The 42,487-nt window shown below is 66.4% G+C and carries 37 protein-coding genes and 2 pseudogenes; 21 read left to right on the top strand and 18 right to left on the bottom strand.

Going from position 1 to position 42,487, the window contains the following annotated elements:
* Positions 1 to 675: 675 nt before the first annotated feature.
* The 5 genes from AB0O93_RS14450 to AB0O93_RS14430 form a co-directional block, all read right to left on the bottom strand.
* Positions 676 to 1,386 (bottom strand): AraC family transcriptional regulator, encoded by a 711-nt coding sequence (locus tag AB0O93_RS14450; protein ID WP_157553712.1) that lies wholly within the window; start codon positions 1,384 to 1,386, stop codon positions 676 to 678.
* A 524-nt stretch (positions 1,387 to 1,910) separates the two neighbouring features.
* The gene (locus AB0O93_RS14445; RefSeq protein WP_024476689.1) at positions 1,911 to 2,765 is read right to left on the bottom strand and encodes an AraC family transcriptional regulator; all 855 of its coding nucleotides are present in this window, start codon (positions 2,763 to 2,765) and stop codon (positions 1,911 to 1,913) included.
* Between the two features lie 49 nt (positions 2,766 to 2,814).
* Complete coding sequence (locus AB0O93_RS14440) at positions 2,815 to 3,504, bottom strand: NAD(P)H-binding protein (protein WP_024476688.1); 690 nt, start codon at positions 3,502 to 3,504, stop codon at positions 2,815 to 2,817.
* Positions 3,501 to 3,728 (bottom strand): hypothetical protein, encoded by a 228-nt coding sequence (locus AB0O93_RS14435; RefSeq protein ID WP_197425747.1) that lies wholly within the window; start codon positions 3,726 to 3,728, stop codon positions 3,501 to 3,503. The genes AB0O93_RS14440 and AB0O93_RS14435 overlap by 4 nt, the downstream gene beginning before the upstream one ends.
* Positions 3,729 to 3,758: 30 nt before the next feature.
* Positions 3,759 to 4,649, bottom strand: coding sequence for an MFS transporter (locus AB0O93_RS14430; protein WP_197425748.1), 891 nt, complete (start codon positions 4,647 to 4,649; stop codon positions 3,759 to 3,761).
* A 174-nt stretch (positions 4,650 to 4,823) separates the two neighbouring features.
* Here AB0O93_RS14430 and AB0O93_RS14425 point away from each other — a divergent pair, with 174 nt between their 5' ends.
* The 5 genes from AB0O93_RS14425 to AB0O93_RS14405 all read left to right on the top strand — a co-directional run bounded on the left by AB0O93_RS14425 (position 4,824) and on the right by AB0O93_RS14405 (position 10,215).
* Positions 4,824 to 5,408 carry a TetR family transcriptional regulator gene (locus tag AB0O93_RS14425; protein WP_024476687.1) on the top strand — a complete coding sequence of 195 codons (585 nt, stop codon included), beginning with the start codon at positions 4,824 to 4,826 and terminating at the stop codon, positions 5,406 to 5,408.
* 239 nt (positions 5,409 to 5,647) lie between these two features.
* Positions 5,648 to 9,091 carry a MobF family relaxase gene (gene mobF / locus AB0O93_RS14420; RefSeq protein WP_200951266.1) on the top strand — a complete coding sequence of 1,148 codons (3,444 nt, stop codon included), beginning with the start codon at positions 5,648 to 5,650 and terminating at the stop codon, positions 9,089 to 9,091.
* 103 nt (positions 9,092 to 9,194) lie between these two features.
* Entirely contained in the window at positions 9,195 to 9,431 is a 237-nt protein-coding gene (locus tag AB0O93_RS14415) for an addiction module protein (RefSeq protein WP_024476685.1), read from the top strand.
* Positions 9,428 to 9,745 (top strand): type II toxin-antitoxin system RelE/ParE family toxin, encoded by a 318-nt coding sequence (locus AB0O93_RS14410; protein WP_024476684.1) that lies wholly within the window; start codon positions 9,428 to 9,430, stop codon positions 9,743 to 9,745. The genes AB0O93_RS14415 and AB0O93_RS14410 overlap by 4 nt, the downstream gene beginning before the upstream one ends.
* Positions 9,637 to 10,215, top strand: a complete 579-nt coding sequence (locus AB0O93_RS14405; protein WP_174524654.1) for a relaxase domain-containing protein — start codon at positions 9,637 to 9,639, stop codon at positions 10,213 to 10,215. Before AB0O93_RS14410 ends, AB0O93_RS14405 begins: the two co-directional genes overlap by 109 nt.
* A 208-nt stretch (positions 10,216 to 10,423) precedes the next feature.
* Here AB0O93_RS14405 and AB0O93_RS14400 read toward each other — a convergent pair.
* Together AB0O93_RS14400 and AB0O93_RS14395 are read right to left on the bottom strand one after the other, a co-directional pair.
* Positions 10,424 to 10,555 (bottom strand): annotated as a pseudogene (locus AB0O93_RS14400) (hypothetical protein); the annotation flags it as partial.
* 46 nt (positions 10,556 to 10,601) lie between these two features.
* Positions 10,602 to 11,051 carry an aldo/keto reductase gene (locus tag AB0O93_RS14395; protein ID WP_024476682.1) on the bottom strand — a complete coding sequence of 150 codons (450 nt, stop codon included), beginning with the start codon at positions 11,049 to 11,051 and terminating at the stop codon, positions 10,602 to 10,604.
* On the opposite strand from AB0O93_RS14395, the gene AB0O93_RS14390 reads away from it, so the two are divergent.
* The 3 genes from AB0O93_RS14390 to AB0O93_RS14380 all read left to right on the top strand — a co-directional run bounded on the left by AB0O93_RS14390 (position 10,933) and on the right by AB0O93_RS14380 (position 13,197).
* The gene (locus tag AB0O93_RS14390) at positions 10,933 to 11,382 is read left to right on the top strand and encodes an IclR family transcriptional regulator C-terminal domain-containing protein (RefSeq protein WP_084423838.1); all 450 of its coding nucleotides are present in this window, start codon (positions 10,933 to 10,935) and stop codon (positions 11,380 to 11,382) included. The genes AB0O93_RS14395 and AB0O93_RS14390 overlap by 119 nt on opposite strands.
* A gap of 161 nt (positions 11,383 to 11,543) precedes the next feature.
* Complete coding sequence (locus tag AB0O93_RS14385) at positions 11,544 to 12,266, top strand: alpha/beta hydrolase (RefSeq protein ID WP_024476681.1); 723 nt, start codon at positions 11,544 to 11,546, stop codon at positions 12,264 to 12,266.
* 16 nt (positions 12,267 to 12,282) lie between these two features.
* Positions 12,283 to 13,197, top strand: coding sequence for an alpha/beta fold hydrolase (locus tag AB0O93_RS14380; protein WP_024476680.1), 915 nt, complete (start codon positions 12,283 to 12,285; stop codon positions 13,195 to 13,197).
* Positions 13,198 to 14,234: 1,037 nt separating this feature from the next.
* Here AB0O93_RS14380 and AB0O93_RS14375 read toward each other — a convergent pair.
* Positions 14,235 to 14,585 (bottom strand): helix-turn-helix domain-containing protein, encoded by a 351-nt coding sequence (locus AB0O93_RS14375; RefSeq protein ID WP_024476679.1) that lies wholly within the window; start codon positions 14,583 to 14,585, stop codon positions 14,235 to 14,237.
* A gap of 71 nt (positions 14,586 to 14,656) precedes the next feature.
* On the opposite strand from AB0O93_RS14375, the gene AB0O93_RS14370 reads away from it, so the two are divergent.
* The gene (locus tag AB0O93_RS14370) at positions 14,657 to 15,664 is read left to right on the top strand and encodes a zinc-binding alcohol dehydrogenase family protein (protein ID WP_024476678.1); all 1,008 of its coding nucleotides are present in this window, start codon (positions 14,657 to 14,659) and stop codon (positions 15,662 to 15,664) included.
* Between the two features lie 55 nt (positions 15,665 to 15,719).
* On the opposite strand, the gene AB0O93_RS14365 is transcribed toward AB0O93_RS14370, so the two are convergent.
* Positions 15,720 to 16,040, bottom strand: coding sequence for a hypothetical protein (locus AB0O93_RS14365; protein ID WP_363344468.1), 321 nt, complete (start codon positions 16,038 to 16,040; stop codon positions 15,720 to 15,722).
* 638 nt (positions 16,041 to 16,678) lie between these two features.
* Here AB0O93_RS14365 and AB0O93_RS14360 point away from each other — a divergent pair.
* The 7 genes from AB0O93_RS14360 to AB0O93_RS14330 all read left to right on the top strand — a co-directional run bounded on the left by AB0O93_RS14360 (position 16,679) and on the right by AB0O93_RS14330 (position 27,505).
* Positions 16,679 to 19,246 (top strand): AAA family ATPase, encoded by a 2,568-nt coding sequence (locus tag AB0O93_RS14360; protein ID WP_138174587.1) that lies wholly within the window; start codon positions 16,679 to 16,681, stop codon positions 19,244 to 19,246.
* A gap of 242 nt (positions 19,247 to 19,488) precedes the next feature.
* A complete protein-coding gene (locus AB0O93_RS14355) occupies positions 19,489 to 20,925 on the top strand; it encodes a DUF3375 family protein (RefSeq protein WP_171024258.1) in 1,437 nt (478 codons plus the stop codon).
* Entirely contained in the window at positions 20,922 to 21,587 is a 666-nt protein-coding gene (locus AB0O93_RS14350) for a DUF4194 domain-containing protein (protein ID WP_138174591.1), read from the top strand. The genes AB0O93_RS14355 and AB0O93_RS14350 overlap by 4 nt, the downstream gene beginning before the upstream one ends.
* The gene (locus tag AB0O93_RS14345; protein WP_363344465.1) at positions 21,587 to 24,997 is read left to right on the top strand and encodes an SbcC/MukB-like Walker B domain-containing protein; all 3,411 of its coding nucleotides are present in this window, start codon (positions 21,587 to 21,589) and stop codon (positions 24,995 to 24,997) included. Before AB0O93_RS14350 ends, AB0O93_RS14345 begins: the two co-directional genes overlap by 1 nt.
* A complete protein-coding gene (locus AB0O93_RS14340) occupies positions 24,994 to 26,199 on the top strand; it encodes a Wadjet anti-phage system protein JetD domain-containing protein (protein WP_138174595.1) in 1,206 nt (401 codons plus the stop codon). Before AB0O93_RS14345 ends, AB0O93_RS14340 begins: the two co-directional genes overlap by 4 nt.
* Before the next feature lie 128 nt (positions 26,200 to 26,327).
* Positions 26,328 to 26,789, top strand: a complete 462-nt coding sequence (locus AB0O93_RS14335; protein ID WP_138174597.1) for a zinc ABC transporter ATPase — start codon at positions 26,328 to 26,330, stop codon at positions 26,787 to 26,789.
* Positions 26,790 to 26,869: 80 nt separating this feature from the next.
* Positions 26,870 to 27,505 (top strand): metallophosphoesterase, encoded by a 636-nt coding sequence (locus tag AB0O93_RS14330; RefSeq protein WP_171024259.1) that lies wholly within the window; start codon positions 26,870 to 26,872, stop codon positions 27,503 to 27,505.
* 153 nt (positions 27,506 to 27,658) lie between these two features.
* On the opposite strand, the gene AB0O93_RS14325 is transcribed toward AB0O93_RS14330, so the two are convergent.
* The 6 genes from AB0O93_RS14325 to AB0O93_RS14300 form a co-directional block, all read right to left on the bottom strand.
* Positions 27,659 to 28,048 carry a hypothetical protein gene (locus tag AB0O93_RS14325; protein ID WP_175987719.1) on the bottom strand — a complete coding sequence of 130 codons (390 nt, stop codon included), beginning with the start codon at positions 28,046 to 28,048 and terminating at the stop codon, positions 27,659 to 27,661.
* Positions 28,049 to 28,300: 252 nt separating this feature from the next.
* Positions 28,301 to 30,391, bottom strand: coding sequence for a TniQ family protein (locus AB0O93_RS14320; protein WP_138174602.1), 2,091 nt, complete (start codon positions 30,389 to 30,391; stop codon positions 28,301 to 28,303).
* The gene (locus AB0O93_RS14315; protein WP_138174604.1) at positions 30,388 to 31,545 is read right to left on the bottom strand and encodes a TniB family NTP-binding protein; all 1,158 of its coding nucleotides are present in this window, start codon (positions 31,543 to 31,545) and stop codon (positions 30,388 to 30,390) included. The genes AB0O93_RS14320 and AB0O93_RS14315 overlap by 4 nt, the downstream gene beginning before the upstream one ends.
* Entirely contained in the window at positions 31,542 to 33,677 is a 2,136-nt protein-coding gene (locus AB0O93_RS14310) for an integrase (RefSeq protein ID WP_363344460.1), read from the bottom strand. The genes AB0O93_RS14315 and AB0O93_RS14310 overlap by 4 nt, the downstream gene beginning before the upstream one ends.
* A 60-nt stretch (positions 33,678 to 33,737) precedes the next feature.
* On the bottom strand, positions 33,738 to 34,049 hold the full coding sequence (locus tag AB0O93_RS14305; protein WP_138174608.1) for a hypothetical protein: 312 nt from the start codon (positions 34,047 to 34,049) through the stop codon (positions 33,738 to 33,740).
* Positions 34,046 to 34,768, bottom strand: coding sequence for a TnsA-like heteromeric transposase endonuclease subunit (locus AB0O93_RS14300; protein WP_363344458.1), 723 nt, complete (start codon positions 34,766 to 34,768; stop codon positions 34,046 to 34,048). Before AB0O93_RS14300 ends, AB0O93_RS14305 begins: the two co-directional genes overlap by 4 nt.
* Positions 34,769 to 35,049: 281 nt before the next feature.
* Between AB0O93_RS14300 and AB0O93_RS14295 the strand changes: the two genes are divergently transcribed.
* From AB0O93_RS14295 to AB0O93_RS14285, 3 genes are all read left to right on the top strand, one after another.
* Positions 35,050 to 35,373: a hypothetical protein gene (locus AB0O93_RS14295; protein ID WP_138174610.1), complete on the top strand. Its 324-nt coding sequence runs from the start codon at positions 35,050 to 35,052 to the stop codon at positions 35,371 to 35,373.
* Positions 35,374 to 35,550: 177 nt separating this feature from the next.
* Positions 35,551 to 35,877, top strand: coding sequence for a helix-turn-helix domain-containing protein (locus tag AB0O93_RS14290; RefSeq protein WP_138174612.1), 327 nt, complete (start codon positions 35,551 to 35,553; stop codon positions 35,875 to 35,877).
* A complete protein-coding gene (locus tag AB0O93_RS14285; RefSeq protein ID WP_171024261.1) occupies positions 35,867 to 36,505 on the top strand; it encodes a hypothetical protein in 639 nt (212 codons plus the stop codon). The genes AB0O93_RS14290 and AB0O93_RS14285 overlap by 11 nt, the downstream gene beginning before the upstream one ends.
* Here AB0O93_RS14285 and AB0O93_RS14280 read toward each other — a convergent pair.
* The 3 genes from AB0O93_RS14280 to dnaB all read right to left on the bottom strand — a co-directional run bounded on the left by AB0O93_RS14280 (position 36,456) and on the right by dnaB (position 40,244).
* On the bottom strand, positions 36,456 to 37,601 hold the full coding sequence (locus tag AB0O93_RS14280; RefSeq protein WP_138174616.1) for a hypothetical protein: 1,146 nt from the start codon (positions 37,599 to 37,601) through the stop codon (positions 36,456 to 36,458). The genes AB0O93_RS14285 and AB0O93_RS14280 overlap by 50 nt on opposite strands.
* The gene (locus AB0O93_RS14275) at positions 37,598 to 38,641 is read right to left on the bottom strand and encodes an ImmA/IrrE family metallo-endopeptidase (RefSeq protein WP_171024262.1); all 1,044 of its coding nucleotides are present in this window, start codon (positions 38,639 to 38,641) and stop codon (positions 37,598 to 37,600) included. The genes AB0O93_RS14280 and AB0O93_RS14275 overlap by 4 nt, the downstream gene beginning before the upstream one ends.
* A 229-nt stretch (positions 38,642 to 38,870) precedes the next feature.
* A complete protein-coding gene (gene dnaB / locus AB0O93_RS14270; RefSeq protein WP_053546751.1) occupies positions 38,871 to 40,244 on the bottom strand; it encodes a replicative DNA helicase in 1,374 nt (457 codons plus the stop codon).
* A 556-nt stretch (positions 40,245 to 40,800) separates the two neighbouring features.
* Between dnaB and AB0O93_RS14265 the strand changes: the two genes are divergently transcribed.
* A complete protein-coding gene (locus tag AB0O93_RS14265) occupies positions 40,801 to 41,802 on the top strand; it encodes a hypothetical protein (protein ID WP_363344455.1) in 1,002 nt (333 codons plus the stop codon).
* 83 nt (positions 41,803 to 41,885) lie between these two features.
* Positions 41,886 to 42,487: pseudogene (locus AB0O93_RS14260) on the top strand (hypothetical protein); the annotation flags it as partial.

Genomic DNA, 42,487 nt, shown 5'->3' with positions numbered 1-42,487 from the left:
TCCGAGTTCGTGAAGACGTCAGACATCTCCACTAAGCCCGGAGGTTCTCCCCTTTCACAAGACCGGAAACGCCACCAACCTCATGGCCGGGTACATCTAGTACCTGGCATCGAGTTGAGGTACTATATGCAGACTTATCCACAGGGAGCTACCTGCGACCGACCCCAAACGGGGTATGTCACGGGGGTGCCGATTCGGTACCCTCGTGAACCGGCTCAACGGTGCCGCAAATTTTGCGGCACCGTTCGCGCCCGTGACGGCCAGCCGAGCGGAGCGAAAGCGCAGGTCCGACGGTGGTGGCGATTCGACACCACCGTGAACGGTCGCGGTGAGGTCGCAGCGGATGCGGCTTGGTTCGCGGGGGCAACGGCGAAACTCCTGGTCGGACGGTGGTGCCAATTTGCCACCACCGTCACGAGAACCACAACGAGCAGCACAGCGGGCCGAGGTCGCAGGCTGGACGGTGTGGGAAATTTTCCCCGACCGTCGCCCCGCGAGTGTGGTGCCGCCGATTCGACGGAACCACCCCGGCCGGGAGTAAAAGCCCTGGTCGCACGGTTCCGGCAATTTGCCGGAACCGTCACCCCCACCCCGACATGCAGGCGCGCCGGAGCGTATCGCGGTCGCGTGGTGGCGGTGCTCATCGTCGGGTTCCTCCGGTCGTGTGGGCAGGTGTCAGTAGGTAGGTGCGCACCCGTTCCCACGGGAGTCGTCGGCGCGTGCGGTGGCGATGCCGACGCCCGGCCCCGCCCGGCTCGCGGACGGTGGGCCGTAGCGCCGGTACTCGATGGGGGTCACGCCCATGTAGCGGCGGAAGATGCGCGAGGCTTGCCCGCAGTGGTGGCACCAGCCGACCCGTTCGGTGATCGTGCCGATGAGCAGATCGGTTTCGCGGATCAGGCGCGCCATCTCCTGTACGCGCAGGATCGACAGGTACACCGGCGGCGTCACCCCGAACGAGTCCTTGAACACCCGATTGAGCTGACTCGGCGACAGGCAGGCGTGCGCGTCCAGTTCGGTGAGCGGCCACTGCCTGGCGATGTTGCTCTGCATGAGCGCCGCCGTGCGCATAATCTCGCGGCGCACCGGCTTGAACTCCCGCCACCGGGGAGGCGCGACCCGCACGGCCCGCTGCCGAGAGGTCAGCGGCGGCACCTCCACCGGCGCGTGACGAACCAGCGGCGCGATGGCGGCGAGCACCGTGAACAGCAGCGCATACGCACGGAAGTAGCCGCGCGGCGATTGGTCTTCGCCGGTGAGTGTGGCGAGTTCATCGAGGATCGGCCCGAGCCGTTCGGCCTGCGATTCTCCGACGCGCAGCACCTGCACCGGATCGGGATACAGGTGAGTTGCGAGGTCGCGTGCGGCTTCGCCGTCCGCGAGCACGTCGAGGTGCTGCCAGAACAACTGCTCGACCAGTAATCGGTATCCACTGCCACTGTCCTCACCGTGACGGTGCCCTCGGGTTCGTACCCGAACTCGACGTTCGGGGCGACCAGCACCACATCACCCACCGACGCCGACCCGCCCGCATCGGCATCGGCATCGGCATCGGTGAGGATGATCGAGCCGTCGCGCACGACCACGAAGCGCACACAGTCATAGGCGGTCGCCGCCAATATGCGACGGTGACGGATGCTGGTGACATAGACGCAACTCCACGGCTCGACCGGCTGCACTATCGCGGGGTGCGGCGACTGCGGCGTCCTTGTAGGCTCATGACCGGTCGGCGTGGTCGCCGGGCGTTCGAGTAGCAGCGACATGACGACCTCCCTTCTCTGACCACCCCCGAGCAACCAGGGGGAAGAACCGGCCTACCAAGCACCGGCGGTCGCGGCGAAGCAGGAGACGAGCAGGCCGGGCGTTTCCCGGTCACTCCGGCACTTTGCCGGGCAGCGCGACCGGCTCGGTCATGGGAGGTCGGTCATGAGCGGGCGCATGTCTCGGTAGCGGCTCGGTGTCACTCCGGTGTGCGCTGTGGATGCTTCTACCGCGCGCGACCGGCTCCGCCACCCCACCCGCTGCCCGGTGGCGGTGACGGTGATGTTCGTCTCGCGTAGGAGCCGCGCCATCTCTTGCACGCGGAGCATCACCAGGTAGGCGGTCGGGGTCTTCCCGAACGTGTCCGTGAACACGCGCACCAGGTGCTTCGGAGAGAGCCGCACCAGGGCTGCCAGTTCCGCGAGCGTCCACGGGTGCGTGATCCGGCTGTGCAGCGCGTCGCGCACCAGCATCGCCTCACGACGCAACGGTTCAGGCACCCGACTTCGAGCGGAGAACGGGCGAGCGCGGGCACGTTGCAGCCGGGTCAGCCGCACCGTCGAGACGCGGATGCACGGCGCGATCACATCGGTGATGAGGAACCAGAGCGCCTGCATCCGATGGAACCGTTCCAGGTACTTGCCCTCGACGGTGAGGGCGACCAGCTCGTCCAGCCACGGCAACAACCGCCCGGCTCGATCCCGGCCCAGGTGCAGTACCTGGGCAGGTTCGGTGTACACCTTTCCCGCGAAGTCGTGGGCGTCGAGGCGGTCGTGCAAGATCGCGGAGTGTTGCCAGAAGAACTGATCCAGCGCCATGTCGGTGTCGATGTAGACCGTCGTATAGGTGACCCGCCCCTCGGGTTCGACGCCGAACAGCACGCTCGGCCCCAGCAGCACCGCGTCGCCAAAGCTGACGGGTTGCTGTCCGAACTCGCTGAACACGATGGCCGTGCCGTCACGGATCACAACGAGCCGGACAACGTTGTACGCCGCCAGGCCCACAGGTCGATGCGTCGTCCGTGTCCGAGCCGACAACGGCGGGGAGATGCGCCTATCCACTCATCGGGTGCTTTTCTGTCAGTTCACTGGGCCATGCGATGAGTTGCGTGCGAGTGTCGTCCTTGGTGGAAGTCTCCGCGACTGCCGCTCCGAAGTCGGCATAACTGATCGCTTGTCGGGTGAACGCAGTCTCGTCTGTGGAAGGGGAGACTCGTTCCCAGCGTGCTGTCGTCGGCCCCTCCGGTTCGTAGACGGGCGGCGGGATCAGATACGCCCATTCTGATCCTGCGTTGCCCGCTTCGAGGTGGTCGCGCAGCATGGCGTGTGCTCTCCCGCGCGGCAGTGTGGGTTCTGGGAACCGGGGGTCTTGCCAGAACCGTCTGTCTCCAGGGAGTCGGAGTGCTCCTGCTCCGCCGACCGTGACGATCCGGGCCGGAGCGCCGTTGGCCTTGGTGCTTGCCTCGATGAGTCGATCATGTACGGCCACGAGTTCGGTCGGGGCGATGTCCTCACGCAGTCGGATCGCGTTCATGACGACGTCGATGCCGTGCATTGCTTGCGTGAGACTGGCGTTCTCAGCGATGTTCACGACCGTGGAGGTCAGCGATGCAGCAGTCTTGGCGAGCCGCGTGGTGTCTGCCGGATCGCGCAGCGCAGCGGTCGCCTCGATGCCTGCGGGGAGATGAGCGAGGATGGCGGCTCCGGTGCGCCCGGTCGCGCCGAGAATCAGGATGCGAGTCATACAGGTACCTCCGAAGCGGGCGTGCGGGTGAGTCGGGCGAACCCGGTGAGGCTGGCGACGGCGAGCACCATGAGCGCGGCGAGACTGACGAGCAGGATCGGGAAGTCCAAGCCCAGGTAGGCAGTGAGTGGGCCGACGCTGGCACCGAGGAACAGCACGAATCCGTTGAGCGCCATCCCACCGGCCCGGTTCGGGGCGGCGGTCTCGCCGAACAGGGTGATCATCGCGGGCACCGCGAGCGCGACCCCAGTGACTCACACGAGACTCGCCAGCGCCGTGCCCGCGAGGGATGCCGAGAGTGCGGCTTCGATCAGCAGCCCAATCGCGGCGAGGGCGAACCCGGCACGTGCAACCCCCGCGCCGCCGAGACGCTTCGCAATAGCGCCCGCGAAGAGGGAGGCGAACATGCCCGGCAGCCCGACGAGGCGGAGCCAGATCACCTGCGATGAGTCCAGGCAGAGGTCGGTCAGGTGCGGGCCGAGGCCGGTGTACATGCCGACGAACGACAACAGCAGCGTTAGGTGCGCGAGGCTCAGTAGCAGCACCGAGGGGCGTGTGGCGACCCTCCCGACTACGGCGAAGCGACGCACCAGGCTCGCATCGTCTCTGCGACTGTGCGGCTCGGTGACGAGCACGGCGACGCCGATCATGCCGAGGCCGAGCATGATGCCGGAGAGGATGAACACCCACTGCCAGCCCAACGTCAGGCTGAGCGCGGAGGCGAGTACTTGGCCTGCGATCCCGGCAACGAGGAATGCCGTCGACATGGCCCCGATCGCCGTTGCCCGACGCTTCAGCGGGGTCGCTTCGGCCAGATACGCGAGCGCAACCGGCGCGAAACTCGACGCCATCACCCCCTGCACCCCGCGCAGCGCAGCAAGCATCGGCACCGTGGAGGCGAAGCCGCAGGCGATGGTCGCGACGGTGAGATACACCAGGCCGATGAGCATGATCCGCTTCCGCCCGTACTGATCGGCCAACGGCCCCCAGATCAGGAACCCGACCGCATAGCACACGCTGAACACCGTCGAGAGCGCGAACGTCACATCAGAGCCGAGTTCCGCACCGATCGGGGCGATCAGCGGGATTGCCGCGTACAACTGCGTGAGCACCAGCAGCGCCGTGACCACGAGCAGCACGACCACGCCGTTCCCTGCCGGGTGCTCGCGCGCCTCGCCTGCTCCCGCTATCTGTTCCGTCGAGTTCGCAGACACCACCACTCCAAATCCAACGTTTCCGTTGGATTTGACTGTAGTAGGCTAACCGCGAAGACGCAACGTGAGCGTTGGGTTTACCGCACGAGACGGGAGGTGGGAACGATGGGCTGGGATGTTGAGGGCAGGAAGCGCCGCATCCTCGACGCGGCGGTGGCCGAGTTCGCCGCGCACGGGCCGCACGGCACGACCATCGAGCGCATCGCCAAGGCCGCCGGGGTGAACAAGGAGCGCGTCTACACGCACTTCGGGGGCAAGGACAGACTTTTCGCCACCGTACTGCGCGAGGAACTGGCGAAGGTAGCCCGCGACGTGCCCGTCGAATCATTCGCAACCGAGGACGTGGGCGACTACGCCGGGCGCGTCTACGACTACCACCGCGAGCACCCCGAACTCGGCAGGCTCATGCGCTGGGAAGGGCTCGTCTTCGACACCGAAGTACCCGACGAGGCCGAGCGGCGCGAATACTACGGATACAAAGTCGCCGCCATGACCGACGGACAGGCCAAGGGCACAGTAACGAGCGACCTCGACGCCGACCACCTGATGTTCCTCGTGCTCTCACTCGCCGGATGGTGGTCAGCGGTACCGCAGGTCGCCCGCATGATCACCGGAGCCGAGAGCGACGCCGAACACGCACGCCGCCGTGCCTCCGTCGTCACCGCTGCCCGAAGACTCATCGGGCAGTAATCAGGTCACGAAGTTCGCCGAGAAGACTAGTCACTTCATCGAACCGAACTCCGAAAGTTCCCTCGAACTTTGTGACGCCAACTCTTGCCAGCGACACTCTGTGCGACGCTCTCGCGCTGACGCTCGGCTCCATCAGTCATCTGCCCCCTATCTCAGTGAGGCACGTATTTTACGGCGGGGCCGTAGTGCGCACCTCTCTCACGAGACGACTCGTGAGGGAGGCCAGAGTGAAGGGTGGAGTGAAGCTGTTCCACGGCAGCGGTGCTGCCGCGCGCGCCTATGTCGAGGCCGACCGCTCCCGCGCTGACGAGTACTACCTCGGCGCAGACCAGGCCGTGGCCGAGTACGCCGTGATCGACGCGACCGGCGAGGTCACCGCTGCTCGGTCGCTGTCGGCGGATGAGTACGAAGCCTGGGTCGATTGGGTGAACCCGGACACCGGGGAGTCGATGGGTACCCCGCGCAAGCCGGGCAAGGTGCGTCGGGGGTCGCCGTTGTTCGCGGAGATGACGATCAACGCGCCGAAGAGCCTGTCGGTCGCCGCCGCACTCCACCCGGACGTGTCCGAGGCGTTGGACGCGACGCAGCGGGATGCGGCGCGGGAGATTCAGCACTTCCTTGGTCAGCATTCGGTCACGTTGGCGGGGCCGCGCGGCGCGCAGGAGGTGCTGCCGGTCGAGCACATGCAGACCGTCGCGATCACGCACAAGACGAGTCGTGCGGGTGATCCGCACCGGCATATCCATTTCCAGATTGGCACGAGGGTGTGGGCGGGCGGGAAGTGGCGGGCGCTGACCACGGCGGCGTTGTTCCAGCAGCAGGGCGCGATCCGTGCTCTCGGTACGGCGGTGATCGCCGCGCACCCCCAGCTCGCCGCCACGCTCTCCGAGCATGGCCTGACCCTCGACCCCGTAAGCGGTGAGGTTGTGGAGTTGGAGCCGTTCAACGCCGTCATGTCGAAGCGGTCGGCGCAGATCAGACGCAACCTGGAACGCATGGAGGCCGAGTGGCAAGCGAAGCATCCCGGCGAGACGCCCGGCCCGGTGTTGACCGCTCGGATGCAGGACGCGGCGTGGGCGTTCCAGCGGCCCGGCAAGAAACCGGCGGACTTGAAGAACGAGCAGTGGTGGCAGCAGGAACTCCGAGACGCCGGCTACCACCCCGAGAGCTTGCAGCACCCCGACACCGTTGCGCCGGCATCGCTGGATGACCTCAGCGTGCAACAGGTCGCCAGTCGTGCGCTGGATCGCTGCGCGGCGGCTGCATCGACCTGGACACCGCACACCGTGCGAGAGCACGTCACCCGCATCACCACCGAGGCAGGCGTGCAAGCGACCCCGGCGGAGTTGCGCGAGTTCATCGACCTCGCCACCGGACTCGCCGCCTCGGATTGTTTCTCGGTGCTGCCGCCGGGCATGGTGCAACCCGAGCACGTCGCCCACCTCACCAGCCTTGGCGTCGTCGCCGCCGAGACCGCACTCCGCGACCAACTCACCGCCGCGACGCCGGAACGGGAGCCGAAGCACCCCGACGTGACCGACGCTGCGCAAGCCGCCGGACTCGACACCGGGCAGACCGTGGCCGCCGCTGCCGTCGCCTCGACCAACCCGCTCGTGATTGTCGAGGGCGCGGCGGGCGCAGGCAAGACCACCATGCTCGGCGTCGCCATCGAGGTTGCAGCCGAGCACGGGCGATCCTCGCGGGTGGTTGCGCCGACGTTGCGTGCGGCGCAGGTCGCCCACGAAGAACTCGGCGTGCCCGCAACCTCCGTCGCGGCGCTCGTGTATGCGCATGGGTGGCGGTGGAACGAGGACGGCGTATGGACACGCCTCGCACCCGGCGACACCGACCCTGCAACCGGGAACATCTACACCGGCCCACCAAACGACGCCGTGCTGTCGCGGGGTGAGCGGGTGATCGTGGACGAAGCGGGGATGCTCGACCAGGACACCGCCCTCGCTCTGCTGACCGTCACCGCCGAGGCAGGCGCGTCGGTCGCGTTCGTGGGCGACCGGGCGCAGCTCCCGGCGGTCGGGCGCGGCGGGGTGCTCGACATGGCCGCCCAGATTCGTGGCCGTACCTACGACATGACCGAACTCCACAGGTTCACCGATGCCGAGTATGCGGCGTTGACGTTGGTCATGCGTGACCGGGAGCACCCCGGCGACGTGTTCGACCGACTCGCCACGATGGGCCTCGTGACCTTGCATGCCGACGAGGAAGCGGCCCGCGAGCACATCACCGCCCACGCCCACGACGGCGAAGCGATCACCGTCGCCACCAACGACGAGGCCACCGAGCTGAACGAGCACATCCGCGCCGGGCGGGTCGAGCGCGGCGAGGTCGACGACACTATGACGACGACCGGCAGCGACGGGCTGAGCATCGGCGCTGGCGACCTGATCCAGACCCGGAAGAACAGCAGCGACCTCGGCGTGGCAAACCGGCAGCAATGGATCGTGCAGCATGTGACCGACGAGGGCAGCGTCTACGCCCGCGAAGTCAGCGGCGGAGGCAAGCACAGCCGCACCGTCGCCCTCCCCGCCGAGTACGTGAGCGAGTGGGCGCACCTGTCGTATGCCGCGACCGCCTACGGCGTCCAAGGCGCAACCGTCGATGCCTCCCACACGGCCTTGTCGGAGGCGACGAGCGCGGCAGGCGTCTACGTCGGCATGACGAGAGGCCGCCAACAGAACCAACTCCACGTCGTCGCCGCTGATATGGCGGATGCGCGGGCGCGGTTCGTTGAGGCGATGGAACGCGACCCGGCAGACCGTGGCCTCGACCACGCCACCGCCCAAGCCATCGACGCCGTGCAAGGCCTCGTCAGCGATGGCCCCGTGCAGCTCATCACCGAAGAACTCGCCCGCCTCACCGCCGAAGCCGAACGAGCCGAACGTGCGGCGGAACGCTGGGAGCAGACCGCTGCCAGGTTCGACGCCCAGCGCGCAACACACAAGACCGAGGACGACGAGCACGCCGACGTGCTCCGCCACGCCGAGGACGAGGCGGCGCGCATCCGTGCCGAAATCGCGGAACCGTTGACGGTGCAGGCCGAGGCAGACGGCACCACCTATCTCGATGCTGTCGAGCGCGAGGCCGCCGCAAGCAGCCGACTCGCCACCGTCGGCAGGCTCGGCAGGCGCAAGGCCCGCGCGGAGCACCGCCAGACGAGCGAGCACACCCGGACGGTTCGGGCACGGGTGCGCGAAACATGGGGCGAACCACCCCGCACCACCGACACCCTGCCCGAGTGGGCGGCACGACAGGCCGAGCGTCGCGCCGAGGCCGATCCCCGCGTGATCGACGCCGCCCAGCACGTCGAGGCCGCGCGAGCCGACCGTGACGAGTTGCGGCAGCGGCACGAGCAGGAACGCCGGGCGTTGCTGGTCAGCGAGTACGGGCCGCAGGCGGTGATGCGCCACCGGGTCGGGATGCGACTGCCGAACCCAGCACAGCAAGCAGGACAGGCGCACCAGCAAGCCACCGCGCTCCGAGCCGAGGCCGACTACCTCCGCGCGCTACCGATCCGCGACGCCGCCGCACGGATCGAAACCACCCGCGCCGAGCACGAAGCAAGGCAGCAAGCACTCGCCGAACGCGAACGGCAACTCCGCGAGCCGACCGAACGCGACCCGCGGCGCAACGACCCGCGACATGACGGGCCAGCACGCGGCCTATGAGCATCAGCAGCACGTCGCGTCGGCGTGACGTTCACAGCAGCCCCGCAACCCGAGCCACAGACGCCCAGCGCGATTGTCGGCCGTTCGACGTACACTTGAATACATGACACCCGACACCGCAACTCTGATCCGAGACGGCCTCGCGCTCGACGCCGATCAGCGCGCGGTCGTCGCTAACGCCCTGCTCGAAAGCCTCCATGATGCAGACGACGAGAGCGAGGTCGATGCAGCCTGGCGTGCCGAGGCTACCCGGCGACTGGCCGAGGTGCGTGAGGGTGCGGTCGATCTGGTGGATGCCGACGAGCACTACGAGCGTTTGCGCGCCTTGCTCACCGCATGACCTTGGCCCAGCGAGAGCACCCCGAGGCCGTCGCGGAGTTCGACGCCGCCGTGCGCTGGTACGAAGACCAGGAGCCAGGGATCGGCCTTGCGCTCATCGACCGAGCAAGGCAAGCCCGGAAAGACCTCGACCAATGGCCGAACGCCGCCCCACCATTCACGACCGCTGACGATGGCACCGTGATCCGCAGCAAGGCCGTTCGCGGATACCCGTACCGCATCGTCTACACGGTGGAGCCGGACACGATCCTGATCCTCGCCTACGCCCACGAGCGCCGCGAACCCGGCTACTGGCTCCACCGGCTGAACGACTGAACAGCACGCCGCCGGGCTCATGGCTCGGATCGGGTCTCGCGTACATTTCTGGCGCCGTCGAACCCGGTGGTGAGGTCAGCGAGGAGCAGCTCCGCCGTCTCATGGGGCACGGCCAGGACCCCAACACGAGCGAACAGTTGGGTCGTCCGTACCGCCGATTCGCAAGCACTGCCGAGCGAGTTGCCCGTCGGCTTGAGAAGCTTCCCGAGACCCTCGCTCCCGCTGATAGGGGTGCACAGGTGGCGTTGATCGAGGCGGAAGAGGCAGGGAAACCGACGGGTGTGTTCGGCGAAGTCGGTGAGGCGGGCGAGGTTCTGTCGGGTCTTGACGGCGAGGTAGCGGCCGTTGACTTTCCGGTCTTCGTTGATCTCAAGCAGGGCTTCGGCGGCATGCTGGCGGACGTAGGGGTCTTCGGCGTCGTCGGCGGCGATCTGTGGCCCAGACTTCGCGAATTCGGGCAGGGGTACTAAAGCCCACCCCCTGTTCCCGATCGGGCACACTGCAGAACTTACTCTCTCCCTCGCCGCCATCTGCAGTGCACGCGACTTCGCGATGGTTTGGACGCGGCTGTCGAGCGAGCCGAAGGTGAGGCGAGCAAGGCAGATCGCGCCTACGTTCGAGCCATCACCTTCGCCGCCGGTCAGTTGCTTCGCGCAGTCGCCGAAGTCCACCGGGCAAGCCTGGCGAGCCGTATTCGTCGGCGGTCTCGAGGCAGCGGTCGTGTGTGCAGCGCATGATGGCGGAGAGCCGGTCCTGCGTGTAGTCGAATGTCCAGGAGCCGCGCGAGGCGTTCTGCTGCGTCTCCAGAGCGCGCTGAATTTACCAGATCGGTGACGATTTTGGTGTTCTTGGTGGACTAATGACCGTTCTCGGGCAGGTCAGAGTCCCGCGCGGCGGCTTCGCCGTTGTCGAGGGACGCAAGCGTGGCCATCTGGTCGGTGCTAAGGCGGAAGTCGAAGACCGAGAGGTTCTCGACCAGGCGTTTGGGGTCTGACGATCTCGGCACCGGCACGAGGCCCTGCTGCACGTGCCAGCGGAGCACCACCTGTGCCGCCGTTCGTCCGACGTCCGCCGCGATCTGCACGATCGTCGGGTTCTCCCGCAGCTCGGGCCCGCGGCCGAGCGGGCTCCAGCTCTCGGTCACGATACCGAGCACCTCGTGCGCGCGTCGAGGAACGGTACGGGCGATGTCGGGGCTGAGCTGGATCTGGTTCACGTCGGGCACGACCCCGGTCGCGGAACCGACGACGGCGGTGCGAGTCGCTTCACGGTTGGGCAAGGAGATGCCGGCCCATTGCACCTCCACGGGAAAGGTTCTCCTGGCGCAGCTCCCGCGAGAACAATTGGACCGTCTCTACCCCGACGAGCAACTCTCACAGGTGACTCCGCAGTCGATCCGTACCAAGACCGAGCTCCTCGCACAACTGGATCTTGTCGCGAAGCAGGGCTATGCAACGAACCGGGAGGAGAGCGAGGAGGGCGTGGCCTCGGTGGCCGTGGCCGTTCCCTCGGCGAGCGGGCTGCGGTTGGCGATCAACGCATCTGCCCCGGTGTTCCGCTTGCCTCCCCGCAAGGTGAAGACCCTCGTCGCACTCCTCGATGAGGCAGCCGTACGTCTGGCCGACCTGACCTCCTGAAGGCTCGTCGTCTCTTTCCCCTGCGACCTGGTGCAGGGGTCGTTCGGCGCGTTCTGAAGAGAGCTCGAGCCATGCTGGACTGTTGGCGCCGCGCAAGCTATTGTGTCTTCTAGTTAGAAACAAGTTCTGCTCAGCAGATAAATATGCGAAGAGGATGATCAATGCAGATCGTACTGGTGCACGGCGGATGGGTAGGCGGCTGGGCGTGGGACGGCGTCGCCGACGAATTGCGCAGAATGGGGCACGAGGTGATCGCGCCGACGCTGCGCGGTCTCGAAGACGGTGACGTGGACCGCTCCGGCGTCACGATGAGCATGATGGCGCGCGATCTGATCGATCAGGTAAGAGAGCTCACCCAGCTCGACATCGTGCTCGTCGGTCATAGCGGCGGAGGTCCGCTCATCCAACTCGTCGCTGAGGCGATGCCCGAGCGCATCGGCCGGGTCGTCTTCGTCGACGCCTGGGTGCTGCGCGACGGCGAGACCATTAACGACGTGCTCCCCGATCCGTTGGTCGCAGCGATGAAGGCGCTTGCGAGTCAGTCCGACGACAACACCATCGTCATGCCGCCTGAGCTCTGGGCCGCGTCTATGCAGGACATGTCCCCGTTCGAGCAGCAGCAGCTCGCCGCGCTCGAGCCGAGGCTCGTCCCAACGCCGGCAGGCTGGTCCAATGAGCCGATCCGCCTCGACCAGTTCTGGGCGAGCAGCATCCCGTCAAGTTATGTGTTCCTCGCTCAGGACCAGGCCGTTCCCGCTGAGATCTACCAGGCCGCGGCCGGGCGGCTTGATAGTCCGCGCACGATCGAGATCGACGGAAGCCATTTGGTGATGCTCACGCATCCGGAGAGGCTCGCACGGGCCCTCGACGCCGTCATTGCCTAACAGGCCTGGGGAAGCTATGGATTCGATTTCACGCCCAGACGACGTCGCGCCGATCTCGTACACCGAACTGGCGCCGTCGGGTGCGCCTGCTCGGTGGATCGTCCTCGTGCACGGGGGTGGTGTCTCGAAGGAGTGCTATCTCGAGACGCCCGACGGCCGACAGGGCTGGGCGGCACGATTGGTATCGCTTGGCTACGGTGTGCTGGTGGTGGACTGGCTGGGGTTGTCCTATGAGGCGGCCCAACACGTCGATGATCGTGCGGCGTCTGCGCGGCTGGACTATGAGAGCGTGTGCCGAGGGATGGGCGTGTTCCTCTCTGGTCTCGGCCGGAACGTCGTGCTGGTCGTGCACTCGATGGCAGGTCCGATTGGCTTCCGCCTCCTAGAGACGCATGGCGATCTCATCGACGGGCTCGTAGCCGTCGCTCCGGGCCCGCCTGGAAATGTACAGGCGGTGCCCGAGATCGTGAGGGAGTCCGACCAGGAGGTCTCCATCCGTGGAGCGGCCATCGACTGGACCATCCCGAAGATGGGTTTCTGGGAACCCACAAGCGCCTTCGTGAACGACAAGGCCATCGGACCCAGCCGGCGGTTCCCCCGCGAGTGCATCGAGGTGTTCCGCCGCACCCTTCGGCCGATCCCGGCCCGGATGCTTTATCAGCGTCAGAACATCGGTGGGAGCCAAATGAGGATCGGGCCGACCGACGCGTTCACGAACAAGCCGATTCTCGTCTTCACGGGTGGAGCCGATACCGACCACCCCTCGCAGCTGGATCAGGACATCGTGGCCTGGCTCACCGATCAGGGCGCCGCCGTCACCTTCTGGTCGTCCGAACTGCCTGTTCTCGCTGGGAACGGCCACATGCTGATGGTCGAAGACAATAGCGACGAGCTCGCTGACGAGATCGCGCGGTGGATCACGGCGCTCTGACTCGCCACCGTATCGTCCCGGCCATTATTTCAGCCGACCCGACGTCCCCAACAGCGGAGGAGAACGCCAGTCGTTTCCTTCGTGTCACTCGAGGGAACGCTGTGCCAGCTCGTTGCCGACTACGACTTGGTCGATCGGGCCCTTGCTCGAACTCCTCATTTCATACGTCTGGCGATGGACTCAAGGGAGATGTTCGCCGACGGCCGCGTGCAACTCCAGGTCATCGGTGGACAGCTGAGGCGTCTGCCACGACGCATCGAGACGATCGGTTCGCAGCTCGAACGGAACGTTCGGGCTGAGCATAAGGATGTTCCGAGACCTCCAGGAACGCGGATGGATCGGTTCGTTGGTCGGGGAGCTGACGACCACCCTGGTTGGCGTGGCGCTTATCGTCGCTGCGGTGCTACTTTCGGTCTCGGGGGGTGGCCCCCAGCTCGCCCCGACGTCGCACTCCTACCGTTCCTAGGGGCGGGGTGGTCGGCCTCGCGGGCAGGCTCCTCGTGCTGAGGCCGCTGCGCACCTCCTTGATGCGCACCACGCTGATCGCCGGATCCTGGCAAACTATCCCGCGACGCGAATTCGCAGGGGGTGTCGGCGCGACTTTCGATCGACGTACAGTGCCGTCCGTTAACAAACGATCGGTTCGTGCGACCGAACTGTCGAACGCCTGTGCATCGCTGCGGCGAGTTCCTCATGGCGCAGTACCTGGGTTTCGCTTCCGGAAGAAGATTTCACGAACCCCAGCGACACGGTGTTGCGGTGACGTTCGACGAAAGAGAAGAAGGATGGCCCGGCGAATCCCAATCGCGCGAAGTCTCGCCTTCGAAATGACAGAAGCGCTCCTGTGCTCGCGCGTCGGTTACTTCGCACCTTCTAGGTGTGACGTTATCAATTAGGGTGATGACGACCGGTGACGGGTACCGGTACCTGCTGAACTCTGTCGTGTCCGGTGACGGCGACCGCGACGCCTCGTCTGTGTTGACGCGGTATTACGCGGAGGCCGGGACTCCTGGCTCGATGTAGCGCCGAGGGGGTCGCTACTGGTCGGTTCCGACGTTGTGTTCAACCCAGTCGCGCAGATGCTTCAACGGGGCGGCTGCGCTGTGTCCGAGGTCAGTAAGTTCGTACTCCACGCGAGCGGGAACCTCGGGGTAGACGGTGCGAGTGAGCAGGCCGTGGTCTTCGAGACGCTTGAGGGTCTGGGACAGCACCTTGGGGCTGACGCCTTCCAAGCGTCGTTTGAGTTGCCCGTTGCGTTGCGGCCCGTCTTCGAGCGCACCGATGGCCAGGGCGCTCCACTTGTTGGCGAGCAGGTCGAGCATGTCGCGGCACGGACACATGGCCGCGTACACGTCGTTCCGGTCGCACTCATCCACGGTCTGACTCATACGTTCATGGTATCCGATGGGTACTAGGTTGCCTTGACGGTAACCAGTAGGTCTGGGGAACCATAATTGGCATGACGGCTACGACTGCGATCGGATACGAGAAGAACCTCCCCGCCACCGACCCCGAGGCGCTGACCGCCCGCGAGGTCGAGGTGCCCGAACTTGGACCGCATGACTTGTTGGTCGAGGTCGAGGCGGTCTCGGTGAACCCGGTCGATGTGAAACTGCGGGAAGGCGCTCCTGCGAACGGGTTCAAGGTGCTCGGCTTCGACGCCGCCGGTACGGTGCGCGAGGTCGGCTCAGCGGTGACGCTGTTCGCTCCGGGTGACGAGGTGTACTACGCGGGCAGCATCGACCGGCCAGGTACGAACCAGCGCCTGCATGTTGTGGATGAGCGGATTACGGGGCGCAAGCCGCAGGTGCTGTCGTTTGCCGACGCTGCTGCGCTGCCGCTGACGGCGATCACCGCCTGGGAGACCCTGTTCGAGCGGCTCGCCCTTACCGAGGACTCGACCGGCACCCTGCTGGTGATCGGCGCGACCGGCGGAGTCGGATCGATCATGCTGGCACTGGCCGACGCGCTCCTGCCGAACGTCACCGTGATCGCCACCGCCTCCGACGATGAACGCTCCGCCTGGGTGCGCAACCTGGGCGCGGAGCATGTGGTGAACCACCGCGACGACCTGGCTGAGCAGGTGCTCGCCGTCGCGCAGGATGGCGTGGACTGGCTGTTCACCGCGCATTCCGCGGGGCAGATCGAAACCTATGCGCGGATCGTTCGAGCGTTCGGGCATATTGTCGCCATTGACGACGGTCCGCGCGACGTGTTCCCGCTCAAGGGCAAGAGCATCGCTTGGCACTGGGAACTGATGTTCACCCGCCCGCTCAGGCAGACCCCGGACATGATTGAACAGCACCAGCTCCTGAACACTGTCGCTGACCTTGTAGATCAGGGCCGCATCCGCACCACGGCCACAACGACACTCGCGCCGATCTCACCGACCACACTCCGCGAGGCGCACGAGTTGGTCGAGAACGGCCGCACAGTCGGCAAGGTCACCGTCCACAGATGGGAGTAGACTGAAACCGCGCGCACGCGCATGTTCACAGGCGAGTGCGTTTGCAGAACCTCGGCTAGCCGACGATCTCTGCACCCATCTGTTCGAGGCGCGCCCGCAGAAGACTCTCGTACTCGGCGGCGAAGGACTCTGAAGCGTTGATGGCTTCCTGGACGAGTTCCCGTGACCTCGGCGGCCATGTCTTGAGAGCCTTCTTCGCCTCGCGTTCACGCAATGCTGCACTGTCGCGGTACCGTGCCACGGCTTCATCGACCGCAAGCTCGGGCACATAAAGATCGAGCGCTTCGGAAGCGACCGCATCCGCGACGGCGTCCCACTGCCGCCCGCGCAGAAGCGGATTGCCGACGATCACGTTGGCGTCAAGCAGCAAGAACACAGCTCGACGGTACCCGGTGGAGTGTCAAGGTGAACGTGGGGCCGCTCCGATGAAGCAGAGCTCGTGATTCGTTACAGGTTCAGCCCGTGAGCACGCGCCAGCAGATCGGCGACATCGTTCAGCCCCTGATGGCGGAGGTAGGGGATGAAGTGGGTCATGGGTGGCTGATTCGAGCGGTACGGGTTCGGGTCTGCACCGTCATACAGCCCACCCCCAGGCAGCGAGGAGAGACCTCCGCCAGGAAGCGTAGACAAGCCGCCCCCGGGAAGCGTCGACAGACCACCGCCAGGAAGCGTCGACATACCGCCACCAGGGAGCGTGGATAAACCGCCACCAGGAAGGGTCGACAGGCCACCACCTGGGAGTGTCGACAGACCACCGCCGGGAAGCGTAGAGGCCCCGTCACCCGGCAGGGTGGACAAGCCGCCACCAGGAAGCGTCGACAGGCCACCGCCAGGAAGCGTCGACCGGTTGCGTGGCCAGGTGTTTCGTTCAGTCATCCGATCAGCGTGCCCCATCTCCCGCACCAACTCCAGCGGCCCGCGCGACGCACAGCTCGGCGTCCTGTCAGGGCGACGATAGAGTCGGCGGTGAGCAGCGCGTTCCATGGACACCGCTGTCGCGACGGAGGTCGGTCGATGACGGACGCGGTGCAAGCGGACACACGGGTGGACCCCCGTCAGCTTCTTGGCGCGTGGGCGAACAGTTCCGACGAATGGGTGCGGTACATCGTGCGCGTCGTACTCACCGGAGCTGGCCCTCTCAACTCCGACGAAGAGGACCACGCGTACACGCTGTTCCGGCAAGAGAAGGCGCTGGACGCCCGGGAACTGTCGACCGAGGATCAGCTCGCGATGATCGACGGGGAGGACGAGGCGCTCGAACCTTTGACCGTGACCTCACTGTCAGAGGTTGCGGGGGTGAACGCTCTGATCGGTGGTGGGGTCATCGAACCGCATCAGGGCCTCACCATTCTGTTCGGTGAGAACGGCACCGGCAAGACCGGGTACTCGAGAATCTTCAAAGCGCTTGCTGCCAGCCGCACCGCGGACGTCATCCTCGGGGATATCGAGGCGACGGCGCCGCAATCCCCGTCCGCGACGATCGGCTACCAACTCGGAGCGGAAGCGAAGACGTACGCCTGGACAGGGCAACGGGGGGTTGCCCCGTTCACGCGCATCTCGATCTTCGACAGCCCATCGGTGAGCTTCCATGTCGACGAAGACCTCGAGTATGTGTACGTCCCCGCCGCGCTTGCCTTGTTCAACCACGTCATCGCCGGAATCAAGGCCGTCCAGGCCCGCATTGATGCGGCAATCAGCGACCTGCGATCCGGCCCCACAGGACTGCTGGGCCGATTCCCGCGAGCGGCGTCGGTGTACCCGCTGATCGAGACGCTCGGCGCCGCGACAGACCTGGACCAGCTCAGGGCGATGGCCGACCACCACACCGACGCTGATACCCGCATCGGGACACTGCGCCGCACCGTGGCCGCGCTGGAGGCCGACACGATCAGCGCCGAGATCACCCTGCAACAACGCGCCGAGCGTGTCCTAGCCGAGGCGAGCACGGCCGCACAGATTCTCGGTCGGTTCAGCCCCGCCACGTACAGCAGCGAGCTCACCGCCCTGGCGTACCTGCAGGAGGAGTATCGAGCCTTCCGCGCGGCGCTGTTCGAAGCGGCGGACCTGCCCGCCGCCCCCGACGACACCTGGACCCGGTTCATCCAGGCCGGTGAGGAGTACGAAGCACACCTGAGCGCACACGACGCGCACGACGCAGACCGGTGCCTCTACTGCCGCCAACCGCTCAGTGACCCGGCACGGGCGCTGATCGGAAAGTATTCCGAGTTCCTCGAGGAAAAGATCGCCGGCGACATCGAAGCCGCCAAGGGGCGGCTCAGCGCCCTGACCTCACCCGTGTTCGGCATCCGGACCAGCGATGTCGACGCCTACGCGCGCGACCACGCCACGAGCAACCCGCAGCCCGTGTTCTTGCCACTGCTGGAACGCACGCTCAGCACTGCCACCGCGCTCCTTGACCACCTCCGCGACAACACCCCCGTCACAGCCGACCTCCTGGCTCACGTGGCCGCCGACGCAGATGGCCTCACCGAAGCACTCGAGACCACCAGCGGCGCCCTGGTGGAACTGCGAGGACAAGCCGCGCGGCGCGCGGAAACACTCGCTGAGAAGAAGAAGGAACTGGTCGAACTCGAAGCTGCCGCCGAACTCGCCCGGTCCTGGGCGATCATCGAACAACAGGTGCGCGACGCGAAACAAGCCGACCGCCTCGCACTGCTCGCCAAGCCCATGCCTGCGCTACTACGCGCGGTCACTGGCCTTGCCAAAACCGCGAGCGACCAGATGATCAACGAAAGCTTCGACGCGCTGTTCGCCGAAGAACGCACCGCGCTCCGTGCACCCGAACTTCAAGTCGAGTTCGTGGGCCGTCAGGGACGAGCGCACCGCCGCAAGGTCCTCACCGGCAAGCACAAGCCGTCGAAGGTCCTCTCCGAGGGCGAGCAGAAGGTTCTCGCGATGGCGGACTTTCTCGCCGAAGCACGCCTCGCCGGCATCACCGCACCGGTGATCTTCGACGACCCGGTCTCCAGTCTCGATCATCGCCGCATCAACGAGGTCGCGCAGCGTGTCGCGGCACTCGCCGACACGACCCAGGTGATCGTGTTCACCCACGACATCTTCTTCGCCACCACACTGCTGAACCTGATGGCAGCGTCCAAACGATGCTCGTACTTCCACATCACCGACGAGGACGGCAAGGGGCAGGTCACCCGAGCTACCGGGCCCCGCTGGGACAGCATCAGCAATCTGAAGAAGAACATCAACGAGACCATCCAGGCCGCCAAGTCCCAGCAGGGTGATGCGCGCGCCGCGCTCGTACGCACCGGCTACGACTGGATCCGGGCCTGGTGCGAGGTGTTCACCGAAACTGAGCTGCTGCAGGGGGTGACGCAGCGTTACCAGCCCAACGTGCGGATGACCGCGCTACCGAACATCAAGACGGCCGCCCTGCCTGCCGCTATCGAGACTGTGAACCGCGTGTTCGAAGAAGCCTGCCGCTACATCGACGGACACTCCCAGCCGCTCCCCACCCTGAACGTCAGCCCCACTCTGGCCGGCCTCGAGGCGCACTGGGCAGAGTTGAGCGAGGCCAGAGCCGCGTACCTCAGCGCCGGCGCGTGATTGGCCGTCGTTCGGGTGGGAGGAGACCCCGGCCTCGACAAGAACGCTACGTACCCCGGGCTGCCGACCCCGACCACATACCGCCGAGGGCATCTGGCGGATGAGGGTGCCCAGGCGCACGCATCCTCGCCCTCCTCGAGCCCCCGTCCGCCCGCCAAAGCGGCACCGTGTCGTCGGTATAGGAGATACTGGCGACACCTGAGGCCGGCAGGGGGGACCCGTTGACAGCAACACCACAGCAGTTGGCTGAAGCCGTCGACACCAACCCGACTCTTCGTCTTCTCGGCGCATACAGTCGCGACTGGGTCCTGCCGCTGTTCGCCACCCACCTGGGGACCATCGATGGTTCCGTCTCCGCGGAGTGGTTCCATGAGCGGGTCGCTGAGACCATCGACGCCTTGCCGAGCATGACGGGAGATCGTACTCCCGCCGAGCACTGTAAAAAGTGGGTCGAGGACCGGTGGCTGGAAACGGAGATGGACGCTGGCCGCCTGCGATACCGGCTCTCCGCCTACTCGCTGCGAGCCCTGCAGTTCGTCCGTGAGATCGTCGACGGTGAAACCACTGTCACCACGGCTCGGTTAGAGAGCATCGCGCATGCCGTCCACACGCTCGCGGATATGACCAACCCCGACCGGCGCGTGCAGGTTCGTCGGATCGATCGGGAGATCTCCCGGCTCAAGAAGCAGCGGGACGACATCAAGTCTGGTCGGACCCGGCTGTCTACCGTGGAGGAGCAGCAACAGCAGCTGCGTGAGATCTTGGCGATGACCCGCACGCTGCCTGCGGACTTCCGGCAACTGCGCACCCTTGTCGAGGACCGTCACCAGCGAGTCGCCCGACGAGCGATGGCCGACGGTCCTACCAAAGCAGAGCTCGTCGAGGACTACCTCCACGAGCACGACCTCCTCGGCGACACCCCCGAGGGCCGCTCCTACCAAGGGTTTTCGAGGCTGTTGACGTCCAAGCAGGCCCAATCCATCCCGGACGACATCGATCAGATCCTCTCCCAGGAGTTCGCCCGCGAGCACATGACTGTGACCGAGCGGGCGCAGCTCGAGACGATGTTCTCGACCCTGCTCGCCGCGCAACTTCGCGTACAGCAGAGCTACGTCAAATGGACCTCGTCACTGCGGCGCTTCCTCACCAGGAGCACACACGAGAAGCACCGGCGCCTCCTCGCCCTCGCTGACCGGGCGCTCAGCGCCGGCGCCGAATGGGTCGAACGGCACCCCGGCCCCGCGGTGATCGACAGCGACGTGCTCGGCATCGGAACGATCGACACCACCGACATCTCCCAGACCCAGTTTTGGATCGACCGGGGACCTCAAGAGGTTCAGGTCCGCGCGATCTCGCCGCACGCAGACCTCCCGACTGCGGATCGTGAGGCGTTGCGGCTGGCGGCTGGGACGAGCCCGAGAGTCGTCGCCCGGACCGTGAACCGGCTGATCCGTGAGCGCGGTGCGGTGACCGGCAGCGAAGTCTTCGACGCGACGCCGCCAGACTTCCGACGGCTGGGAGCACTCGTCTCCCTCCTTGATCTAGCCATCACCTACGGCCAGGTATCAGACCACATCAGAGATCGCGTCGCACTCCAGCCCGCGCAGGAACGTGCACTCCACGTCGCGCTCCCCCATCTACGCTTCGACACACCCATCATGATCGGTGAGCACGAATGAGCGACGGACACGGCACCACCGATACAGGAGAGCTAGCGCCTGACGCCCCCGAGGATTTCCCTGACGGTGCCCGCCGCGCGCTCGTCGTGCTTCTCACGAACCGGTTCATCACCCGGACGAGGAATCGCGCCGTGTGGGACATCCTGCGTGGGTATGAAGAAGAGATCCGCGGCCGCCTCGCAGATCTCTACCTGACACTGGAGATCGACCACGACCACGGCGTCGCATTCAAACGGCAGATCATGGAGGAGGACACTCCCCGCATCCTCCGCAAAGATCGCCCGCTCAGTCGCGACGCCTCGTTCCTGCTCATCTTTCTCTGCCAGGAGTGCGCCCACGCCGACCCCCAGGACGAGCTCGTCGTGGTCACCCGGGCTCAGATCGACGAGTTCCTTAGCGCCTACCGCCAGGATGACGACGGCGACCAGGCGAAGTTCGATCGTCGCGTCACCGCCGCCATCCGGCAGCTGCAGGATCTGCGGCTGCTCAACCAGGACCCTGACGCCGACTACCTCTACACGATCTCGCCAGTCGTGGTACCTCTTGTCGGTGTCGATGAACTGACGCGGCTGGAAGCGGCATACCGGCTCGGGGCAGGCGCCACCGCAAATGACGGGAATGGCACCGAAAACTCAGCCCAGCTCCTTGACGAGGAGTCCTGATGCTAATCAATGGGCAGTTCCGCATCGAGAAGGTCCAGGTCCTGAACTGGGGCGGATACTCCGACCTACAGGTCATGCATGTCGAACGTGCCGGCACCGCGATCCTCGGACCGTCCGGACGCGGCAAGTCCACCCTGCTCGATGCGATGGCCTCGGTCATCCTTCCCAACCCGCAAGAGTTCAACCAGGCCGCACGCGACGACAAAGGCCAGAAGCGCGAGCGCACCGTATACACGTACGCGCGTGGGCTCACTGACCGGCGGCGTGACGAGAACCGACGCTCCGGCACAACCACCTACGTGCGTCCACCCGGCACAAACGGGTTCGCCAGCGGCGCTGCGATCACGTGGGCTCATGACGATGGCCGACGGGTCACGGTGTTTCGACTCGCATGGGTTGCCAGCGACACCACCGGCGCCGACGCGATCAACGCGAATACGATCTACGGGTTCGTCTCCGGCGACTTCGACCTGGACCGCCTGAACGGGCTCACCGGTGTCCGCTCCGGCTCATCGCCCCTGACCAAGACGACGCTCAGCGGCCTGATCGACACCAGCCGCGGTGATCTCGTCGATTCCTCACAGAGCAAGATCCACGCGAAGATGCGCTCCGTGATGGAGATGGGCAAGTCCGACGAATCCCAGCGCCTTGCCATGCACCTGCTGCGCCGCGCCCAGGCCTCCAAAGGCATTTTCAACATCAACGCGCTGTTCAAGGAGTTAGTGCTCACCGAGCCGCTCGCGCTCGACCGGTGGGGAACCGCGCTCGAGGCGTACCGAGAGGCGTCACGTCTGTATGACGAGTACGAAGCCACCCGACGCCAGCTGGAGACCCTCACCCGCCTCCCTCAGCTCGCCGAGAAGTACCAGCACGCGGGCAAAGACCACACACGCAAGACTTCACTCCTCTTGGAGCGGGCCGAAGGGACCCCCGCGCGCCTACGGATCTGGCACGCCCACAAGCTCCTCGACTGGTTGCGCGCACGGATCGATGACAATCGCCTGACGACGGCAGAGACCAACGAAGATCTGCAGGCAGCGAACACGCGAAGGACACACGCGAAGACAACGTTCGACAACCTCCTGCTCAGCCTCACCTCGGCCGGCGGAGACAAAGCACCCCTCCTCAAGGTCCAACTCGACACCGCCCAGCACAACCTGGACCGGATCGGCATTCACCGCGCAGCCGTCTCCCGTCGCCTATCTGAGTTCGACCGCACCCTGCCCGCCTCGCAGGGTGATCTGTTGCTTCTGCAGGACGACCTCAGCGATATGCGCACCCAACTGGAGACCCAACAGATCGCTCTTGACGCCGAGGCCAAGGCTGCGGTGCTCCGCGCGGGCATGATCGCCGGACAACGGAAGTCGGTCGCACACGAGCTGCATCAACTCAGCTCCCGACGATCCAACATCTCTCCCGAGGCGGCTCAGCTGCGCGCCGACATCGCCGCAGCTACCAACGTGCCGCTGGACCGGCTGCATTTCTTCGGTGAACTCATCCAGATCAAGGCCGAGCACCAATCATGGGAGGCTGCCGTCTTCAGTGTTCTGCGCGGCGTCGCCAAGGATCTCGTCGTCGATCAGGAACACTTCATCACCGTTCGGCGATTCATCAATGAGCATGACACCCGGATGCACGTGTCGCTCGTTCCCGTTCGCGAACAGGGCTCTCAGCGCGAGCCGGTACCCGGCACCGTACCGGCGATTGTCGAACTGGCGGACTCACCGTTCGCCCCGTGGGTACTCAACGAGCTCGTCGACCGATTCTCCTACCAGCTCGTGGAACGCGACTCGGATCTGGACACCAAACGTGCGTCACACCTCAACGGCGCCGTCACCCGCGCAGGGATGCGCACCGCAGCATTCGGACGGTTCGCGAAGGACGACTCGGTACAGAGGTACTCGTTCATCGGCTGGGACACCGCCGATCTACGCCGCGACCTTGAGCAGAACCTCGCGTCGCTTACCGCGGAACTGGCACCCGCTGACGCCGCGTCCAACACCGCTCAAGCCACACGCGACGACGCACGCGATCGGGCACAGCGCCTCACGACACTCCTCGAAGAACTCGACTGGTCATCCATCGATACGGCACCTGCAGCCGACCAGGTGCGACAGCTCCAAGAGGAGATCGCCGAGGCCAACACCCCCGAAGTCACCGAACTCCAGAAGCAACTGGACGACGCGCGAACAGAAATGACCGAGTCGGAGCTGCACGCACGCGAGATCGAGACGAAGCTCACGACTCTGAACGCAGCGTGGGGAGTGCTGGTCGACCTGGAAGACGAGTCATCTCTTCTCATCGACGACTCCGCCGTGTTGGACGCCGACGAACGCGAGGCCACCGGCACACTCGGATTCCTCGCACCTCCCGTCGATGTCACGACGGCGACGGGTCGCGCGCTCCGTGCGGCAATCGAAGCCAGCTACGGGCAAGCGGCCACGGATCTGCAGAACCAGCTCGTCTCACTCAGGAAGGAACGCGAAGCACTCGAGACCGCTGTCCTCGCCACCATCCGTGCATTCCGCGGCCTGGAGGATCGAAACCAGAGGGAAATCGACGAGAGCATCGACAGCCTGCCGGCGCTGCTCTCCATTCACGACCAGCTGCTCACCGATGACCTCCCCCGCACCAAGCAACGCTGGCTCGAGCAGGTCGACCAGGACATGAACACACAGCTGCGAGGACTTCTCGTCCAGATCGATGACGATCGCCGCTCAATCGTCCGAGGCCTCGCCCCCATCGATAGGGTTCTCGAGCGTGTGGCGTTCCGCGTCGACTCCACCCTCACGATCGACGTCTCCGACAAACCCAGCGGTGAGCTCAACGAGTTCCGCTCCACGATCTCGGAGTACACCAGCAACACCCTCCACCAATCCATCGAACGCGACGCGGAGAAGATCGAACGCGACTTCAACCGGCTGCGCCGCAAACTGGCCCTCCTCGACGACCTCACCCGAACCGGCGAGAGCTGGCGTCGCCGCGTATTCGACGCGCGCGAACACGTCGAGTTCAAGGCAATCGAGAAGAGAGCCGACGGCGTCGAAATCGTGCACGACGGTGTCTCCGGGATGAGCGGCGGGGAGGGGCAGGAACTCATCGCATTCATCCTCGGCGCAGCCCTGAGATATCGGCTGGGCGAAGGAACGGACGCCCCTCCCACCTACGCGTCGATCGTGCTCGATGAAGGATTTGTCAAAGCCGATAGCGACTACACCGGACGGGCCCTCGCCGCCTTGTCCGCGCTCGGGTTCCAGCTCATCATCGGCGCGCCGCGTGAGAAGGCAACGGCGTTCGAGTCCCACGTGGAAACCGTCGCATACATCAACTCCGACCCAGCCAACCCGCAGGGCGTGCGCATCTTCGAGATGACGATCAGCGAAGCGCTCAGTATCGAGGAAGCCGCGTGAGGAGCCCCGCAGACGTTGAACGTCTTATCACCACCCGCTACAAGTCGTCCTGGCGCGCCTGGCTCACACAATCCTCCCCTGAACAGATCACCTTCCCCCTCCAGCCACCCACCGCGTCAACCATCCCCGCACAAGAAGAGGCCGTCCGGACGTGGCTACATGCGTGGCGTGCCTGGCACGACCTGCACCCCGCTACCAGCCTGCGAACCGCGACCGTCCGCACGGCCGCTGGCGCTCAGGTCGTCTACACACACATCGACATCCCTGGGCCAACAGCGCTCGCTGGACTCGACCCCGCGACCGCTAACCACTGGCAGACCGCGATTTCCCGCTACCCCCAACTGGCAGACCTCGACGTCTCCACCGACCAGCTGCGGCCGATCCTGCCCCGCATTGTCGACCTCGACGATTACGACTTCGAACTGCTCCTGCGCGTCGTGGAATGGTTCCGCAACAACCCCGCATCCGGGCTCACCGCCCGCCAAGTCCCTGTCACAGGTCTCCACACCAAGTGGCTGGGACGGCACAAGGCGATCGTCATCTGCCTGCTTCGAACCGACATCCCCAACCGGGTGGCTGATCTTGGCGCAGAAGCCGTCGACCCTGAACTCGACATCAACGACCTCGATCTACTCGGACTGCGGCGACTGCCGAACCACGTCGACGTCATCCTCGCCGACCCCGCCGACCGCCGACTCGTGGGCGGCATCCGCCAACTCCGAGCACCCGTCGAAGAAGTCGCCGGCCTCCCCCTCACCCCCGATGACGTCCTGATCATCGAGAACAAGGAGGCCGCGACGCCAATAGAGGACCGAGCAGGGCTTGTAGTGATTCATTCGCTTGGCAACTTTCTCGACGTGCTCGACGCGCTCCCATGGCTGCGGTCCGCACGCACCTGGTACTGGGGAGACCTCGATCGAGCCGGGATCACACTGCTGTCGCGTGCCCGGGCTAGGGTGCCCGAGATCGCCTCCCTACTCATGCACGCCGACACTGTCCGGGAGTTCGAACCACTCGCGAACGCCGACCCGAGCGGTCGCGTAGACCCACCCGAACCAGTCCTCACGCAAGATGAACGTGCCGCGCTGGAATATCTCGACGCTGGACAGCCGCCGCTCCGCCTCGAACAAGAACGCATTCCATGGCACACAGCGCAAACCACCATCAACCTGGCGATCGACCAGGCCGCTGTCCTCGATTAGCGCTCGTGTGGCACCATCCCAGACCACCTCGAGGACACCCCGACGTGGACGGGCTCTGATCCCCGATGCCGTGGACACCGCGTCATCGGCATGACAGACTGCTCTGTTCTGCTGGAAGGGGAACCACCGTGCCGCACACAGACGACCACACCGACTGGGAACAGATCATCCGCGACATGATCGCGCGGAGCAGCGAATCCGCACCTACCGAGCCAGGCGTGTACCGGATGCCGTGCGGGAACTGCTACGTCGACTTCTTCCGCACCTCGGACGGCACCGAAAGTTGGCTCGTCCCCGGCGACGAGCGCAGCTACACTCGCGACACTGTCGCCATCGACCGGCACGGCGACCACCCGTGGGAGCGGATGTACACCCTCGGCCACGCCGCCGCCGAGATCCGACGCCGCGCGACCGCCGACGATACGCCCGTCGAGGTGCTGGTCGAGCAGCTGGCGGCGATCGCCGCGGTGGAGGACGCGGCCGAGGCGGAGGAGATCGCCCGCATCGCCCGGGAACGTCCCGCCGACAGCCCGGACGTCCCGCTCGCCGATGTCGCTCGGAAGTTCGGGATCGATCTCGACGAGCTCTAGCGATACCTGTCGTCGCCTACTGGCACGCTAGAGACACCAGATCATGCGAGACACCGATCACCTGCGAGAGGGGCGTCGTCGTGAACCTGTATCCGCGGTTCGACTTCGACCAGGTCGACTTCGTCACCGCGGACACCCACTTCAGCCACGCGCGGATCAGCGAACTCGCGGATCGCCCGTTCGCAACGGTCGACGAGATGAACGCTGAACTCATCCGCCGCTGGAACGAAACGGTCAGTCCGACAGAGGTGGTGCTCCACCTCGGAGATGTCGCGCTCGGCCCGATCGAGGAATCGATCGGTATCACCGCGCAACTGCACGGCCGCCGATTCCTGGTCCCCGGAAACCACGACCGGGTGTCACCGGCGACGCAGTCGAAGAAGGCGATCGAACGGTTCGCGGCGCTCTACGAAGCGGCCGGTTGGACGATTCTGCCGGAGGTCATCGAAGGCACCCGACGCGGGTATCGGATCCTCGCTTCTCACTACCCATACAAGGGCGACTCGCAGGAGTCGGATCGGCACACCACCCATCGACCGCGCTGGGACGACGGGATCCCACTCCTACACCCACGCCCGCGACCACGGACCGAACGGGCACCAGTTCCACGTCGGCGTCGACGCCCACGGCTACACGCCCGTCCCCTTCACCGAAATCGACGCGTGGATCCGCGGCCTCCCAGACGCCGAACCATGGCTCGACATCGCAATCCGTGAGGCCCGCCAGACCATTACCGACCTCGACGGCAGCGAAACCTCAAACTCCGACGCGCTGTTCTACACGATGGGCTACAACGAGCTACGGGTCGCGCTGGAAGAACTCCTCGGCGCGTTCGACTCCGCCCACCCCGACTCGCCCCCGGGGACTGTCTAGGCGCGGGACTTCCGCGTCGGCGTATACCGCGTGGGCCCGAGTGTAAACAGTTCGCCTGCCGCGGGACCTGATCGGAGGGTACGCGGTTCCCGTCGGAAGCGGATCCATCCGCGACGCCGCCAGTGCACCATCGTCAGGTACCGCACCGACGCCGAAGACCACGCCTCCTGACGCTCCGCGGCGTCGGGGTCGTGGGCGGCGAGCTCCGCGAACACCTCACGGAAGGTCGGCGGCTGACCACGCTCGCGGGTGTGGCGGTGGATGAACCTCACGGCGCGGCGCGCCCACACCGGCGCTGTCTCATCAGCGGTGAGTTCAGTGAACAGCGGCACGAGGTGCGGTGCCGACCACGGCTTCTCGTACACTTCACCGTCGTTCGACACCACCCTGCAGCTCCCCTCAGCGGTCATCCCAGATATACCGCCGCCGAGCCCAGCCAGGGGCGCGGGCGTCGTCAGAAGGATGATCCTCGCCAGGGGAGGATGTCAGTGTCTCGCGTGGGGCGGTCGGCGAGGATGTGCTCGGCAACGGCGCCGCATCGATGAGTGCTTGCAGTGCCGTGGTGTACTTCTCTCCGGTCGCCTTCATGCGTTCCCTGGCGGCTTGCTGCAGCCGACGGGAGGTTCGCTTCTCAGTTGTCATGACGTCCCTGCTTTCCCGCGGGGGCGGACGGTGATGCCGGCGGCGTGCAGGTGCCGGTTGATGGTCATCTCGCTGCATCCGGCAAGGTGCGCGATCTGTGCCATAGTCCTCCCTTGCGTCTCATAGTGGTCGCGTAGCCAATCGGAATCGAGGGTGAAGGTGGGGGGTCGTCCGCGACGCGACTTGGTGCCCGTGTCGGCGAGGATGCGGCCCACGGTCTGCCGGGACACGTTCACGTCCGCGGCGATCTCGTACGTCGACGCCCCCGCCGCATACGCCCGCGCTAACACATCGGGAGGCATCACGTCCGCGGCCGTTGATCGTGCTGGGCGGCTCCGCGCCCACGCCGCAGGCGCGTCCGGGACACCGTCCGAAGGCTCGGGTGTCCATGTGACGGGCTCATCGATGCCGTTGACGAGAAGGAAGTCCGCGGCGAGCTGGTCGAGTCCCGTCCGCACCGCTGACGGCAGTCCATCGGCGAAGCGGGCGACGGCCGGCGCGGTCACCCCTGCCTGATCCCACTCCGGCGGGATCGAATGGATCGGATTCCCCGACAGTGTCCGGTGCAGGAGCGCCCGGGCCAAACGCCATCGTCGTCCACCCCCAGCCGATACCCCCGCCACCCGGCACACCTCCTGCCACTGGGATTCGAGGAGGATCCCGCTGTAGTCGAGGGCGCGACGTCGGGCGTAGTCAACGGGCACGTCATGCGTATCGAGGAACGCGGCCAGCCGGAGGATCGCGTGCAGGGTGCCCACGTCATGAGAGCTGCGACCGAGGTCACGCATCACATGGGTCACCTGGCGGGCCGGCGCCTGCGGATCGAGCAATGCAAGAGCGGCGGAGTGTGTGAGCCTCGTGCCCGTGAACACCACCGCCGCCGCCAACGCCGACGCCACCACCTCACTGCCGACCCGTTGCGGCGCGTACCGGGTGATCCACTCGCCCCACAACTGTGCCGGTACCTTTCGCGCTCGTTCGACCGGGCTGACCCCTGACGGTGGTGCGGACTGCAGGAACACCGTCGGCCGGCGACGACGCCCCAGCGCGGCCGCGATCAGGGTCTGCAGTTGCGGCGTGTGCGCCGTGTACGACGAACTCTGAGCCAGCCGCCCCTGCAGCAGCGCGGCGACACTGCCCGGCTTCGCCAGTGCGGTGACGGCGAGGGTGGTGCCGACGGCGGCCCCGACGGCAGAATCCGGTCGTGCCCGTACTGCCGTCGTCCAATCCTCGCTCGCCCTAAACAGCGCCACGAGCTCCTCACCAAGCGGACTGATGTCGAGGCGATCGCCGGCGGCAATCGCGTGCCGGGCGGTACGGGACAGCAACCGAGTGTCTTCCAGCACCGCGACCGCCGGCTGCGGCGCCTCCGCATAGATCCCGAACCCTGCCCCGCCGGTGGAAACGATCCGCATCAACGCCCGCTGCGCATCCAGGACCGCCCGCGACACTGGAGTGCGGGTCGGGTCGGCCGTGAGGTCGGCCCGACACCGGTTCGCTTGCGGGCCCCGTCCCGGCCCTTGGACGGGATTGTGGCACCGGCCAGGAACGGGAACAAGCGCGAGCGGGTGGGCACGGTACCGGGCAGGACGATCACACACGGGGCACCGGTCCACGAGCAGGCGGCGGTGGCGAAAACAGGCGAACCCGAACGGGAACTGCCACGACATCCGCCACCGGCCACCCGAATCGACCAGGCACTCCGGGCAGTAGCGTCCCGCGGTCCCCGCCGCCGGGCATTGCGAACTGATCCGCCCCCGCCGGGTGTACCGGATCGCATGGTGCGCGAACCGCATTCTCGTCATCTCCTGGAACTGATCCGCCGGAATGCCCGTCGACGCCTCGAGCCGCGACGCCTGCTCATCAGTCAGCGCGGTGGCCCAACTGTCCGCCATCCACGCGGTCGCCGACACCGCCACACCCTCCTGCTGCTCGATGAGGCCGAGCGCGCAGGCCATCTCGTTCATCGTCGCCCCATAGGTGGCCGCCATCTTCTCCAGCCAAGAGTCGAACGGCTCATCAGGCAGCGGCCGCACCCGAAACGGCAGCACCCGCACCTCATAGGAAATCGTCGACGTCGTGGTCATGCGGCGGCCGCCTCGCCGTCCTGGTTCTTGCGGCGGCGTGCCTGGTGGTTTCGCAGCTGCTGATCCAGCTTCGCCTCAAGCTCGCGGCGCTCCGTCTCCGCGCCCTCATCGATGCGGATGTCGTCGAGCAGTTCCCGATCGATGACCTCCCGCCCTGTGCGGATCGCGCGGGACGCGCCGCGACGGATCAGGTCCATGAGGGATCCGATGTTGCCGGTGGTGCGGGCGAACAGGTACCGGGACAGGTCGACCAGCATCCCGGGGCGAGCACCGGTGAGGACGAGAGCTTGTTCGACGCCGAATAGCAGCCGGTCCCACTCCTCCCTGCCCCTCTTGTGGGTAAGCGTGAAGGGGCTGAGCCCGAGGACGGTCCATCGGCGGAAGGTCTGCGCCATCGCCGCCTCCCGGCCGGTCTCCCCTTCACCCACCAGGCCGCGGGCGCGGAGGGCGACGCCGGCGAACAAGAACGTCGCGTTGTATTCGTTTGCGAGCCACTTCAGCTGGTTGGCGACTTCGACCCCGTCGCGGGTGCGCATGTTCAAGAAGTGCAGGTCGTCAACGATCACCAGCCGGGTGTCATGCCGTTCGATGCACTCCGCCGCCGCCCGGGCCAGGTCCCGGCCGGCCATGGAGCGGTGCAGGATGCCGGCGGTGGCGGGGTGGGCGTAGAAGCCGAGGATCATCATGTGCAGGCCCTTGATCGTCAGCCGCCCCGTCAGCGTCACATGACACACCGGCAGGTGCCGCACGTCCCTGTCCGCGTCCAGCCATCCCCCGGCCTCCGCGATCCGCTGCTGGTGGAACACGCGGCCGAAGTTGTTCACCACGGTCGACTTCCCGAGCGCCGGCGGGGCGTCGATCGCTGCGGCTGACTTCACCCGGTCGGAGTCCTGCAGGTTGGAGTCGAGGATGTCCGCCAGCTGCAGTTCGATGTCCTCTACCTGCCGTGTGCGCAGCAGGATGTTCGCGTGCCACACCCGCCGCTCCAAGTCGTAGACGACGCGATCGCGAGCAGGCAACGACTCCAGCTGGGCGCGCGAGAGCTCCTCAGGGCGAGCGCGGGGAGGCCGTTCGGCGAAGTCTGTCCAGCCCTCGTAGGTGGAGAGGCTCCGTTGGCGGGGCGGCTGCTGCGGGGCGCTCGTCGGGCTGGTCATCGGAGCATCTCCATCGGTTCGAAGTGGTAGTCGCCGCGGATGGTGGGCTCGTCGATGTCGTCCTCGTCGTCATCATCACCGGTCTCGGGCGTGTCGACGCGTCGGCGCGGGTCGCGGACGGAGCCGGTGAGCTCGGTTCCGAGATCAGACGAGGCGGTCAGTTCCGCGTCGAGCATCCGTTGCACGGTGCGTAGCGACCACACCCCGTCCGGGTCCGGTTCCTTGTCGTTCAGCTGTGCGGCCATCCGGGCGCTCATCCGCCGCTCCGATGGCGTCAGACCACGGCCGGCGCCCCAGTCCTCCAGCAGCTGCGCGGCGACGTCGTCAACCTGGGAGGGGCGACCCTGCCGGATTGCGATCTTCTTCGCGTACTCCAACGCGTCCAGGCTGAACGGGGTGTCGAAGCTGCCCTTGTGCTCCCATTCGAGGGTGTGCCAGGTGTGGTCCTCGGGGTCGTGGAAGTAGATTCTGGTGAGGTCGTCGGGGTTGACGAAGAATGGCCACTCCGTACCCTTGTCGCGGTGGATCGACCGGGCCCGGTTGCGGTACTTCGCGACCGACTCGCCGGTGTAGCGGAGTTTGTGGATCTCCACCCCGTAGTGGTTGAACTGCCGCTTCACCACCGGCAGCAGCTCCAGCAGCACGTTCCGGTCGGTGGGCAGACGCAGCTGTCCCGCGACAGCCAGGCCCTGTTCGTATCGTTGCGCGGGGCTGAGCTTTACCCCGGGCAGGTTTGGATCCTCCAACGAACTGTGGGGACGAAGGTGGTAGACGGTGGCTACCCATTCCCGGATGATCTGCTCCAGCTGCGGCACCGTGTAGACGGCCTCTGCTTCGGGGTCCTCGCCGCGTCCGGCGACGTCCGCGCCCTTGTAGCCGGGCAGCTCTTGCAGCAGGTCGTCGAGGGTGCGGAAGAATCGTTCCACGGGGCTCTTGTCGGTGGGCTGGTAGATCCGGGCGGGTTGGATCGAGATCCCCAACCGGGCGCACCCGCTGGTGAGATGCTCCGACAGGTAGGCGGCGCCGTGGTCGACGACCAGCGTCTCCGGCAGGATGCCGGCGCGGGTGAACCGGGACACCTTCGTACGGGTCGGGTCTACCAGCAGCGTGTCGAGCAGACCGTGGTACGGCCAGCGAGCGGACGTGCCCCAATCCGTGGGCGTATCAAACGGTTGCAGCGCCTCCATCAGCACCCCGGCGACGTCGATCGATTTCGTCGAACCCGGCGTGAGCCGCAGTCCGAGGATGCACCGCGAGTACAGGTCCATCGCGATCGTGAGATCCGCTGACACCCATTTCCCGGTCACCGGGGCGACGGCGAACACGTTCAGCGGCGTGGTGTCCATCAGCACGTACTCGCCCGGCCGGACCGCCGACAACCGCCCGTAGGGTGCGGAGGGTCGGTTCGCGGTCGACCGTTTGCGTTTGGTGGGGCCGGTGAATGTGGCCCGGCCTCGATCCAGCTCAGCCAGCGCGTTGTACGCGCTCGCGCGCGAGGGGCGCTTCACTGTCCCCGGGCCGTGGACGCGCTCGGTGCGTGCATTGATCCGGTCGATGATGATCTTCTTGGAGACCTTCGCTTCGGGGGTCTGCTCATCCAGGACCGTCTGCGCGGTAGCGATCCACCGCGGGTCGAACCCGGTCAGCGCGTTTCCGGCTTGGGAGGACCGGTAGTCCATCAGGCCCGCCTCCCCGGACTCCCGGTACTGCGCCACCCAGCGGCGCACGGTCCGTTCGCCCTTCCCGAGTTCGGTCGCCTTCGCCGCAGTCCGCTGTCGCAGACTGTGCTGCGGGTGGTATTCCAGGCGCGGCTCACCCTCCCGCGGGATCTGCGGAGTGCCGGACTTGTATCCGGTGAGCACCTCGCGGACGTGGTCGGCGCGCTCCATGGTGCGTGCCTTCGCGGAGTCGGTAGCGTCCGCCCACAGCACCCCCAGCGGAGTAGCATCCCTTTCCCGCGTGTGGCCAGGGATGTGGGCCTTGCCGCCCTCGGCGGCGGGGCGCAGCACGTCGACCATCCGGAGTCGGCGGTGCCGGCCCGTGCGGTCGCGGATGATCACCGCCCCGTCAGCGATCTCCGCGACCGTGCACGCCTCCCCGTCGTAGACGAAGTCCATCCCAGGTCGCAGCATCCAGCTATCCATCATCATGCTTCCTCTCAAAGTGAGTAGTCGGGGATCGGGTGCCGGGACTCAGGCCGTGTCACGGAGGGATGAGCCGCTCTCCGCCGTCACGCGAAGATGCCGCGCCGGTGGCTGCACGACGCGCGTACCGAGCACTTGCCGCAGGTACTCCTCAACGGCGCGCAGCAGCTGGGCTGCCGCTTCCTTGTCCGCTCTCGGTGACTGCGGGGGCACCGGCAGGGCCACGGGGATGCCCAGCGCCTCGCATGCTCGCGCCGTGTCGGCCTCGCGGTCGCGCTCCGATCTCGTCGACCGCTCCGGGCCAGCCTCCTCGAAGAGCAGGGAGGGAGTGCCAGGTCGAAGGTCGTCTCGTGCGCTCATGTCAGCTCCAATACGCTCGTCGTGCTCAACAGGTGGGACAGGTCCGTGCGCAAACGCTGTGTCCACAGCAGGTGCAGCACGAGGGAACGGGCGAACCGCTGCTCTCCCGCGATCGGAGTCACGGCACGCACCGCTTCCCCGAACGTCACAGCGGCTCCCAGCACGGTCGCCGCGGCATCGACCTGCCCGGGATCGAACTGGAAGCTGCGCCGGTACCCGGCGAGGAACTGCACATTCGCCAGCAGCACCGGATCGGGCTCGGAGCACACCCGGTACTCCCAGCCATGCGCCTCGACCTCCCGCCGCGTCCAGTCCAGCGAGTCCCGCACCGCCGGGACCTGCAGCTTCGCCGCCGGCTTCACATCGACAACGCACACCAACCGGTCTGTGTGCGAGATCAGATAGTCCGGGATGTGCCTGCGGGTCGTGCCGTGATCGTCGCCCTCCATCAGGAACGGCTGGGACAGGATCCAGTCCACTCGCGGGTCGAAGTCGCACAGCAGCAGGTTCGCGTACTCCAGCCGCGACTCGTACCCCACGGGCGCCTGCATCGTCGCGGACCAGTACGAGCCGGAGAAGTGACGCTGCTTGCGGTACCAGCGGAACTCACGCCACGGCACCGCCGCCGCGAACACCCCCAACCGGGCATCCGGCAGCGAAACGACGTCGACGTGATCCTGCATCATACGGATCCGGATCGTCGACGCCACCGCGATCATCCCCGACCCGGCTCCCCGGCCCGCAGCTCACCATCGCCCGTGTCCCCGGTCGGAACCTGACAGCGGTGCGTGCGCATGAACACATGCTGTTGCCCCGCGACCGCGCAGCGGAACTCACCGACGCCACAGAAAGAAGTGAGCAGCTTTGTACTAAATCACTAAACAGCTAATCACTAGTAAATGTCACATTCACTACCAAGCTCGATGTTGCGCCTGTCAGATACACAACAAACCTCCGCCGACCAGTCGGCGGCGTCCGACGCATATGAGACACTCGGAGCATGACGGCGATCCACCCGATTGCCCCCGAAGACTCCAAAGCGCTCTTCGGGAACAGCTACATGCACACCGTGCTGGTCGAGATCACCCGGCACGGCGATGAACCGTTCTCCCCGAAGCAGATCATCGACGCCACCGGACTGCCCGGCGGGATCATCCACCCGCTCATCAAGAGGCTGAAGTCCAGGCATTTCATCGAGTACCTGGGCCGTGTGCCCGGGGAGAAGACCACGCTGTACCAGGTCCGCGACAACCCCTACATGCGCGCCGCCCGCGAGTACGCCGAAGCTGCGCCCGAGATCCCGCAGCATCGAGCCGCCAGCTAACCCACGGCGCCCCGGATCGACCCACAGCTCGGTCGCGACGACCGGTGAGCGACGTGTTCGACGTGCGTCGCGCCACCACGTGCCACCGCTGCCGAATTCGCAAGGTGCGGCGTCCAGAGCACACACTGGTGCGTTCTCCATGTTTCATGAATCTTGAATTTGATCTAGACTGGGTAGGTGCCAACCCTTGCCCGCGCGGCCGAGCTGTCGAAGGCGGTCTTCGGCAGCGAGCACATGCTTTCCGTGATGTGGCAGATCTCGCAGGCACCGGACGCAACGTTCAACGCTCCCGCCATCGAACGGGCCACGGGCCTGGCCGGGAGCATCGTGCACGGCATGCTCGCACGACTCAAACGCGCCGGCCTCATCGAGGTCGTGGGCCATCTCGAGGGAGAACGCACCCTCGCCTACCAGCGTCGCGACCATCTCGTATGGCAGGCGGCATCTCAACTCACGTCCGAGGTGACTGACACCCTGGGCATCGGAGGCCCCTATGACAGCTAGCCCCTCCACGACCGTCGCCGGGACGTCCGGGGTGAGTTGGCAAACCGGTGCCCATCGCGTCCACGTCGACCTCGAGCTTCACCTCCCGGAGATCCAGCGCCGCCGCGCCACAAACGCGGCGGGGTCTGTACAAGACCTGGACACTCTGCGGTTCCTGCTGACGCTCCCCGTCGATCAGCCCACCGCCCTCGCGGGCCTCGATGCGTACGAGCGGCGCCTGGCTCGGCGAGCCGTCCGCTGCGGGTTCGCCGAAGAGCGCGCCGTCGCCCGCAGCCAGTCCACTCTCATCCGAAGAGCGGAGCCTCCCGTGACGGTGCGGCTGATATCGGTGTTCGGCCCGTTCCGTCGCAGCACCCTGCAGTTGGCGACGACATTCGCCCCCTACGGGCGTCGTCGACTCGTCGTCCCCTCTGGACGGCTCGACGAGATATTGTTGCTCGAAGCAACCTTCTACGGTGTCGGCGTTACGGTGGCCGACGCCAACGGCGAGCGGACCGTCGCCGCGTCGGCGCCCTTCCAGCCCGCCCGGTTCACTGGCGCCTCCTGGCTGTTCGCTGAGCGCATCTACGGCCAGGCGCTCAGCTCAGCGACCGCCACCGGGCAAGTGTCGGCGGCATCGAGATCATGACACCCGTGTGCTGGGCGAGCCGAACATGCTCCGCTTCAGCCTCCGCCAGACGCTGATTCCACCACCGTGCCACTTGAGAGGTCCCCATCGAGGTGACGATACCTGCGATCTCGTCCAGCGCGGCCAGATTGTGCAGGTGAGCCCGGAGCCGATCCTCATCGGAGCCGGTGAACGAGTCCACCGCGCGTCCCTCACAGTGGCGACACGGGCACGGCCACGGAGTCGCGCTGGCGAACCACTTCAGGTGCATCTCGCTGGACCGGGCGAATCGCATCAGCTCCGGCATCAGCACGTGCGGCGTGCGATCACCAGGGCGACTCGAGTACGGTCGGCTGCCCGGCACCGGCAGGCGCCGCAGGCTCGGGATCTGCCCGATCACGGCCGCGCGAGCGCCGGACGCGAACGCATCGATGCCAGCGAAGTCCGCCCGCCACGGCACCGCACCCTTCACCTCGCCGAAGAACCGGCGATACGACTCCGGCGCCCCCTTGAGATTCAGAGGATCACCCGCCTTCGCTCCCAGCGCCAACGCCACCGGATGACGGCTCCGCGCGGCGACCGCGATCAACTGCGAGATGTGATCCGGCGTCGACCACTTCTGATGGACGGCCAACGGGAGGATCACGTCGTCGCGGTCGATATTGTCCGCAGCCGCGAGGACCGCCTTAAGCGCCCCCGGGTCTGCGACGTCCACAAACCCCGCTGGGATCACCGCGACCGCCGCGCCTGCATCGCGCTGCGCCTGGAGAGTCTCCTCCACCGTGGGCGCGATGAGCGCATCCACCGGTTCATCGATAATCAACGGGCGCTCGGCCGTCGCCGGAGCGAGCACCGAAGTCGGCTCGATAAGGAAAACCAAATCCTGATGCCGCGCCCGCAGGCGCCAGGCGGTCTGAAGAGCCGTCGGCCCCGACAACACCATGCCGCCGTGTTCCATGTTCACGTGCGGGGCGGTCTGCATCGTCTCACCGCCAGCCATCGTGAACACTCGCCCGCCCAAAGTGCGCTCGACCAGCGTGGCACCGGCGAGCGACTCACGCGTCGTCCGCGAAACCAGAGAGCTGTCGACCACCTCGATGTTGGCCCGATCGGTCATGCTGCGCTCCTCACGTAAAGGTCTTCGAACTCGTCCTGAACCAGGAACGCGTCGCGCGCGAGCTCTGCGACGCTCTCACCCTCATTCAGCCGCTGCTGCACCACCCGGTCGATCAGACCAGGATGTTCCTCGGCGATCGCTACCGGCTCTACGCTCCGATATCCGGCGCGGGAGAGCTCGATGTTCAACTGCCGGTAACGGCCCTCGCTGATCACATCCAGATCCACCGCACGCCGCAGCAGCGCCGCGATCGACACCCGCCACTTCGACTTCAACCGTGCCAAGCCCGGGATCGTCACCGGTGCCGCCGCCAGATCCATGCGCACATCCTGCGCCGGCATCAAGAACTCCGCCGCGAACCGATCCGCCTCAGACTCCTGCGTCTCCGACGGCACCTGATGCATCACCGCGTGCGCAAGCTCATGCGCCAGCGAGAACCGCTGCCGATCCGGCGGAATGTGATCTCCCAGCAGCACCACTGGTCGCTGTCCTTCCGGCCAGCTCACCATCGCATCGATCCGCTCCGACCCCAACGATCGCTTCACCACCACAACCCCGGCATCCTCCAGCGAGCGCACGAGGTCTTCCAGCGGACCGGACGCGATACCGATCGACGCACGCACCTCCTGCGCGATCTCCTCCGGAGTATCGAAGCCATCGGGCGGAAGCGGGTGCCGCACCAGCCGCACCGGCGTGTCTCCCGCGACGAGCCCCGTCACTTGCAAGTGCAGCAATTCCAGTTCTGCCCGCAACCGGTTCGCCACCGACAGGGGCAACGTGGAGCGCTTGCGATGGAACACATACGGCGCCGCTCCCTCATCCACCGGGACCGTCAGCAGCACCGGTGGAACACGCAGCACACCGCTCAGCTTCTCCAGGCGGTCGGGGTCCAACTCCACCAGCCCGGATTCCGCCTTCGACAGCACCGCTTGCGAGATCCCCGTGGCTTCGGACAACGCACCCTGCGTCCACCCACGCGCAACTCGGACCGTGCCGAGCATCACCCGGCCGGTCCGGCGATCAGAAGCAAACTCTGCCATGACTCCCATCTTAGTCAGCGCCTCCGACAATCGCGCGATCCATGTGCAGAAATATTCTCGCGTGTTGGATGTGAACAGCCCACTCTGACCGCGACCCCACGCCAGACCGGGTCGACGGAGATGAGCCGCCCGATCACGTCGATGCCAAATCCATCCACCGCACTTGGCCGAATGGCCAAGTGCGGGCCAAGTTGACACAGAAACGGCCATCTTCACGTGGAACCTACAGTCAGCCGAAGTCGCCGACGGCCATGTCGGTGAAGCGCGAGAAGTGACCCTGGAAGGCGACGGTCACCGTGTCGGTCGGACCGTTTCGGTGCTTCGCGACGATCAGGTCGGCCTCGCCGGCACGAGGGCTGTCCTTCTCGTAGGCCGCCTCACGGTGCAGCAGGATCACCATGTCGGCATCCTGCTCGATGGAACCCGATTCACGCAGGTCGCTGATGGCGGGCTTCTTGTCGGCGCGCTGCTCGGGACCACGGTTCAGCTGCGACAGCGCGATCACCGGCACCTGCAGTTCCTTGGCCAGCAGCTTCAGCGCACGCGAGAACTCCGAGACCTCCTGCTGACGCGACTCGACGCGCTTGCCGCTCGTCATGAGCTGGAGATAGTCGATCACGACCATCTTGAGTCCGACGCGCTGCTTGAGCCGCCGGCACTTCGCCCGGATCTCGACGAGCGTCATGTTCGGGCTGTCGTCGATGTACAGCGGGGCGTCGTTGATCTTGCCGCGGACGGAGGCGATCGTCGTCCAGTCGCGGGAGTCGAGCGTGCCCTTGCGCATGTTCTGCAGCGGGACGGCCGCTTCGGCGCTCATGAGGCGCATGGCGATCTCGCTCCGACCCATTTCGAGCGAGAAGAAGATCGTCGGCTGGTTCGCCTTGATCGACGCCGCGCGGGCGAAGTCAAGCGCGAGGGTCGACTTACCCATTGCGGGACGGGCGGCCACGACGATCATCTGGCCGCCGTGGAGGCCGTTGGTGAGGGCATCGAGTCCCGAGAATCCGGTCGGGATGCCGGTCATCTGGCCGTCGCGACCGCGAGCGGCCTCGATGTCTTCGACGGCCGCGTCGACGGCGACGTTCAGCGGGACGTAGTCTTCGACCGCCTCGGCGCCGGTGACGGAGTAGATCTCGGCCTGGGCGGTGTTGACCAGGTCGAGCGCCTCGCCCTGCCCGGCGTATCCCATCTGAACGATGCGGGTGCCGGCCTCGACCAGACGGCGGAGGAGCGCGCGCTCGGAGACGATCGAGGCGTAGTAGCCGGCGTTCGCCGCAGTCGGGACGATCGAGGTCAGGGTGTGGAGGTAGTCCGCTCCCCCGGCGCGCTGCAGCTCGCCGGCTTTGATCAGCTCGTCTGTGACGGCCACGACGTCGGTCGGCTCGCCGTGCGAGTAGAGCGTGAGGATCGCCTCGAAGATGACCTCGTGCTTGGGGATGTAGAAGTCGGTGCCGCGGAGCGACTCGATGACGTCGGCGACGGCATCCTTCGACAGCATCATGCCGCCGAGCGCGCTCTGCTCAGCGACGAGGTCGTGGGGAGGCGTGCGCTCGTACTCTCGGGGTCCGCCCAGTCGCTCTTCCGAGATGTCTGCGATCGACATGTGCGCTGTCGTCCTCCTCGAGAAGGGATGCGGGTGGTGGAGCGGAGACGGTGATTCGCGCGAGCCGCGAAAGCGAGCAGGCCACCGGGACGGCGTGCCTCGATGACCGAACCCCACGGTATGAAGGGGGTCCGACATCCGCAAACACCCCTGTGGATAACTGTGTGGAGAACATGCGGGAAACGCCGTCGCGCCTGTGAACAACACCTGTGGACAAAACCCGTGGATATCTCCCTCTCACCATCACAGGAGGGCCCTGATCTGGGCTTTTCTCTTTCACAGCCTGTGGAGAAACACCGGGTTGAAGCATGAGTTTAAGGTTTGATGTGCTGTGTGGACCTGTGTACAAATCGACACGCCCGACACACGCCTCGAGTTGCATTCACGAGCATGGAGACTCGCGGGCGGACACCCCCGCAGCGGCCCTTTCCTTCCCCCTTTTCAGAGGAGAGGGATAGACAACGCACATCACCGCGAGTAACGTCGCCGATCCAGGCACCCTCTCGACCGCGTCGTGTTCGCGACGCGCGACGCGCATCCGTCTCAGGAGGTGAACGTGGAAGCGACGCACTCGACTCTGTCGAGGACGCTCCGCCTGGTACTCGCCGGCTGCTTCCTCGCGCTCGCCTGGATGGTCATCTCGCTGGTGTGGTCCTCCGGTTCCGCACATGCCGCCGAGGATGAGCGCGATCGCCCTGGACTTCTGGGTGCCGTGGTGGGCGTCGTTGATTCCGCTGCAGACGCCGTGACGGGCACCATCGACGTCGTCGGCGGCACCGTGGGCGGAGTCGCGGAGTCTGCCGTCGAGGTCGCCCCCGCGCCGGTCGCCGAGCCCGTCTCCGCGGTCGTGGAGACGGTCGGCGAGGTAGCCCAGCCGATCGTGCAGCCGGTTGCGGAAGTCGCCACCGGAGGCGTCGTCGAGTCGATCACCACACCGGTCGTGGATCTCGTGACCGAGGTTCCTGTCGTGGGCACCGTCGTCACCGAGATCGGGGCGGATGACGCCGTCACTGATCTGAGCACCACCGCCGACAGGACGCTCGGCTCGGTTGTCGGCACCGTCTCCGACGTCGGCGAATCCGTCGGTCTTCCGCCGGTCGCGCCTGCAGCCCCCGACATCGATCCCGTCACTCCGGCGCCGACGACTCCGCCGGTCGCGGAGGACGTCACGAACGGTGCGGGCACGGTCGACGTCCCGAGTTCCGGCGCTGAGTCGCTGCCCGTCGAGGCCTCGCCGCTCATGAGCGGCGCGCCGGTCTCCTCGTCGATGCCCTCCGTGACGTTCGCCTTCGCCTCTTCCGGCGCGATCTCCGCCGCCGTCCAGACGGCGGCACCCGTCGTACCGGGCGGAGACTCCTCCCCCACGACGTCCTTCTTCGCCGGAGGCCTCTGCCTCCCGGCGGCAGCATCCGGACCGGGTGGCACCGGTCCGGGCGCCCTGGCCCTCGCGGCGCTCGGGCCGCTCGTCGCACACCGTGCCTGGGTGCGACGTGGCCGGCTCGAGAATCACGCGACACCACCGGCGCCGCCTCACGCCACCGACGTCTCTCCTGACTGAGCCGCGCTGAGCCGCACCCGCTGCGGCACGCATCCCTCGCGCATTCGCGCGCTCAGATCAGTCACACTTCAGGAGAGACACCCATGAACACCATGCTCACGCGCGCCCTGTGGGGCACGCTCTTGGCCGGCGGGATCACCCTCGCTGGCGGCGCGGCGGCGAACGCCGTCGACCTTCTCGGAGACACGACCGGCGAAGACGGGCTGCTTTCGGGCACCCAGGCCGTACTGAACGTCGATCTCCCCGTCACGATCGGGGGCAACGCCCTCTCGATCATCGGCGACGCGACGTCGGTCGACGCGGAGACCGCAGCACCCGCCGCCGAACCGGCGCCGGTCGTGGCCGAGACCAGCGGTCACGACAGTGTCGGAGGCGGCTCGCAGGCGATCATCGACGTCCATCTTCCGGTCACTGTCGGCGGCAATGCCGTGTCGGTCCTCGGGGATGCCACGACGGTCGATGCTGCCACCGAGACGGATGCCGCACCCGCGGCACCGGTCGCCGAGGAGGCGCCCGCGGCAGAACCCGTCGCCGACGCTCCGGTGGTCGGGGTCACGGACGGAACGGACTCGATCCTCGGCGGAACGCAGGGGATCGTCGCCGTCGACGCCCCCGTGACGGTTGGCGGCAACGCCCTCTCCGTGATCGGCGACGCCACCACGGTGGACTCCACCACCACCGGCGG

The sequence above is a fragment of the Microbacterium sp. NPDC077184 genome (assembly GCF_040687055.1).
Classification (GTDB): Bacteria; Actinomycetota; Actinomycetes; order Actinomycetales; family Microbacteriaceae; genus Microbacterium.
This window is presented reverse-complemented; position numbering and strand designations above follow the sequence as displayed.

Bases quoted from the DNA above. Each gene is read 5' to 3' on its own strand.
- AB0O93_RS14440 (WP_024476688.1), bottom strand. From the start codon at position 3,504: ATGACTCGCATCCTGATTCTCGGCGCGACCGGGCGCACCGGAGCCGCC.
- AB0O93_RS14435 (WP_197425747.1), bottom strand. From the start codon at position 3,728: ATGATCACCCTGTTCGGCGAGACCGCCGCCCCGAACCGGGCCGGTGGG.
- AB0O93_RS14425 (WP_024476687.1), top strand. From the start codon at position 4,824: ATGGGCTGGGATGTTGAGGGCAGGAAGCGCCGCATCCTCGACGCGGCG.
- AB0O93_RS14415 (WP_024476685.1), top strand. From the start codon at position 9,195: ATGACACCCGACACCGCAACTCTGATCCGAGACGGCCTCGCGCTCGAC.
- AB0O93_RS14410 (WP_024476684.1), top strand. From the start codon at position 9,428: ATGACCTTGGCCCAGCGAGAGCACCCCGAGGCCGTCGCGGAGTTCGAC.
- AB0O93_RS14390 (WP_084423838.1), top strand. From the start codon at position 10,933: ATGTCGGGGCTGAGCTGGATCTGGTTCACGTCGGGCACGACCCCGGTC.
- AB0O93_RS14385 (WP_024476681.1), top strand. From the start codon at position 11,544: ATGCAGATCGTACTGGTGCACGGCGGATGGGTAGGCGGCTGGGCGTGG.
- AB0O93_RS14380 (WP_024476680.1), top strand. From the start codon at position 12,283: ATGGATTCGATTTCACGCCCAGACGACGTCGCGCCGATCTCGTACACC.
- AB0O93_RS14375 (WP_024476679.1), bottom strand. From the start codon at position 14,585: ATGAGTCAGACCGTGGATGAGTGCGACCGGAACGACGTGTACGCGGCC.
- AB0O93_RS14370 (WP_024476678.1), top strand. From the start codon at position 14,657: ATGACGGCTACGACTGCGATCGGATACGAGAAGAACCTCCCCGCCACC.
- AB0O93_RS14360 (WP_138174587.1), top strand. From the start codon at position 16,679: ATGACGGACGCGGTGCAAGCGGACACACGGGTGGACCCCCGTCAGCTT.
- AB0O93_RS14350 (WP_138174591.1), top strand. From the start codon at position 20,922: ATGAGCGACGGACACGGCACCACCGATACAGGAGAGCTAGCGCCTGAC.
- AB0O93_RS14345 (WP_363344465.1), top strand. From the start codon at position 21,587: ATGCTAATCAATGGGCAGTTCCGCATCGAGAAGGTCCAGGTCCTGAAC.
- AB0O93_RS14320 (WP_138174602.1), bottom strand. From the start codon at position 30,391: ATGACCACGACGTCGACGATTTCCTATGAGGTGCGGGTGCTGCCGTTT.
- AB0O93_RS14315 (WP_138174604.1), bottom strand. From the start codon at position 31,545: ATGACCAGCCCGACGAGCGCCCCGCAGCAGCCGCCCCGCCAACGGAGC.
- AB0O93_RS14310 (WP_363344460.1), bottom strand. From the start codon at position 33,677: ATGCTGCGACCTGGGATGGACTTCGTCTACGACGGGGAGGCGTGCACG.
- AB0O93_RS14305 (WP_138174608.1), bottom strand. From the start codon at position 34,049: ATGAGCGCACGAGACGACCTTCGACCTGGCACTCCCTCCCTGCTCTTC.
- AB0O93_RS14300 (WP_363344458.1), bottom strand. From the start codon at position 34,768: ATGATCGCGGTGGCGTCGACGATCCGGATCCGTATGATGCAGGATCAC.
- AB0O93_RS14295 (WP_138174610.1), top strand. From the start codon at position 35,050: ATGACGGCGATCCACCCGATTGCCCCCGAAGACTCCAAAGCGCTCTTC.
- AB0O93_RS14285 (WP_171024261.1), top strand. From the start codon at position 35,867: ATGACAGCTAGCCCCTCCACGACCGTCGCCGGGACGTCCGGGGTGAGT.
- AB0O93_RS14280 (WP_138174616.1), bottom strand. From the start codon at position 37,601: ATGACCGATCGGGCCAACATCGAGGTGGTCGACAGCTCTCTGGTTTCG.
- AB0O93_RS14275 (WP_171024262.1), bottom strand. From the start codon at position 38,641: ATGGCAGAGTTTGCTTCTGATCGCCGGACCGGCCGGGTGATGCTCGGC.
- dnaB (WP_053546751.1), bottom strand. From the start codon at position 40,244: ATGTCGATCGCAGACATCTCGGAAGAGCGACTGGGCGGACCCCGAGAG.